Raw genomic sequence first — 44,391 nt, forward strand, 5'->3', positions numbered from 1 at the left:
AACATCGTCAGCTGATAACTGCGCCCTTCAAGGCTGGCCGCCAGGGCTTCGCCCTGCTGGCCTCCCCCTGCCATGCGCACCAGTTCCGCATGGCGCTGGCGGGCATCGAGCGGGACGCAGGTCGTGAACGTGGCATTGTCCCGAATGGTCTTGCTGATCTGGAAATGTTTTTGTGCCCGGGCTGCCAGCTGCGGCCAGTGCGTGATGACCAGCATTTGCCGCTGCTTAGCAAGATTTTCCAGCTTTTCCGCAAGCTTGTTTAATGTAAGACCGCCCACGCCGGCATCCACTTCGTCAAAGATATAGGTCGCACTTTCCGCTTTGGGGCGGACGCTCATGAGGGCGAGCAAGAAACGGGAAAGCTCGCCGCCCGAAGCGATCCGGTCCAGCGGCTGGGGAGCTTGGCCGGGGTTGGGGGCCCAGAGGATACGCACCTTCTCATCCATCAGGCCGGGCCAGACTTCCTGCGGCATGAAATCGGGGATGACCCGGACCTGTTCGGAGAATCCCAGCTGGCGCAGTTCTTCTTCCAGCTGACGGGCGAAGTCCGCGGCAGCTTCGCGGCGCTGGGGGAGCAGGGCGGAAAGCACCTCCTGCAGCTGGGCGGCCAGCTGCTTTTCTTCCTTGTCCAGCAGAGTGATGTCCAGCGCGCAGGCATCGAGGAAGGAGATGTTTTCACGGATCTCTTCGCGCAGCTCCAGGATCTCGTCCAGCGAACGGTGCAGTTTGCGCTTGAGCTGGGCCAAAGCGTAGAGCCGCTCCTCCATCTGTTCCACATCGGGCATGTCTTCCGGCAGGGGAGGACGGCGCAAACGGCCGCTCAGATGGGAAAGCTGCTGACGCAGGGCCGTGACGGCATCGGCATCTTCGCTGACGGAGTCGTCTGTCCGCGCCATCTGGTGCAGGCAGCGCTCCAGCCGTCCCAGCATATCGAGCAGGCCGGGTTCTTCCTCACCGTGAAGCAGGCCCAGCGCCAGCTCATACTGCTCGCGGGTCTGTTCGGCGGCACGGACGATGGCCCGCTGCTCTTCAAGGCGTTCTTCTTCCCCGGCTTCAGGGGCGACCCTGTCGATCTCCTGCTGTTGCATCTCCAGAATGTCCCGGCGCTCCAGAAGGTGGGCCTCCCGGGCCCGCAGCTCCTTGCGGCGGGCCTCTACGGAGCGCAGCTGCTCCAGCAGCTCGTCACGCCGGCGCAACAGGTCGGGATCCTTCAAGGTGCTTTCCATGAGCCGGGCCTGGAAGGCAGGCTGCAGCAACTGCTGCTGTCCGTGCTGGCTGGCATGGGCCAGCAGCTGCTCCCGCAGGGAACGCACGCATTCCTGGGAGCGCAGGGCATCATCAACGTACAGGCGGCTGCGGCCGCTCTCGGCCAACAGGCTGCGCCGGATGACGATCTCCCGTCCGTCCATCTGGAACTGTGCTTCGACCTGGGCCTTTTCCGCTCCCTGCCGTACCATATCGGCGCCCAGCCTGTCGCCCAGCAGAAAGCCCAGGGCTTTGAGGATAAAGCTTTTGCCTGCCCCTGTTTCGCCGGTGAGCACGTTCATGCCCGGGGCAAAGTCGAGTTCGGCGTCTTCGATGAGAGCGAGGTTGCGAATACGCAAATATTCCAGCATGGATAGGACCTATTTTTTGAGACGGGGATCAAGGAGGTCACGCAGGCTTTCGCCCAGCAGGTTGTAGCCCAGCACGGTCACCAGGATGGCGACACCCGGATAAAAGGAAAGCCAGGGGGCATCTTCCAGGACGGTCTTGCCTTCCATGAGCATGTTCCCCCAGCTGGCCGTGGGCGGCTGGACACCAAGCCCGAGGAAACTGAGCCCCGATTCCACCAGGATGGCGCCGGCCACGCCCAGCGTGGCGGAAATGAGCACCGGGGCCAGCGTGTTGGGCAGGATGTGGCGCAGCAATATCCGGCAGGTAGAGCAGCCGGACAAACGCGCCGCCGATACGAAATCCCGCTGGCGCAGGCTCAGGGTCTCGGCACGGACCAGACGGGCGACCCCCATCCATGAGGTCAGGCCGATGACGATCATGATGTTGGTCAGGCTCGGTTCCAGAAAGGCGATGACCGAAAGGATCAGGAAAAACGAGGGAAAGCAGAGCATGATGTCCACACCGCGCATGATCCCTTCATCCACCAGACCGCCGAAATAGCCGCTGATCAGGCCCAGTCCCGTCCCGATGCTGACGGAAATGCCCACAGCGACAAAGCCGACCCACAACGAGATCTGTCCGCCGTAGAGCAGCCGGGAAAAAACGTCCCGCCCCAGACGGTCCGTACCCAGCCAGAACATGGAGGACGGCGGCTCCAGAATGTGATCCAGATGCAGGGCATTGGGATCATAGGGCGCGAGCAGGGGAGCACACAGCGCTGCCAGAGACATGACCAGCACGATGCCCAGCCCCAGGCAGAGCATGAGATGACGGCCGAGAAAGCGACGCAGCAAGGGACCACACATATCAGCGAACCTCCCGGCTGCTGCGGATACGCGGATCGGCCAGGCCGTAGCAGACATCCGCCAGCAGGTTCCCCAGCAGGGTCAGCACGGCCCCCAGGACCAGGTTGCCCATGATCATGGTGTAGTCACGGGCCATGACCGCCGCATAGAACAATTGCCCCAGCCCCGGCAGGGCGAAGATGGACTCGATGATGACGCTGCCGCCGATGAGCCCGGGTACAGAGAGGCCCAGCAGGGTGATGACCGGGAGCAGGGCATTGCGCAGGGCATGGCGCCAGATGATCGTGCGGGGGGACAAGCCTTTGGCCTGGGCTGTCAGGATGTAGTCCTGTCGCAGGACCTCGAGTATGCAGGCCCGCATGTAGCGGGACATGCCCGCCAGGCTGCCGATGGTATAGACCAGGATCGGCAAAGCCAGATGCTGCGCCAGATCAAGCACCTTGTCCACAGGGCCGAGACTGTCGAAATTCATGGACGTCAGGCCGGAAATAGGCAGCCATTGCAGATGGATACCGAAAAACAGCATCAGCAGCAATGCCAGCCAGAACGAGGGCATGGCAAAACCGAGGTAGACGAAGACCGTCACGCCCCGATCCAGAAGGGAATTCTGGCGGCAGGCCGAAAGGATGCCGATGGGGATGGCGATGATGAGCGTCAGGATCAGGGAGATGACGTTCATGCCCACGGTCAGGGGCAGGCGCTCCATAATCTTGTCCAGCACGGGCCGCCCGTCCGCTGACATGGACAGGCCGAAATCCAGACGTACCAGGCGTGAGAGCCAGTCCAGATATTGTACATGCAGGGGTTTGTCCAGGCCGTACAGGGCCTCCAGCCGCTGGCGGGCCGCCTCACCGGCCAGAGGATTGAGGGTCGTTTCCATATCGGTGGGCGAACCGGGCGCGAGATGGATGACCCAAAAGCTGATGAGGGTGATCCCCCATAAGACCAGCAGCATCCACAGCAGTTTGCGCACGATGCGCAACGTCAGCTGCAGCAGGGCCGCATTGCGGGATGAACAGACCGCCTGCACGCATATCCTCCGTTATTATTCCGTCCGGGTCATCCACTGCCGCATGTCGGCCACCTCCTGCTGCCATTGCGGCGAAAGGCGCAGCTGGAGGAAGCGGGCATACAGGCTGTCCAGCAGGCCGAGGCAGACTTCCATCAGGTAGATCTTTTCCAGCAGCATGGCGTCCGGGTCGTCATCCTCTTCAGGCTTTTCCACCTTGGGAGTCTTCAGGCTGCCCAGGGTGAAGTCTTCGGCCTTGAGGGTGAACTGGAAGGCCAGTTCTTCCTTTTCAAGTCGGATGAGGGCGCGGGTGACTTTTTTCCCCGTGCCAAGGCCGAAACGGGCCTCGCGAAGAGGGGAGAGGGTCCCGGCAACGGTCGCCGTTTCTTTGGCGTCCCCTTCGCCGCCCTGGACGACGATACGCTGTTCCATGGAGACAGAGAAGGGCTGGCCTTCCTTGTCCACAAAGGCCCCGGGCGCCACATCGCTCTGGTACCACAGCCAGGTAAGGAACTCCTGGCCAAGAATGTTGTCCGTAGAATCCAGACAGGGTGTATCACTCATGGGATGACCTCGTGAATCAGGAAAGGGCGGCGAACTGTGTGGCTTCGATACGATCCAGACGGCTCATGGTCGCTTCGTCGAGCATGGTCTCGGCCAGGCTGTACGGGGTGATCTGCTCAAGATGCAGTTCGAAGGAGTTGAGGAATGCCTCCATGAACAGATCGATCATCTTTCCCTGGGTGGAGGCAAACCAGACCTCATTACGATCCGTTGCCCAGATGACATTGAACTCGGCCGGGATGGGCAGGAAGCGCTGCCGCAGGCGAAGCAGGACCTGTTCCTTGAGTTCCTTCTTGCGCTCACGGGAAATGAACTTTTTGCCCTGTTCCTGCATTTTTTCCTTTTCGGCCTTCAGTGCCAGGGTCAGATGCTTTTTGATGACAGCGGCCGGGATGCGCCGGGTATCCAGACGCAGGGAGAAGAGCAGATAGGCACCTTTGTGCGGCGGGGCCGTCCGCCATTCGGAGTCCAGCATATCCTCGAAGCATACCCAGCCATAGGCCTGCATCTCGGGCAGGTCGTCGATGTCCCGGAAGGCGAACTGGCGCAGCTTGTCGGGGATCTGCGTCCAAAGTTCCGAAGGGATGGGGTCGATGATCCTGAAACGGGTAAAGCTGCACGAAGCATTACAAAAACCCATACTGGCTCCTTTCTGTGATATGCGCCAGGAGGCGTGTCATTCTTGTACGCAGTGCGGCAGATTCTTGCAAGCCCGAAGCCTGTGGATTTCCGTGGGGCAGGGCAGATGCAACATTATATAATATACGCAGTGGATATTTGAGTCAGGTAGCCCGTGGATGCGTCATCGCCGGCGCAGGACAAAGGTCTGGATCGGCCTGGCAGGAAGATTTTTAGCCGGGGAGCCACAGTGAGCATTTCCGGAAGGCTTCTGGTAGCTGGGGCAAGGCGCATCCGGATGATCTATATAGTTATTAGTATCGATTACTAGATGTTAAAGAGGCGGTTTACAAGCATCATGCGGGGCATTCACGATTTTGGGGAACCGATCACATATGGGACATGAAAACTAGGTGTGGGACATGAGACCGCTTCAAATCTCAGCGTCCATTTTTCCATTTCCCATATGGGGATCTCTGCTGCGACCTTCAAAGCAGCAGAGCCCATGGTGAGGAAAAAGGCTTTCGGTATGAAAACCCCTTATTCGTAAAATGCATGATAACCATGTGTAAGTATTAACTATTATTAATGTCCCATAATGATAATTATGTAAACTTTTATCCATGAGACGACGAAGCAGGCACTCCTCTCTCCAGGATCAGACAGAAAATTTTTCGCCATATATTTTTGCTCAAGCTGCACTTTAAGAATAGTCTTGGGCCAGTCAGCATGTACCTGAATTTTTCTGGCGTCTGACTCTGCCGTCTATGGCATTCCCCCGTATGCTTGACATGGCTGCTTTTTTGCCACACCTCTAAGGCATGCACGCCAAATCCTCTTTTTTCCGCAGCCGCGATGGACGCCCCCAGCGTCGTTCCAATCCGTTTGCCCCCAGATCGCCCCAAAATGGTCATTCCTCCCCTGCTCCACGGAACAACAGCTCTTCTCCATCTGGGCTAGAGGAAGATCTGCAGGACGGGACCCGGCTCAACAAGCTCATCGCAGCTTCCGGCTATTGCTCTCGCCGCAAGGCCGATGAGCTTATTTTTGCCGGAGCTGTCCAGGTCAACGGGGTGGTGGAACGTTCTCCCGGCAGGCGCATCCTTCCTGATGACCTCATCCAGGTCGAAGGCCAGCAACTTGCGGCTCTGCCCGCCTCTTTTTCCTATATCATGCTGCACAAGCCCATCCAGGTCATGTGTACGGCACACGATCCGCAGGGGCGTCCTACAGTTTTGGATTGTCTGACAGCGGAGATGCGGCGAAATAGAGTCTATCCTATTGGAAGACTTGACTATTTTTCTGAGGGGCTATTGCTGCTGACCAATGATGGCGAGCTGGCACAGCGCCTGATGCATCCCCGGCATCATCAGCCAAAGACCTACGATGTCCTTGTGCGGGGAACTGTCCCGGCTGCCGCGCTGGCAACCATGCGCCGTGGCATGACATTGGCTGAGGGAGAGCATCTGCGCCCAGTCGAAGTGGAAAGCCGCTTGCAGGCCAATGGGCATACGCGGTTGCGGATGGTGCTGCATCAGGGGGTCAACCGCCAGATCCGCCGCATGTGCCGGGATCTTGGCTTGACCATCCTGCGCCTGAAGCGCATCCGTCTCGGCCCCCTTGGCCTTGGCGATCTTCCTGTGGGCGAGTGCCGTTTTTTGTCAGCCGCAGAGACCGCTGCCCTGCTCCAGGCTGCGGAGATCCGGCGCTCATAAGGGGATTTGACCTGGAGAGTGTGCTGGCCTGATATCAGCAGCTCAAGGAAAACCTTATATGGTGAGTGAGCACAGGGACGTTCTGTCCCGGATGGCAGATACCCAATAGCCCACGCACATGGGATGAAGTATGAAAAAGGACGCCTGACGGCGTCCTTTTTTTATGGTTCAAATTTGCTTATTTGCTCAGGCCAGCAAGCGCTGCAGCAAGGCCTGGGCTTCTTCATGCAGGGCATGCAAATGCTGCTCTCCAAGGAAGCTTTCCGCATAGACCTTGCAGATAGCCTCCGTCCCGGAAGGCCGGATGGCGAACCAGCCGTTCCGGCTGCAGACCTTGACCCCGCCAATGGCAGCTCCGTTCCCCGGGGCTGTCGTCAGGATCTCAGTGACCGGGGATCCCGCTACTGTCCGCATCTGGACATCCTCTGCCTTCAATGATTTGAGGCAGGCCCGCACGTGATCGTCGGCCGGAGCATCCTGGCGCTGGTACAGCGGAGCGCCGAACTGTTCCGTCAGGCTGCGATAGATCTCGTCCGGCCCGCGCTCTTCGCGTGCGGCCATTTCCGCTGCCAGCAGGCAGAGCAAGGGGCCATCCTTGTCGGTGCTCCAGGGGCTGCCGTCAAAGCAGAGGAAGGAAGCGCCGGCACTTTCCTCACAGCCCATGCCGCAGCTGCCGTCTGTCAGATAGGGCACGAACCACTTGAAACCGACCGGGACTTCGATGACCTTGCGTCCCAGCTCCTGGCCTACCCTGTCCAGCATGGCGCTGGTCACCAGAGTCTTGCCGATTCCGGCATCGGCCTGCCACTGGAAGCGGCTGCGGAACAGATGCCAGGCAACGGTGGCCAGATAATGGTTGGGATTCATCAAACCGCTTTTGGCCACGATGCCGTGACGATCCGAGTCCGGATCACAGGCAAAGGCCAGGTCGAAGCGGTCGCGCATATCGAGCAGGCCACTCATGACATACGGCGAAGAGCAGTCCATCCTGATCTTGCCGTCCTTGTCACAGGGAACAAAACGGAATGTGGGGTCGATGACTTTGTTGACCACGGTCAGGCGCAGTTTGTAGCGCTCGGCTATGGGCTCCCACAGGGAAAGGCTGGCTCCCCCCAGAGGATCGACCCCCAGGGAAATACCGGAAGCCGCGATGCTGTCCATATCCAGGATGCGCGGCAGGTCTTCCACATAGCGGGCGGTAAAATCATAGCCCTGCACCAGAGAAGACCGTCGGGCACTGCTGTACGGCAGGCGATGGACGTCACAATTGAGGTGATCAAGATAGATATTGGCCTGCTTTTCGATCCAGGCGGTCACCGCTGTTTCGGCCGGGCCGCCATGCGGCGGATTGTATTTGAAACCACCGTCAGCCGGAGGGTTGTGAGACGGCGTGATGATGATGCCGTCAGCCAGAGCCTGACCGCCGTGCTCGCTGTTCCAGCACAGGATGGCATGGGAGACCGCAGGGGTCGCTGTGGCGGAACCGTCGTGGGAGATGCGGACCTGCACATCATTGGCCGTCAGGACTTCAAGCGCACTGCGAAAGGCCGGTTCCGACAGGGCATGTGTATCTCCGCCCATGAACAGCGGGCCGGTGATACCGTGTTGTTTGCGGTAATCACAGACGGCCTGGGTGATGGCGTGGATGTGGCGTTCGTTGAAGGTCTGCTTCAACGAAGAACCACGATGCCCGGACGTTCCAAAAGACACACGTTGTGCGGCCTGATGCGGGTCAGGCGATTCCGTATAGTAGGCACTGACGAGCGCGGGGATATTCTCCAGAGTCTCGGGCGCCGGCAGTTTGCCGGCATGGGGATGTACTGCCATGATGTATCCTCCTGCCCCTTTCTATCGTTTACCCTGTCGACCCGCAAGCCCCGGGCAAAAAAAGAGGGGGGCTTGAAGCCCCCCTCTCTCGATTGCATATCCGGATTATTTTCCGCTGCTGACAGGAACCGCGCGGAAGATGTTCTCACCACGACGGTTGATCTGCAGCATGACGGCGCCTCGCTTGCTGCCCTCGCCTGCCACGATCTTTGACAGGTCTTCGGGCGAAGACACCGCCTGACGGTTGGCCTTGACGATGACATCACCGGGGCGGACACCGGCTTCGGCAGCAGGCTTGCTGGGATCCACATCCAGGACCAGCAGGCCACCCTTGCCTTCCAGCTTCAGTTCGCGGCGTTCCTCATCCTTGATGGGACGCACCGTCAGGCCGAGCTGGCCCTGATTCTGCTGCTTCTGGCCGGCTTCGGAAGGCTTGCCGCTGTTGACGCCGGTCTGGCGATCGCCCAGCGTCACATCCATGGTCACGGCCTTACCGTTGCGCCACACGTCCAGGGTCACCGAAGTGCCGGGCTTGTGGGCCGCAATGGCTCGCAGCAGGGCCGAGGCGTCTTCCACGCTCTTGCCGTTGACCTTGGTGATGACGTCACCGGCTTCGATGCCGGCCTTGGCCGCCGGTTCATCGTCCAGGACACTGGCCACCAGGGCACCGGAAGGATGTTCCATGCCAAGGGCCTTGGCCGTATTTTCATCCACATCCTGGATGGTCACACCGATCCAGCCGCGGCTGACCTTTTTGCCGCTCTTGATCTGCTCCACGATGCCAGCCGCCATGTTGCTGGGGATGGCAAAGCCGATCCCCTGCCCGCTGGCGATGATGGCCGTGTTGATGCCGATGACTTCACCCTTCATATTCAGCAGCGGACCACCGCTGTTGCCGGGGTTGATGGAGGCATCCGTCTGCAGGAAGTTGTCAAACGGACCGGCATGGATATTACGGTTCTTGGCCGAAAGGATGCCGGCCGTGACCGTGTGGTCCAGAGCAAAAGGATTGCCGATGGCCAGCAGCCATTCCCCTACCAGCAGGGCGTCGGAATCACCGAACTTGAGGAAAGGCAGATCCTTTTTGGCCTCGACCTTGAGCAGAGCCAGGTCAGTATCTTCGTCCGTCCCCACGACCGTGGCCGTCAGAGGGGCAGTCTTGCCGTTGCTTTCGTCCAGCGTCACCTGGATGCTGTCGCCATCGGCCACCACGTGATAGTTGGTCACGATGTAGCCGTCAGGCGAGATGATGAAACCGGAACCACGCGACATCTGTTTTTGCGGAGGACGCTTTCCGCGCGCATTGGGACCGCCGAAGAATTCGAAGAAGCGGTCCGCTCCCGGCGGCATGCCACGGAACATCTCGCCGAAGAATTCCTCAGGACCGGCCGCAGCCGGGGAGGTCCGCTCCGCACTGATGTTGACGACAGCCGGGCCGCATTTGGCAGCCAGTTCACTGAACTCAGGAAGGCTGGCCGCCTGGGCGAATTGCGCTGCCGTGAACAGGACAAGAGTCAGCACGGCAGGGAGAAAGTGTTTAATCCTCATACAGGGCACACTCCTTAGCGTTTGTTTTGCAGAGCCTTTTGCAAAGCCTGTGCCATGATGCTCATACCGGCATCCTTGGGAGCGGAACTGGTGTGCTGTTTCCAGGATTTGTCTTCGGCGGCGGAAGCTTCTTCCATGCCTTCGGGGGCCAGGCTGATGCGGCGGGCAGTGGTATCCACGGACTGCACGACCAGGGTCACGCTGTCGCCCTTGTCCAGCTTGGAGAATTCACCGCTGTTCTTGGCGTTCTTGATGACGCCGGCGGGCAGCAGACCGGTGATGCCGGGAGCCAGGCTCACGAACAGGCCGAACTGGCTGCGGCTTTCCACCGTACCGGTCACCACGGTACCGGCAGCGAAACGCTGGTCGGCATCCTGCCAGGGATCGCCTTCGGCGTCACGCAGGCTCAGGGAGATACGGCGGCTTTCCACATTGATCTCCTTGATCTTGACGGAGATCACGTCGCCCACGTTCACCACGTCCTCGGCCTTGTTCACGCGCTTGGTCCAGGACATTTCGGAAAGGTGCACCAGGCCTTCCACGCCGGGCAGCAGTTCCACGAAGGCACCGAAGGGAGCGATGCGCACGACCTTGCCTTCCACCACGGTACCGGCGGCCAGACGGTCAGCGGCCTGCAGCCAGGGATCGCCTTCAGCCTTCTTGCGGGACAGGGAGATGCGGGTGCGGCCCTTGTCGTCCTTGCTGACGGACAGCAGCTTGGCGCGCACCATGTCGCCCACGGCCACAGCTTCGTCAGCGCTGTTCACGCGGGACCAGGAAAGTTCGGAAAGATGGATCATGCCTTCCACACCGGGGGCCAGTTCCATGAAGGCACCAAAGGAGGCCAGACGGGTGATGCGGCCTTCCACGGTATCGCCCACATTGAGGGAAGCCAGGACCTTTTCCAGGTTTTCCTGACGTTCGCGATCCAGCAGGGCGCGGCGGGAAACCACGATGTTGCGGCCGCGGTTTTCCACACGGATGATGAGGAACTGCATGGTGCGGCCCACCAGAGCTTCGGCGTCAGCCACGCTCACGCTGTCCATCTGGCTGCCGGGACAGAAGGCATTCTTGCCCATCACGCTGACAGTGTAACCGCCCTTGCAGGTACCGGTCACGCGGCCATCCACGGGCACACCGGCGTCGCGGGCGTCTTCCAGGGCGGCCATACCGGCGCCACTCATGGAGCGGGACAGACGGATCTCACCAGCGGAGGTACCCACAACATAGACTTCGATGCTGTCACCGGGGGCAACGCTTTCGTTGCCTTCGGCATCGAGGATGTCCTTGCGGTCCATGATACCATCCAGCTTGATGCCCACATCCACAAAGACAGAGTCACCGGTGATGGTGATGATGGTGCCCGTCACTTTCTGACCAGGCTGCAGGCGCACAGTGCCGGCTTCCTGGGCCGCGAACATGGCGGCGAAGTCTTCGCTGCCTTCTTCGAAGGTGGACAGATTCTTTTCGTCAGTCATGGTATATTTGCTCCTTAAACAAATAATTTCCTGTGAAGTCCCCTTGTATAGCGCATTCACCGCCAGAAAACAACAAAGATGCTGGCAGCAATTCCGGCACAGGATATGGCTAATTTTTGGACAGGTGGACAATTTTTGGACGATGCTCTCTGACAGGACGGCAGAGAAAACAATTCTTGCAAAAAGTTAATGTAGAACTTTAAGAAAAAGGGATTCAAAAGAGCAGGCCGACCGTATATGTCCGGTATCCATATCGCACGCGCTGCAGGGATTAAATTTTTCGGAACCATTCTCAAAAACACATAGCTCAAATTTTGATTTTAAGCCCTTAAAAATTTTTTTTCGACCCAATAATCATAAACTCCAGAAAACGGCTTAAAATCGATTTTGGGCCGTTTTCTGGAGTTTCGTCATTTTTATTGCTATAAGCAAGAGCGATTATCAATTATCAAGATCTGTTTTGCTTCGGCACCCGGGACCAAGGATGCGGCTTTTGCCACCCCCGATGGGAAGGACTTCTATCTGAGTGGGGACCCGCTCCTTCAATCCCTGCACATGGGAAATGATGCCGATGAGTTTCCCTCGCTGCTGCAGGCTGGCCAGGGTACTCAGTGCCGTATCCAGGGCATCCTCATCCAGCGTGCCGAAACCTTCATCAAGGAACAGTGAATCGACCCGGGTAGTACGGCTGGCCATCTGGGAGAGCCCCAGAGCCAGAGCCAGGCTGACAAGGAAGCTCTCTCCACCGGAAAGATTCTTGGTACTGCGCAGCTCCCCGGCCTGGTAATTGTCTCGAATATTGAGCTCCAGCGTCCCGTTGCCCACTTCCAGCAAATAACGGTCAGTCATTTTGACCAGTTGCCGGTTGGCATGGGCGACCATCAACTCAAGATTCATCTGCTGGACGATGTTCCGGAATTTTTTCCCGTCAGCGGAACCTATCAGCTCCTGCAACGCGGACCACTGTTCGAACACACGTTCCTGTTGCTCGATGCGCTCCACGAGTACGCGCTGCTCCTGCCGCAAACGCTCATTGTCCGCCAGTCGTTGCAGGCAGGAGCCCTGTTCCTGCTGCAACGCTGCCTGATGCTGTTCCAGTACTGCCAGCTCCTGCCCCAGCTCTTCCCTGTCCTTTGTCGTCAGGGCCTTCGCGGTCTCGGTGGCCAGATGTTCTCTGGCCGCCCTGCCCCGCCCTGCCAGTTCCATGCGGGCTGCGTGCAGTTCCTGTGACAGACGCTCCAGGCTTTCCCGTTCCTCTGCGGGCAGACAGGCTTGCAAAAAGCTCCGCTCATCGGCAAAGGCTTCTTGCTCCAGGCCCTGTGCAAAGGCCTGCCCGGCATGCACGCTCTGTTCGGCTATGCTGGCCAGCAAGGCATCTTTTTCTCTGATGGCGGATTCCGTCATGGTGACGACATCCGACATCCTGCTGACTGCGGCGGTCTGATCGGCAAGCCGCTGTTCATCCCGTGACACGGCCTGGGCCAGATCGGCTTCGACTTCCTCGACATCTTTTTCAGCAAACAGCGCCAGACGCTGCTCGTGCAGCTTTTTCCACTGCCCTTCCCTTTCACGGGCTTCCCGTTGCTGCGACTCCAGATGAGCCTGTTGCGATTTCACTTCCTGATCATGCTGGCCTGCCGACAGCTCGAGCTCCTGCCGCGAAGCGGTCAGGCGCGTCATCTCTGCCGTCCGGCGTTCCCATTCCGCACGGCGGGCCTTCAAGACAGACAAGATGGACAAGAGTTCGGTATCGGTTGTGCCGAGACCGTAGGCAGCCAGCATCGTATCAAGCGTCTGTTTCCCCTGCTCTTCCTCTTGTTGCAATTGCCCGGCTTCCTGCCGTACTCGCTGCTGTTCGGCAGTGGCCATGTCCAGCTCATGCTTGAGCCGTTCGACGGCCTGATCCAGCATCGTCTTTTGTTCCTGCAGACGGGGAAGATTGCTCTCCAGCATCTGGCAGGCCTTTTCGAGCTTGTCTGCTGTGGAGATCCGCTGATAGAGCTCCCGAAGGAATTCGTCCATCCTGCTCTGCTGTTCCCGCACGAACGTGACGGCATTTTCCGGAGATTCCCGCAGCAGGGAAGGCAACCCGGCCTTCTCTGCCAGCTGGGCAAGATAATTCTGCGCTTCCTGGAGCTTGTCCTGAAGCGACCGGGCATCCTCCATTCCAACGAGCAGACTTTGCTCCAGGCCCGTCAACCGTTCCCGCAAGGCGGCACACTGCTGATCCGTCACCGTGAAGCGCCGGCGAACATCTTCCACCTGTTGCCAGTTGTCGGAAGCCGGCAGGCCCTGCAGGAGGTAGGGGTGTTCCAGAGAGCCGCACAGCGGGCAGGCATGTCCTTCCTCAAGAGAAGCACGATGCTGTTCCAGGCTGGCGATACGCAGGGCCAGCATACGTTCACGTTCCAGGCTCGCCAGCGAGATCTCCAATGCATCCCGCAGAGCTTGCTGCTGTTCTAGAAGAGCCTTGCTTTGCTGGTGCTGTTCCTGCCACTGCTGCAACTTCTGCCGCCAGCGCCGCACCTCGGTATGGTACAGGAAAACATCCTTCAGAGATTTTTCAACAGCTTGTAACAGCAGGATCTTTTTCTGGATACCGTTGTATTCCTCCTGCCACTGGAGCAGGGAACGGCCCTCCAGAAGTTTTTCTTTTTCTTCAAGCAATTGCTGCCGCCGGCTCTCTAGCTGCGCCAGTTCGGCAGCGGCGATTTCCTGACGCCGGAGACGTTCCGCCAGCCGGGCTTTTCCATTCTCCAGCTGCTGGCTGATCTGTTGCAGGGCCATATTCCGTTGCTGCTGCTTCTGCTCAAGGTCATGCACCCGCTGGATACCGGCCTCGATGCCGCTCAGCTGCTCTACCAGTCCGGCATCTGCCGCATGGCTCCCCAGCCAGTTCTCCACGGCGGCCTGCTCCCGGAGGAGGTCGTCGAGAGCCTGCCGCCGACTGTCGCGACGGGCCTTCAAGGAGGCAAGGGCCTGCTCCTGCTGGCGCACTTCCAGCAGGACGCGGCGCACTTCCTTTTCCGAGCTTTCCAGCTGGATGTCGAGGGCCCGGACCTGATGCAGCAACGGCGTCTGGCGGGTCTGCTCCGCTTTGGCTTGTTCAAGCTGACGGGCGTACTCCTCCTGCTTGTGCCGGGCTTCCTGCAATTTTTCCTGCAAACGGGGCAGCTCCGTAGCGTGGCTCTGCCGCTGCTCTGTCAGCAGACTTTGCTGGTGGCGCAACTGCAGCAAGGCAGAATAGCTGCCTTCCAGCCGGGCGGCCCGCTGGGCCTGCTCCAGCCGCAAAGCCTGCGGACGGAATGCCTGTTCCCGGAGGGACAATTTTTCTTCTTCCACTTCTACCTGGGCCAGCTGGCTCCGGGCCGTATCGAGCCCCTGCAACCACTGCAAGGCTTGCTGCAGCTGCTGCGCCTGGCTCCTGGACTGACGGCCCTGCTCTTCCAGCCGGGACAGCTGCTGCCGCAGGGCCTGCTCTTCGTCCGCAGGCAGCAGGGGCTTGCCGGCCAGTTCCTTGCGCATGTCCTCCAGCAGGAGCTTTTCCTGCCGGTGCCGTTCGTGCACCAGCATGGAGATACGGCTGTATTTTTCCGTGCCGGTGATGCTTTCAAGGATGGGCGCCCGGCTATCGGCCGAAGCATCCAGAAAGGCCGAAAAACCGCCCTGCGCCAGCATCATGGAACGGGTGAAACGGTCGAAGTCCAGGCCGGTGATCTCGGTGACCACTCTGGCCATATCCCTTTTCTGGGCACAGATGATCTGGCCGCTGTCCGCATCCGCGATCTCGTGCCGTGCCGCCTGGAGCCTGCCTTCCGGGGATTTCCTGGCCCGCCGCTGGCTCCAGTGGCAACGGTAACGACGCCCGGAGGCGATCTGGAAGACCACCTCCGCCATGCATTCCCCGGTCTGGCGGGACATGATCTCGTTCTCGCTGTCGCTCAGGGTCTTGAGCCGCGGCGTCCGCCCGTACAGGGCCAGACAGATGGCGTCCAGGATGGTCGTTTTGCCGGCACCCGTGGAGCCGGTGATGGCAAAGATACCGGCGGATACGAAATCCGGCCTGGTGAGGTCTATCTCCCAGATGCCGGTCAGGGAATTGAGGTTCTGGAAACGTATGTTCTGGATACGCATGGCGGCCCCTATTCGGCGTTACTGTCGGTTTCGTGCATGGCGGTGAGGATCTCGCCGTACAGGCGCATGAGCAAGTCGGCCTGGGAGCCTTCTATCTTCCGGGCTGCAAGGCAGCGCGAAAAAACTTCCGTCTCGCTCAGCTCTTCAAGGTTCCTGCCCGTATCGTCCAGGCTTGGCTGGTTGTCCAGCAGACGTGCATTGCGGATCTTCAGGACGCGCAGCCCGCTCCCGGCCACAGCCGTCTCTACCTGCTGGCGCAGGCTGCTCTCAAGATCATCGCCGGTATAGACCACTTCCAGCCAGGCGGAGCTGTTGCTGTCCCGTAGTGTTGCCAGGCGGCCGAGTATCTCGCACATGGAGCCGCTCACGCGCTCCAGCTTTTGAAATTCCGGCACAGGCAGCAGCTCCACACGGGCCGAGCGCCCGGTAAAATCTACCAGGCAGACGCTTTTGGGCTGCGAGGCCTCACCAAAGCCCATGGGCAGGGGCGAGCCGCTGTAGCGCATATGCTCCATGCCTCCTACCCGCTGCGGCACATGCAGATGGCCCAGAGCCAGATAATCGATGCACGGCGGGAAGATGGACGCCGGGACATGCGCCAGCGAGCCCACATAGAGGTCACGCACGCCATCGCCATCAACGGTCTGGCCTCCGGCAGTGAACAGATGGCCCATACAGAGCAGGGGGACGTCAGGTGCCAGGCGGTCCCGCAGCGCCGCCGCCTCTTCCAGAACCTGCGCGTAGTGCCGGCGGATGGCTTCCTGCATCTTGCTTTCCTTGTCGCCGCTGCTCTCCCCTTCTTCCACCAGACGCATGTCGGCATCACGCAGGAAGGGAACGGCACAGACGATGAGCGCGACCTTGCCCTGGGCATCGCGCAGGACTTTGATCTCTTCCGCGGGATCTTCGGGCAGGTTGCCCACCACATGGACATCCAGCACCTGCAGGATCTCGCGCGAAGCCCCCAGCATGGAGGGCGAATCATGGTTGCCGGCAGTGATGACCACATGTCGGCAGGAGGAAAGATAGACCTGCCGCAAAAAATCATAATACAGGCGCTGGGCCCTGTTGCTGGGCGTGCCGCTATCGAAGATGTCCCCGGAAACGACCAGGACATCCACTTCTTTTTCCTGCAAAGTACGGGCAAGCCAGTCCAGAAAAGCCGAAAATTCCTCGTAGCGTTTCTGGCCGAAAAGCGAGCGGCCAAGATGCCAGTCCGATGTATGAAGTACGCGCATGAGATGAAGGCCGGTTTGATGCCGGATACGGCAGTGGAGAAAAAATGACCGCCATGCGGCGGGTCTTTTTCAGTTATAAGGCCGAAAAAAAGGCCTGTGAAGGCCCGGTAATGAAGAAAAAACATAGAAGAAACGCCCTGCTTGCGCAGGGCGTCCTCGTTAGTAAGCGCTGATGTATTCGTCCAGGCTGCCGGCGGAACAGTTCCGGCTCACCCAGAAAGCGGATGCCCAGACCATAAGGGCCGTCGCCTGGGTGTCGTCCAGACTTTTGAGCTTGCTTTCCAGGCTGGAGCGGCTGGCGCCATGCCGGGTGTGCAGGTTGTTCAGCTCACAGGCATCACTGACCCGCAGCAGCAGATAGGACAAACGCGTGTGGTCAGGCAGCAGGCGCGTATCCTTGTGCGCTTCCACGATGGTCTTGAGTTCGCCTGCGGTGAACATCTGCTTGATGTTGGCCATGGCGCGGAAAAACGTATCCACGGCCCAAGGCAGGATGAATTCAGCTCCGGCGCTCTTGGTACGAAAGTAATCCTTGAGCCAGCGTTCCTGCTCGTCGTTGATACGTGCTGCTACCTGTGGCATGGGGCCCCCGTAGGCGTCTGCGACGCCATTTTCCTGCGTTGTTTACAGGAAGCCTACCGCAGGCCCCGTCAAAGTTCAAGACATTTTCTAGAAAATGTCTTGCATTCCGTACAGGCGTCCCGGCTGCTGTCCGCACAGCCAGGCAGCGGCCCGCAGGGCTCCCTGGGCGAAGGTCTCGCGCGAGTGGGCCTGATGCGTCACTTCGATGCGCTCGCCGGGGCCCATGAAGTAGACCGTGTGAACACCGACCACATCCCCGCCGCGAATGGCCTGGATGCCGATCTGCGCCTTGGGACGCTCACCGATGATGCCGTCACGGGCGGAACAGCGGACGTCGTCCAGATCCCAGCCCCGGGCTTCGGCCAGGCATTCGCCCAGACGCAGGGCCGTACCGCTGGGGGAATCCTTTTTACGGTTATGGTGCAGCTCCACCATCTCGATATCGTACTTTTCCCCGAGGGCGCGGGTCAGTTCGGGCAGGACCTTGAGCAGCACATTGACGCCGATGCTCATATTGGGCGCCCAGAACATGCGGCAGCTTTCGGCCAGCTTCGCCAGTTCCTGCTTTTGTTCATTGGTGAAGCCGGTGGTGCCGATCACATGAGCGGCACCGAACTTGGCCACACTGCGGGCCGTGGCCAGACTGACCTCGGGAGCGGTGAAATCGACGACGACAGCTTTGCCGTCCAGACTTTGCAGCAGCTCTTCCACATTCTGGCTCACCGGGCACGACAACGCGGCCAGACCGGCAGCAAATTCGCTGCGTTCCACCACGCCCGCAAGCGTGAAGGCGGGGTCTTCCTGCACCAGCGTGCAGATGGTCCGGCCCATACGGCCATTGGCACCCATGACGATGATCGGCGTGCTCATTGCTTCACCTGTCCTGTTCTGTTGAAAGTTATGCGTCCATCCTGTCAGCGAGCAGATTCAAGAAAGCTGCTTCATCAAGGACGGTGATCCCCAGGCTTTGGGCTTTTTCCAGTTTGCTGCCCGGATTTTCGCCCACCACAAGGATATCTAGTTTTTTGCTCACACTGCCCAGCACTACGGCGCCGGCCGTCTCGGCCAGCTGTTTGGCCTTGCCCCGCGCCATGGAAAGGGTGCCGGTGAAGAGGATGTTCTTCCCCTGCAAGGGACCACCCTCCCCGACTGCCTCGGCAGGCTCTGCCGCAGCCACGGGCCACAGGTCTGCCTCACGCAATCCGGCCAGCATATGCTGGTTGGCCGGGCTTTCAAAAAAGCTGCGGATGGAGCTGGCCACCTCGGGCCCCACATCCGGCAGCTCCAGCAGGCGCTGGGTATCGGCGGCCGCCAGGGCATCCATATCGTGAAAATGCGCCGCCAGCATGCGGGCGGTCTGCTCGCCCACATGGCGGATGCCCAGGGCACTGATGAGGCGGGCCAGCGTGGCATTGTGGCGGGCATCATCAAAAGCGTCTACAATCTTGCGGGCCAGCACGTCGCCCATACGGTCGAAGGGCAGCAGATCCTGCACCGTGAGCCGGAACAGCTGTTCCGGGCTGGTGACATGCCCGCTGCTGACCAGCTGCTCTATCCATTTCTGTCCCACGCCCTGCACATCCAGACCGGCCTTGGACACGAAGTGACAGATGGAGCGCAAGCGCACCGCCGGACAGGAGATATTGCCGCAACGCCAAGCCGCTTCACCGGGTTCCCGGTGGGCCGGCTCGCCGCAGACGGGGCAGATATGCGGGAATTCGAACGGCCTTGCACCCGAGGGGCGTTCCTCCAGCACCGGGCCCACCACTTCGGGGATGACATCACCTGCCCGCTGCACGATGACCGTATCCCCTACCCGTACGTCCTTGGCCAGAATCTCGTCTTCATTATGCAGAGTGGCGCGGGTGACCATGACTCCGCCCACGGCCACCGGCTCCAGCTGAGCCACAGGGGTCAGGACACCGGTACGCCCCACCTGGATCTCGATACCGGTCAGACGGGTATGCACCTGCATGGCCGGGAATTTGAAAGCGATGGCGAAACGCGGCGCGCGGGCCGTGAAGCCCAGGGCCTCCTGCGCTTCCAGATCGTCCTGCTTGGCCACGGCACCGTCGATCTCCATGGGAAAATCCGCCCTGCCCTGACGCACGCTTTCCACATAGGCTTCCACAGCGGCCGGATCGGCGCAGAGTTTGCCGTCGGGCGGCGTCAAAAAACCGTAGTCACGCAGCCGGGTCGCCAGTTCGTGCTGGAAATGACAGGGGGCCGCCTGTCCCCAGCGGGCCTCGCCCAGGCTGTAGGCCAAAAAGCGCAGGGGCATCTGCTGGGTGTTGGCGACATCCAGCTGGCGCAGGGCACCGGCAGCGGCATTGCGCGGATTGGCCAAGAGCTTTTGGCCCAGGGATTCCCGGCGCTCGTTGATGGCGGCAAAATCCTTTTTGTAGATGACCACCTCGCCGCGCACCTCCAGCCGTTCCGGGAAGGGACCGGCCCCGCGCAGCCGCAGGGGGACCGTACGGATGGTACGCACGGCCTCGGTAACCACTTCACCATCTTCCCCGTCGCCGCGGGTCAGCGCCTGTTGCAGGACGCCATCTTCATAGATAATCTCCAGGGCAAGACCATCCAGTTTGGGGTCACACCAGAAGGCCAGCGGCGCTTCGGGCAGGGCGCGCTGCATGCGGGCCACGAATTCCTGCCACTCCTCGGGGGAAAAGACGTTGTCCAGACCGTACATGCGCTGACGGTGGCGCTGCTTGGGCAGACCGCCCAGCAAACCGCCCCCCACGCGCAGCGTGGGCGAATGGGGACTGCGCCATTGCGGATGGTCTTCCTCCAGCGCCTTCAGCTCCCGGAACAGGGCATCGTACTGGTCGTCGCTGATGACCGGCTTGTCCAGCGTATGATACAGATAATTGTGGTGCTCCAGGATGGTCGTCAGCCAGGCCATCCGCTCCTGGGGCCTGTCCTTTGGCGGTTCGGGCAGGCTCAAAGGATCCACAGGCGCCGGGGCTGCGGCTGCGGCGGAAGGCGCGACGATTTTTTCCGCAGCCTTTTTCTCGGCCCGCTTTTGGGGGGCGGGCGCGGCAGGGGCACCGAAAAGGGAAAGCTGTTCTGGACTCATGATCACTCCGGCAGGGCGATAAGGCGTTCACGCAGGGCCCGGATACGGTCCCGCAGGGCGGCGGCACGTTCGAACTCCAGTTCCCGGGCCGCCTCGCGCATCTCTTTTTCCAGACGCTGGACCAGCGCCGCGGTATCTTCGGCAGTCAGGGGCACGGCATTGTCCTGACGGGACGCACGCCCCCTGCTCTTGCCCCGGGATGAAGAACTGGTATCCACATACAGGGCATCCAGCGGAGATTCAAGACTTTTTCGGGTACTCCGCGGCGTGATGCCGTGCTCCGTGTTATAGGCCGTCTGCTTGGCCCGGCGCCGTTCGGTCTCGTCCATGGCAGCACGCATGGAGGCCGTGACCGTATCGGCATACAGGATGACATGCCCGTGGACGTTGCGCGCCGCACGGCCAAAGGTCTGGATGAGCGATCCGGTGGAACGCAGAAAGCCTTCCTTGTCGGCATCGAGGATGCACACCAGCGAGACCTCGGGGATGTCCAGACCTTCGCGCAGCAGGTTGATACCCACCAGCACGTCGAACTCCCCTTGTCGCAGGGCCCTGATGATCTGCAAACGCTCCAGGGTGTCGATATCCGAATGCAGATAGCGGGCATTGACGCCCATATTGCAGCAATACTCGGTCAGGTCCTCGGCCATGCGCTTGGTAAGGGTGGTCACCAGCACCCGCTCCCCGCGCCGGATGCGTTCCCGGCATTCTCCCAGCAGGTCTTCCATCTGTCCCTTGGTGGGGCGCACCTCCACTTCCGGATCCACCAGCCCCGTGGGCCGGATGATCTGCTCAGAAATGATGCCTTGGGACTGGTCCATCTCGTATTTGCCCGGTGTGGCCGAAACGTAGACCACCTGATGCAGCAGGGAGCGGAACTCGTCGAACTGCAGGGGACGGTTGTCCAGGGCCGAGGGCAGGCGGAAGCCGTAGTCCACAAGGGTCTGCTTGCGCGAGCGGTCGCCCTTGAACATGCCGCCCACCTGCGGCACGGTGATGTGGGACTCGTCCACGAACAGGATGAAATCCTCGGGGAAATAGTTGAGCAGGCAGGAAGGCGGTTCCCCGGCCTTGCGGCCGTCCAGATGGCGGGAATAATTTTCGATGCCGTTGCAGTAGCCAAGCTCCTCGATCATCTCCAGATCAAGCTGGGTCCGCTGCTCCAGACGCTGCGCCTCCACCAGGCGCCCGCTGGCCTTGAAGGCCGTCAGCCGTTCCAGCAGCTCCTGCCGGATGTCGGCCGTGGTCCGTTTGAGGTTGTCCTGGGCGGAAACGAAGTGACTGGCCGGATAGATGACGGTCTTGCCCACTTCCGCCAGCACGTCCCCGGTCAGGGGGTCCACCTCGCGCATGGAGTCGATGTCATCCCCAAAAAATTCGATGCGCAGGGCCCGCTCGTGATGGTAAGCGGGGATGATCTCCAGCACGTCCCCGCGCACACGGAAGGTCCCGCGATGGAAGTCATAGTCGTTACGCTCGTACTGGACTTCCACAAGACGGGTGATGAGGGCATCCATGGACATATGCTGCCCCACTTCCACCGGGATGATCATGCGGGCGTAGAATTCGGGGGAGCCCAGGCCGTAGATGCAGGAGACCGAAGCCACGATGATCACGTCGCGCCGTGTCAGCAGGGCATGGGTCGCGGCATGGCGCAATTTGTCGATATTGTCGTTGATGGACGAATCTTTCTCGATGTAGGTGTCCGAGGCGGGCACATAGGCTTCCGGCTGGTAGTAGTCGTAATAACTGACGAAATACTCCACAGCGTTCTGCGGGAAAAATTCGCGGAACTCGTTGTAGAGCTGGGCGGCCAGCGTCTTGTTGGGGGCCAGCACCAGCGCCGGGCGTCCGCAGCGGGCAATGACATTGGCCATGGTGAAGGTCTTGCCGGAGCCGGTCACGCCCAGCAGGATCTGTTCCGGCACGCCGGCTTCCAGATTGGCCACCAGGGAATCGATGGCCTCCGGCTGGTCACCTGTGGGGACATAGGCGCTATGGAGCTTGAAAGGAGACTGGTTCATCATCGCTCGTCGGGAAGCCAGCCCAGGGCAGCATCATGGCGAAAAGACATCCGCCACGGCTGCCACGGCAGCTGGGAGACAGGTTCAGGATCAGGGACGGGCACAGCCTGCCGCAGGAGCGCCAGGAATTCCTTGCGGGGGATCTCCCGCGCGCCCATGGCCAGCATGTGGGGCGTGGCCTGCTGACAATCCAGCAGGAGGAAATCCCGTTCGCGCAGGAACGCCACCAGGCCCGCAAGGGCCGCCCGCGAAGCTTCGGGACAGAGGTGGAACATGGATTCCCCGAAAAAGGCCCGCCCCAGGGCCACACCGTACAGGCCGCCCAGCAGCTCCCCATCCCGCCAGGCTTCCACGGAATGGGCATAGCCCAGGGCGTGCAGGCGCTCATAGGCCGCTATCATCTCGGGCAGTATCCATGTCCCTTCACTGTCGCGACGGGGCGCCGCGCAGGCCCGGATGACGCGGGAAAAGGCCGTATCCATGCGAAGCTCGAACGGATGGTTGCGCAAGGCCCGGGCACTGCGGCGCGGCAGATGGAAGGCATCCGGCGGCAGCACGCAACGGGGATCAGGACACCACCACAGCAGGGGCATGTCCTCACCGTACCAGGGAAAGATGCCCCGGCTGTAGGCTGCCAGCAGACGTGCCGGCAGCAGATCGCCACCGGCACACAATATCCCTTCCGCGGTGCAGCATCCCGGCGAGGGGAACTGCGCCGCATACAGGGCTATCTGCTTACGCATCGTTGCGGCTGTCATCCCCCTCCTCCGCTTCCGCGCCCTGTGCAGGGGCCGCGTCAGGGAACTGGAGTACGAGTTCATTGTCCTTGACCCCCAGGCGGACGAGCCCGCCGTGGCGCAGACGGCCGAAGAGCAGCTCACCGGCCAGGGCGTCTTCCACCCGGCTGCGCAGCAAACGCCGCAGCGGACGCGCGCCCATGGCGGGATCATAGCCCTTTTCCGCCAGCCAGGCACGGGCACGGGGCGTAGAGGCCAGCGTGACCTGCTGTTCCGCAAGGCTGTTCCCGATCTCACGCAGGAACTTGTCCACGATACGCTGCATCATGGCAGGCGTGAGGGCCCGGAACGGGATCATGGCATCGAGACGGTTGCGGAATTCGGGCGTGAACAACCGTTCCACAGCCCCCAGGGCCTTGCGGGCCGCATCTTCGGGCGCGGCCTTGCCAAAGCCTATGCTGGCCTTGGACATCTCGAACGTCCCGGCATTGGAAGTCATGATGAGCACCGTGTGGGAAAAGTCCGTCTTGCGGCCGGAATTGTCCGTCAGGGTACCGTAGTCCATGACCTGCAGCAGGATGTTGAAGATGTCGGGATGGGCCTTTTCTATCTCGTCCAGCAGGACCACGGAATACGGGGCCTTGCGCACGGCCTCGGTCAGCAGGCCGCCCTGGTCGAAGCCCACATAGCCTGGCGGCGAACCGATGAGGCGCGAGACCGTGTGCGGTTCCATGTATTCGCTCATGTCATAGCGCAGGAACTCCACGCCCATGGTCTGGGCCAGCCCGCGGGCCAGCTCCGTCTTGCCCACGCCGGTGGGGCCATAGAAAAGGAAGGCGCCCGTGGGCCGCTGACGCTGCCCCAGGCCCGCACGCGAACGCAGGATGGCGCGCACGGTCTGCTCCACGGCTTCTTCCTGCCCAAAGACGATCTGCTTGAGGTTCTTTTCCAGATTGGCCAGGCGGTTCCGCTCCTGCCCCGAGACCGTCCTCACGGGCACGCCGGCCATACGGGCCACGATGCGTTCCACGTCGGACACCGTGACGGCGGCCGTCCGCTTTTCATCCTTGCGGCGCAGGTCCACGGCGGCCCCCACTTCGTCCATCACGTCGATGGCCTTGTCAGGCTGCAGACGGTCACGGACATAACGGTTGGAAAGGTCCACGATGCTGCGCAGCACGGTCTCGCTGTAGCGCACGCGGTGATGGCCCGCGTAATGGGACTGCAAGCCGCTGAGGATGGCAAAGCAATCCTCGGCATTGGGTTCCCCCACGTCGATGCGCTGGAAGCGCCGCGTCAGGGCCCGGTCTTTTTCCAGGTGGTTGCGGAACTCCTCATGGGTGGTGGAGCCGATGCAGCGCAGCTCCCCGCTGGCCAGTACGGGCTTGAGCAGGTTGGAGGCGTCCATGGAACCGCCGGAAGTGGCCCCGGCGCCCACGATGGTGTGGATCTCGTCGATGAAGACCACGGCATCCGGGATGTTCTTGAGCTCTTCCACGATGGCCTTGAGGCGGCTTTCGAATTCGCCGCGATAGCGGGTACCGGCCAGAATCAGGCCCATATCGAGGGCGTAGATCTTGACGTCCTTGAACTTTTTGGGGACCTGCCCCTGGGCGATGCGCAGGGCCAGACCTTCGGCCAGAGCTGTCTTGCCCACGCCGGGATCGCCCACGAACAGGGGATTGTTCTTGCGGCGGCGGCACAGGACCTCGATGGCTCTGTCCAGTTCTTCCTGACGGCCCACCAGGGGGTCGATCTTGCCGTCACGAGCACGGGCGGTGAGCTCGGTGGCGTACTTTTCCAGAACGTTCTCCCCGGCTTCGCCTCCTTCCTTCTCCCTGGCGGCATCGGGGGACACGCCCCGGGATCCGCCTCCTTCCGGCATACCGTGCGAGATGAAGGTCAGCGCGTCCAGACGATCCACTCCCTGACGCGTCAGGAAGTAGTGGGCATAGCTGTCCTCTTCATCCAGGATGGCCACGAACAGGTCGCCCAGTTCCACCTGGCTCCGTCCCGAAGCGTGGATATGGCCCAGGGCCCGTTCGAGCACCCGCTGCACGCCGGCGGTCTGATGGACTTCGTGCTCACCCTGATCCGGCAGCACCTGCATCTCGTTACGGAAAAAGCCTTCCAGCTGTTCGCGCAACACCGCCACACTGGCCCCGCTGCCTTCCAGCAGCAGACGGCCGGGGGCCACGGTCGTCAGTGAGAACAGGATGTGCTCCACCGTCAGCAATTCATGCCTGCGGCGTTGCACTTCCTGGACGGCAACCTTCAAAACTTCCTGAACAGCAGCACTGAGCATATGATCCTCAACGATATTTTTCCATGGTGCAGCGCAAGGGGAAGCCCGCCGCGCGGGCCCGCCGCCTGACGAGCGCCACCTTTGTTTCCGCTATCTCATGCGTGTAGACGCCGCACTGGCCGATGCCCTGCTGATGGACGGCCAGCATGATGGCCGTGGCTTCTTCCGGTGTCTTGTGGAAAATGTCGCACAGGACGCCGACGACGAAATCCATGCTCGTATAATCGTCGTTGTGGAGCAGGACCACATAACGGTCCGGTTCCTTGACCTTCTTCTTGACGATGGTGGCAGTATCCGTTCCCGGCTCGTTCCAGGTTTCATCGGCCATGAGGGCTATCCTCCACGGTAGGCAGGCCCAGATCCCGGCGCCAGCGGGCCAGTTCTTCGGGCGTGAACACAAACGACAGGTCGGGCGGCAGATTATTCCGCTGCCGCCACTCCTGATGAAGATAATGATAACTTTGAGTACTAACCGGGACATCGTCAAGTCCCAGCAGAGCTTCCAGACGCAGGATCTCTTCCTCGGGCCCCTCCAGCTCCACCACGCGGGCAAAGGGGACGATATCCATGTCGATACTGGTATGCTCCAGCCTCCAGGTCTCCCGGATCTTTTCATAGCAGGCACGGACCACATAGCCCAGGCCTTCCAGGATGCTGTGCATCTGCGCGGCATCGGTGACGGGGGTCTCCCGCTCTTCACGGACCTTGAAGGCCGCATCCGGCGCGGAGACGGGCGGCAGCTTGAGGGTCAGCACGTTTTGCGCATGGTCCGGCCATTCCTGCGAGCGCAGGCGCAGCAGGTGATGCCCGGCCCGCAAGGAGCCGTCAGGCAGGTCATAGATGCGGTTCCGCTCCAGATGGACGTCACCTCCCTGCGCACCATACTGGCGCAGGCGACGGCGCAAGCTGTCGAAATCGACCTCGAGATATTTGCGTTCTATTTCAAGAGCCATGGTATGCTCACTGTTTGCGATGAAAGAGTTTCTGCTGCAGGTCGGCGATGGTCGCGATGCCGCCCTTGCCGGGATGAATCACGGGCTCGAAGCCCAGACGGCGCGCCTGGGCCAGACGAAGGTCGTGGGCGGCCACGGGCCGCACCTGACCGTTGAGGTCCACCTCGCCCCACAGGACACACTTTTCCGGCAGCGGCACGTCATAATACGACGACAGCACCGCCGCCACCAGGGCCAGGTCCAGCCCGGGCTCCTGCAGCTTCATGCCGCCGCCGACCTTGGCATAGATGTCCACCTGTCCGAAATTGAGTTTGAGGCGCTTTTCCAGCACGGCCAGCAGCAAATGCAGACGGTTGGCATCGAAGCCGAGGGCCGCACGCCGGGGGATGCTGAGGAAGGTCCGGGCCACCAGGGCCTGCACTTCCACCGCCAGCGGGCGCTGCCCGTCCACGGCCATGACCACCGCCGTGCCGGAGAGGGAGGCGTCGCGATCGCCCAGGAAAAAGGTGGAGGGGTCATCCACCACTTCCATGCCCCGGCCCCCCATGCGGAAGACCAGCAGCTCTTCATTGGGGCCAAAACGGTTTTTGAAGACGCGCAGCAGGCGGAACATCTGGCGGCGGTCGCCTTCAAGAGAGATGACGGTATCCACCATATGCTCCAGCAGGCGGGGACCAGCCAGGACACCGTCCTTGGTCACATGGCCCACCAGCACCAGCGTGACGCCCAGACGGCGGCAGGCTTCCAGCAGGGCCATGCTCACGGCACGCACCTGATTGACATTGCCGGGAAGGCCTTCGGCATCGACGCTGCTCATGGTCTGTACCGAGTCCACCACCAGCAAACGGGGCGGAGCCAGCTCCAGGGCGGCGATGACCTCGTCCACACTGGAGGTGGACATGGCCAGCAGGTTGTCATGCAGCATGCCGAGCCGCTGTCCCCGCGCCTTGATCTGCGGCAGGGATTCTTCGCCGCTGGCATAAAGCACTCTGCCCCCCTGGGCAGCGACCAGCCCAGCCACCTGCAGCAGCAGGGTGGATTTGCCGATGCCCGGCTCGCCGCCGATGAGGATGGCCGCACCCGGCACCAGACCCTTGCCCAGCACCCTGTCCAGTGAGGCGATGCCGCTGGGATAGGGATGATGCCCGGTCTCGGCTACGTCCTGCAAAGGAACAGGCCGGTTGCCCGCAGGGACGGATACCCTGGTGTTGCTGCGGGACAGGGCCTTGGGCTGTGCCGCGGCCTGAAGGGTGTTCCACTCATGGCAGCCGGGGCATTGACCACGCCATTGCAGGGTCTGTGCGCCACAGGCTGAACAGATAAAGACTTCTCTCGTTTTAGCCATGGCATAAAAATAAAAAAAAAGTGCAGCCCATGCAAGCATGTGCAGCAAAGTTCAGCTCTTGTGTTCGGTGTGTTGCAATATCGCGCCGTCACGGATGCAGTCATGATGCGGAATTGCGTCATGACTGTGCATCACTATTTGTGTTTTTTATCACATGACTCCAATAGTTCTTTCCAATGCGCCCTTTCGCGGCATTGCAGAGTTTCTGGGGCCTATCCGCCCCGCTTTCCGGCATCACCGATGTATCCCAAGGGCATAAAAAAAGCCCCTTGCGGGGCTTGAGAGCAGTTTTGCCGGGATGTCTAGCGGGGCAGGGGCACTCCCTTCTGCGCATCCACGATGGCGACGTAGAACTCGCTGACATCGTTGGGCGGGCTGTCGAACACGACCATGAAGGGAGCGCTGGCACCGGGCAGCAGGGTCACATTGGCCCCCTGCTCTTTCTCGGGGTCGGCCAGACGGCTGGCCATGGCTTCCTTGTCCAGTACGGAGAGCTGCAAGGGGGTCAGCTGGTTGCCGGCGGTCTGGCGATTGGAGGCGATGACCTTCTGATCCTGACCGTAAAGTACGGCTTCCACGGTGATCATGCTCACGGGCTGGGGGAATTCATTGACCACCCTGCCCTCGATGACCAGGATCTTGCCCATCTTTTCGTTGTTCACATAGTACTGGCGCACGTCCTTCATGGTCAGCAGGGCGATGTTCTCAGCGGTGGCTGCCGTTCCCTGGACAGGTGTCAGGGGGCGCTCATGCCAGCAGTACCAGTAGACAGCGGCACCGCCGCAGGCCAGCAGAAGCAGCAGCATCAGCCAGAACAGCCAGCGGCGCCGGGGGCGGGGCTGCTCCACATCGTCCGGCAGAAGATCCGGGATGGGCGCAGGGGCAGGCTCAGGCAATTGCAGGGCAAAGACCGTCTTGCATACGGAGCAGCGCAATTTCGCACCCGGCCGGGCAAGATGTTCCGGCAGGTTGAAACGGCTGGCGCAGTGAGGGCATTGAATTTCCATCATTTGGCTCCAGGTGCGGGCAGGTGCTAGTCCCCGGCGGATTCGAAGACCAGCTCTTCCACATCAGGCAGGGCCCGATATTTTTCAGCATAGTCAAGGCCGTAGCCGACGATGAACCCTTCCTCGAGCTTGAAGCCCGCAAAATCGACGCGCACGTCCACTTCGCGGCGTTCGTTCTTGTCCACCAGCGCGGCCAGACGCAGGCTGCGGGCCCCGCGGGCCTCGAACTGGCGCATCAGGAACTGCATGGACAGACCGCTGTCCACCACGTCCTCGACGATCAGCACATGCTTGCCGGTGATGTCGCAGTCCACGTCCTTGCTGAACACCACATGGCGGGAACTGGACGTCCCCTTGCCGTAGCTGGACAGACGGACGAAATCCAGTTCGAGGTTCTCCGAACGCATGGCCCGGACGAGGTCGGTGAAGAAGAACACAGCGCCCTTGAGGACGCATACGGCCACCAGGGGCTCATCTCCGTAAAAGGCATCGATCTCGGCGGCCATGGCACGCACGCGCTCGGCGATCTGGCCGGAGGTATAGACGATCTTGCGTTCCTTGATGGCGTTCATCTTAATCGAGCTCCAGGAACATGGCGGTTTCGTCGCAGTCGGGGTACTTGGCGCAATGCACGCAGTCGGCCCAGATCTTCTGGGGCAGGACGCCCTTGTCCACCTCATGGAAACCGATGCGCTCAAAGAAAGCCGCCTGATACGTCAGGGAGAAGACCTTCTTGAGGTGCAGGATGCGACAGTCATCGACACAGGCCATCACGATCTTGCGGCCCAGGCCCTGCTTGCGCAGATCTTCGCGCACGGCCAGGGAGCAGACTTCGGCCAGATCCTCCCAGACAGGCGCCAGGGCGCAACAGGCGGCCAGGCCGCCCCGGGGGTCGTCGATGACCAGGAAATTACGGACATGGCCGTACAGAAAGATCAGCGCACGGGGCAGCAGCAGGCCCTTGCGCGCATTTTCCATCAGCAGGGCATGGATATCCTTCACATCGTCCATGGTCGCACGGCGTACCGTGTAGGTGTCGCTCATTATTTTTGCTCTCCGAGAGAATCAAAGATTTCCGTCAGTTCTTTTTTCGAGACCATGCCCGACCCCATCAGGGCCAGACGCCCGTTCTTGCCGTAAAAAACATTGTGCGGGATGGTGCGCACGTTGAAGGCGCGGATCACGTCTTCACTGGCCCTGTACACAGGGTAGTCGACCTTCAGCCGCTTGAGGAAGGCCGGGAGCGTGCTCGCGTCCTCATCCACCGAAAGGCCCACGATGACGACCTTGCCCTCGTACTTGGGCGCCAGGCTGACAAGATCCGGGATCTCCTCACGGCAGGGGGGGCACCAGGTGGCGAAGAAGTTGAGCATGACGACCTTGCCCTTGTTCTGGGCCACTATGGAGGTCAGGTCCTTGAGCCCCACGGTCTTGTACTCCTGGGCCTGCGCCAGGCAGGGCAGGAACAGGGTCAGAAGCAGCAGGGGCAAAATAAATCGCTTCATGGGATTATCCTGTGACAAACTGTTTGGCGGCCCGCACTGCGCTGACCGCATCTTCGCAATAGGCATCCGCGCCGATGGCATCGGCAAAGGCCTGGGTCACGGCAGCGCCGCCCACCAGCACCTTGATGGGGAGATTGCGCTCCCGCACCAGACGGATGGTATCTTCCATCCGTACCATTGTCGTGGTCATCAGAGCCGACAGGCCGATGATACGCGCCTTATGTTCCAAAGCGCAAGCGACAATCTGCTCCGCCGGGACATCCTTGCCGGCGTCGATGACGTCGAATCCGTGGTTGCCCAGCAGCAGGCAGACGATGTTCTTACCGATATCGTGGATGTCCCCTTCCACAGTGGCCATGACGATCACGGGACGTTCCTCGGGGCCGCGGCTCTTCTCCAGCAAGGGCTTGAGATGGGCAAAGGCCTTCTGCATGGTCTCCGCCGCGCGGATGAGCTGCGGCAGGAAATACTCCCGGCGCTCATAGCGCGTCCCCACTTCGGTGATGGCCGGGATCAGGACGTCCTGCACCAGGGCGAAAGGCTCGGCACCGGCGGCCAGTTCCTTTTCCAGCAGGGGCAGCACGTTTTCCAGATCGCCGAAAAGGACGGCATCCCCCAGGGTCTCGGCAGCGGCGCCCGGGCCCTTGCCGGCCCTGACCACACCGCCGCTGGCCTTCCAGCCGGCATAGGAGGCGATGAACGACCCGGCATTGCTGTCGCTCCCCTGCAGCACGGCCACGGCATCGCAGGCCTCATGCAGACGGGGAGCGGAAGGATTGGCGATGCAGGAGGACAGACCGGCGCCCGCGCACATGGCCATGAAGGTGGCATTGAGCAGGTCGCGGGCAGGCAGGCCGAACGAAACATTGGAAAGGCCCAGTGTGGTCGCCAGACCCTGGCTGCGGCACCAGCGGACCATCTCAAGGCATTGCAGGGCGCCTTCAAGCTTGGAGGACACCGACAGGGCCAGGATGTCCACCATCACCAGACGGCGGGGGATACCCAGGGAGTCGGCCTGCTCCAGCAGCTTTTCCACGATGGCGATACGCTCGGAGGCCCGGACGGGCAGTTTCGTCCCCTGCAGGGGAAGCAGGATGAAGGGCGCGCCGAAATCACGGCAGACAGGTCCCAGCAGCTCCATGCGCCCGGCTTCGCCGCTGATGGAATTGACAAGGAAGGAGCCCGGACAGTAGGGCAAGGCACGGGCGATGGCCTGGGCATTGGAAGAATCCAGCGACAGGGGCACGTCCACCCGGGAGACCAGACGCTGCACCAGATCGGGCAGGAGCACGGTCTCGTCCACCAGAGAGGCGCCCACGTTCACATCAAGGATGCGGGCCCCGGCCTGCAGCTGCTCATCGGCCAGGCGGAAGGCTTCATCGAACTGCCCGGCCTGCAGCTGGCGGGTCAGCTCCTTCTTGCCCGTGGGATTGATGCGCTCACCGATGACGCTGAACGGCTGCCCTTCTCCCAGGCGCAGGAGCTGCGAACGGCTGGTCAGGCAGATGCCCGAAGGGCTGACCACCGGACGCTCGTCGCAGGTCACGCTTTCCAGGGCCTGACGCAGGGCCGCCAGATGCTGGGGCGTGGTGCCGCAGCAGCCGCCCAGCACCCGTGCCCCGCGGGCGGCGAAGGCCGCCGTTTTCTGGGCAAAGGCCTCCGGCCCCAGAGGGAAGACGGTCTCCGAGCCGCGCAGCTCCGGCAGACCGGCATTGGGTTCCGCGACGACGGGGCAGGAACAGACGGACAGCAGCTCTTCCATCACGGGCAGCATCTGATCCGGCCCCAGACTGCAGTTGGTGCCCAGGGCCGCCACGCCCATGTTCTGCATGGTCTCGGCAAAGATGGTGGGCGAAGAGCCCGTCAGGCTGACGCCCTGCTCGAAAGTCATGGAGACCATGACGGGCAGGTCGCAGACCTGACGCGCAGCCGTCACGGCGGCCCTGGCTTCGGCCAGGTCGAACTGAGTCTCGATGAAGATGAGGTCCGCCCCGCCGGCCACGAGGCCGCGGATCTGTTCCGAGAAGGCCTTGATGAGTTCCTCAGGCTCCATATCGCCCAGCGGACGGGCAAAATGACCGCTCGGGCCCACGTTGCCGGCTACGAAGACAGGACGCCCGGCCTGGGCGGCCGCGGCGCGCGCGGTCTCCACCATACGCTTGTTGAACGTAAAAACATCCAGGGAGGCCGGGAGTTTGCAGGGATTGCCGCCGAACGTGCACGAAGTGATGATGTCCACTCCTGCATCGAGATAGGCTTTGTGGATACCCTGAAGGATATCCGGTCGCTCCATGCAGAACTCTTCCGGGCTCACCCCGGCTGGCAGGCCGGAAGCCTGCAACATGGTCCCCATGGCGCCATCGAGCAACAACGGGCGCCTTTCCGCAAGGCGCTGAACAAATTTCATTCCTGTACCCAGCCTTTGTAATAAAATGTGGCATCTGCCCGTCAAAGGGCCGGCTGCAAGGCAGCCGCAAGGCTTTTACTACTGAAAATCATTGAAAAGGACAAATCAAAACTATAGCATGGGGCTACACCGACATCAGGGATGTCATCAGCCCCCTGAGGAAAATAATGAAGAAAAACAACAAGAATGTCCCCGATCACCCTTCTTCCGCGCCTGTGGCGGACGTGGAAGTCCTGGATGCCGCAGACGAAGACAGCTCTCTGGACTCGCTGGAAGAACTCGATGAGGACAGCCTCGACCAGGGCGAGATTCTGGATGTGGGCGACGACGGCCCCATGCTGCTTACCGAAGGCAGCCATGACGAATCCAGCCTCCCTGCGCCGTCCATGCCCCGCCTGCCGTCCACCGACGGCCGGGACAGTTTGCAGCTTTACCTGCGCGAGGTGAGCCGCTTCCCCATGCTCAAGCCCGAGGAAGAACACGAGCTGGCCGTGCGGGTGCGCGATCACAACGACCCCGACGCCGCCTTCAGGCTGGTCTCGTCGCATCTGCGCCTTGTGGTACGCATCGCCATGGACTTCCAGCGCCGCTGGATGCAGAACGTCCTCGACCTCGTCCAGGAAGGCAATGTGGGCCTCATGCGGGCCGTCAACAAGTTCGACCCCGACAAGGGCATCAAGTTCTCCTACTACGCCTCTTTCTGGATCAAGGCCTATATCCTCAAGTTCATCATGGATAACTGGCGCATGGTCAAGATCGGCACCACCCAGGTGCAGCGAAAGCTGTTCTACAATCTCAACCGTGAACGGCAAAAGCTGATCGCCCAGGGCTTCGATCCCGACGCCGCCATGCTCTCCGAGCGTCTGGGCGTCAGTGAAGAACAGATCACGGAGATGGATCAGCGCCTTGCCGCCAACGACCTTTCCCTCAACGCCCAGGTGGGGGAAGATACGGGCGGCGCCACCCGCATGGACTTCCTTCCGGCCCTGGGACCGGGCATCGAGGACAGTCTGGGGGATTCCGAAGTGGCGGAGCTGCTGCGCGAAAAGCTCAAGACCATCCTGCCCAAGCTCAACGAGAAGGAACTCTACATCCTGCAGAACCGGCTGCTGACAGATGACCCCGTCACCTTGCGCGAGATCGGTGAACGATATAACGTGACCCGCGAACGCGTGCGCCAGCTGGAAGCCCGTCTCCTGGAGAAGATCCGCCAGCATCTGGCCCTGGACATCAAGGACTTTTCCGACGCCTGGATTCAATAATCTATGAGAAACAAGACCATCCTCCTGCTCTGCTCTGCCCTGCTGAGCGGTTCGCTGTCCCTTTCCCTGCTGGGATGCGGCGGCTGTGCCTCCACCCAGCCCCGGAGCGGGGCCGCTTCCCCCTCTTTCCAGGGCATCGAGATCCTGCCCGAGGAAAAAGAGCTTTCGCCGGCCGCCAAGGATACCTACGCCTATCTCCTTTATATGCAGGCCCTTGCCGACGAGGATGAAGAACTGCTCCTGCAGGCGGCCCAGCAGATGACCGGCGGCACCCTGCCTGCCAAGGCTTGGCTGGAAGGCGCCCTGTGGCTGGACAGCCGTCGTTCGGAAAAGGTGCTGCCCCTGCTGGAGCTGGGCCTGCAGGTCTGGCCCGACGATCTGCCCCTCAATCTGTTCAGCGCCGAGGCCCTGGCGGCCCACGGCAAGACGGAACAGGGCCTGGAGCAGATCCGGGCCTTCGTGGCGCGGCATCCCGACTCCCTGGATGCCCGCATGGAGCTGATCCTGCTGCTGGTCAAGGCCAAAAGATTCGATGAGGCGGAAAAGCACATCGGCAGTATCGCTGCCGGTGAACGGACGCCCATGGTGGATTATTACCATGCCCGGGCCCTGATCGGGATGCAGCGCCGTGCGGAAGCCATCCCGCTGCTCCAGAAGGCCATCCAGGCCATGCCGGACTTTGTCGAGGCCCTGGTGGAGCTGGCCTATGCCTACGAACAGCAAAAGCAGTGGAACGAGGCCCGCACCATCTACGAAAAGCTGCTCAAGCTCCAGGTCTCCGAGCAGGATGTATGCCTGCGCCTCGTCCACCTTTCGCTGCGTCTCAACCAGCCGGAAAAGGCCCTGAAATATTTCCGCAAGGGCCCGGATGCCGCGGCGTTCAAGCTCACCGCCATCAGCATGTTCCTGGAAAGCCGCCATTATTTGCAGGCAGAGCGGCTGCTCAAGGAGATGCTGGACGAGCCGGGCGTACCGCCTGACGTTTTCCTGATGCTGGCCGGTATCGCCCGCGACCAGCGCCGTGACACGGAACTGGCCCTGAGCTGGCTGGCCCGGATCCCGGCCAGCAGTCCCACGGCCGTACAGGCGGAAGGGCTGAAAGCCCAGATCCTGGCCGATGCGGGCAAGGAAAAAGAGGCGCTGGCCTCCGTGCGCAATCTGCAGCAGCGCCATGCCCGCAACGAGACCCTGCTGTTGCTGGAGGTCCGTCTGCTGGCCCGTCTCAAGGCCATGGACGAGGCCCTGGCCAGGGCCCGTCAGGCCGTGGAGATCGTCCCGGAAAGCTCGGAACTGGCCTTTACCCTCGGCAGCCTTCTGGACAGCCTCGGCAAGCGTGATGAAGCCATGAAGGTCATGCAGGGCATCATCGCCAGCCATCCGGAGCACTATCAGGCCCTGAACTATGTGGGCTACAGCCTGGCCGTCCAGGGGAAGGATCTGGAACACGCCCTGGAGCTGCTGCAGCGGGCCGACCGTCTGGCCCCTGACCAGTTCTTCATCGTGGATTCCCTGGCCTGGGCCCTGTTCCGCCTGGGCCGTACGGAAGAGGCCCTGCAGAACATCCGGCGTGCGGTGGCTCTCGTCCCCTCGCCCGAAGCCGAGATACTGGAACATTACGGCGACATCGCCGCCGCCGCGGGCCAGAAAGAGGAAGCCCGCAAGGCCTACGAACAGGCCCTGAAACTCAAACCCGCCAATGCGGAATCCCTGCGCCAGCGTCTGGGGGACCTATGAAAAAGATCCTTTGTCTCATCGTCCTGATGTTCATGGCTTCGGCCTGTGCCCGCCAGCCTTCCACCGTGCCGCCTGCCGACAGCGCCGACCGCTGGCAGGCCTTCGTGGCCCGCAGCGGAGCCGTCAAGGAAGCCCCTTATCTTTTGAACGCCAGTCTGCGTTTTGGTACGGAGGGCGATACCCGGCGTGTCACGGCCCTGCTCTGGGGCAATGACAGCCGGAGCCTGCGCATGGACGTCATGGCCGGTATCGGGGCCGTAGTGGCCAAGATCTGGGAATCCGGCGATGAGTTCCTCGTGTACAGTCCCACGGAAAACCGGGCCTTTTTCCATCAGGGCAGCAACAAGCCTCTGCTGCGCGTCGGCGTACCGGTGCCTTTTGCCCTGGATGAGCTGGCGGCCCTGCTCAACGGCCGTCTCGTGACGGTCTTCGGTGACCGCTACTCCGACAGTCAGGCCCTTGCCAACGGCCATGTCGGCTTTATCCTTTCTTCTGCCGTGGGCGGCCTTCTGGAGATCGACGCCCAGGGCCAGGCTGTGGCCTGGCAGGAAAACGGCAGTCGCGGCTGGAGCATGGCCATCGCGTATGACGAGGCCGGTCTGCCCCGTCGCGTGAGCCTGCGCCACCCCGACGGCCAGACGGCCGTGCTGCTGGTCAAGGAACGTCAGGCCCCGGCTCCTTTCAATAACGAACAGCTGAGTCTGCTTCTGCCGGACAGCACCCCGGTGCTGCCCCTGGAACGCTACACGGCTCCCCAGCAATAACCCTAAGGAGAGATCATGAAATCCATCCACATGGCCTGTGACCACGCCGGTATCGAACTCAAGGAAACCCTGCGCGCCCATCTGGAAAAGATGGGCTATACGGTCACCGACCACGGCACCTACAGCAAGGAAAGCTGCGATTACCCCGTGTTCGCCCACGCCCTGTGCAATGCTGTCGAAGCCGAAGATGTGCCCGGCATCCTGATCTGCGGTACGGGGATCGGCATGTCCATAGCGGCCAACCGTCACAAGGGCATCCGCGCGGCGCTGTGCACCACGGAACTGCATGCCCGCCTCACCCGCCTGCACAACAATGCCAACGTGCTGTGCTTGGGGGCCCGGGTCACGGGCGTGGAGCTGGCGCTTGCCATCGTCGATACCTTCCTGTCCACCGAATTCGAAGGCGGCCGCCATCAGCGCCGCATCGACCTCCTCAACGCCTAGTCTGTGGGACCTGTCATGCAGCTGTACAATACCCTTACCCGTAAAAAGGAAGAATTCGTCCCTGTCCGGCCCGGCAAGGTCAACATGTATGTCTGCGGCATCACCGCCTATGACTACTGCCACATCGGCCATGCCCGGTCCGCCCTGGTCTTCGACGTGCTGGTGCGCCATCTGCGCGCCCTGGGGCTGGATGTGACCTTTGTCCGCAACTTCACCGACGTGGACGACAAGATCATCCGCCGCGCCAATGAAGAAAAACGCGACTGGCGTGAAGTGGGACAGACCTACATCGATGCCTTCCATGAAGACATGGACCGCCTGAACGTGGTGCGTGCCGATCACGAGCCCCGCGCCACCGAATACATCCAGCAGATGCAGGATCTCTGTTCCGAGCTCATCGCCCAGGGCAAGGCCTATGCCGTGCCGTCCGGCGACGTGTACTTCCGCGTGCGTGCCTATCCGCCTTACGGCAAGCTCTCCGGCCGCAGCCTGGACGAATTGCAGGCCGGTGCCCGCGTGGCGCCCGGTGAAGAAAAGCAGGATCCCTTGGACTTTGCCCTGTGGAAGGCAGCCAAGCCCGGTGAGCCCTTCTGGGAAAGCCCCTGGGGCAAGGGCCGTCCCGGCTGGCATATCGAATGCTCGGCCATGAGCAAGGAATATCTGCCCCTGGATATCCACGGCGGCGGCCAGGACCTCATCTTCCCCCATCACGAGAACGAGATCGCCCAGACCGAAGCCGCCTGCAGCTGCCAGCTGGCCCGTTTCTGGGTGCATAACGGCTTCGTGCAGGTCAATGCCGAAAAGATGTCCAAGTCGCTGGGCAACTTCAAGACAATCCGCGATATCCTGGCCAGCTACCTGCCCGAGACCCTGCGCTTCTTCCTGCTGGGCAAGCATTACCGCAGCCCCATCGACTTCACGGCCGACATCATGGACGAGTCCGAAAAGGCCCTGCAGCGCATCTACGAATGCCAGCTGGAAGCCGGCAAGGCTCTGGAGCGCGCCAAGTGGAAGAAAGTCGATCTGCCCGCCGACATCCTCAAGGAATGGGACGAACACGGCCAGGGCTTCAATGCCGCTCTGGACGACGATGTGAATACGGCCCAGGCCCTTGGCCACATCTTCTCCCAGGTGCGCCTGGTCAACCGCGTGCTGGAAGACAAGGCCCTGCGCGCGGGCGAAGGCGCCCGCCGTCTGCTGGAAGAGTTCTTCGAGCGCCGCAATGACTGGTCGGCCCAGCTGGGCCTGTTCGGCCAGGATCCGGCCACCTTCCTGCTGGCCCTGCGTGACCAGCGGGCGGCCCGTCTGAATATCGACGTGCCGCGCGTGCAGGCCCTTCTGGACGAGCGTGCCGCGGCCCGTGCCGCCAAGGACTTTGCCCGCTCCGACGAACTGCGCGCCGCGCTTGCCGAACTGGGCGTGGCCGTGCGCGACACCGTGGAAGGGCAGGTCTGGGATATAGCTTAGCGAGGTGACGATGCTGCATCGTTTCGGGAAGTTCCGTCGCCCTGTGGCGCTGGTGATGTTGAGTGTCTTCCTGGTCGCCCAGCTGCTTCTGCCGCTGACGGCCCGGGCATTCTTCTTCGGAGGGGTCTCCCTCAAGGACGAGAAGGAGATGGGGCACAAATTCGATGTGGCCATCCGCTCCAGCCTGCCCATGGTCGACGACCCCGAAGTCAGCAAATATGTGGATGGCCTTGTCCGTCGTCTGGTCAAGGCCATCCCGCCCCAACCCTTCACTTTCACGTCCGGCGTCATCCTGCATAACGCCATGAACGCCTTTGCCATTCCCGGCGGTCATGTCTATGTCTTCACCGGACTGATCATGAACTTCGAGGATGAGAGCCAGCTGGCTGGCGTTCTTTCGCATGAGCTGGCCCATGTGACCCAGCGCCATGTGGCCTCGCGTCTGGAGCGGGCCCAGTATCTGTCCGTGGGCAGTTTGCTGCTGGCCATCGCCGGCGTGGCCGTCGGCGGGCCTGCAGGCGGCGCCGTGGCCGTCGGGGCCCTGGGCGCAGGCCAGTCCGCCATGCTCAATTACAGCCGTCTGGACGAGAACGAAGCCGACCAGATCGGCCTGCAGTACCTGACCAAAGCGGGCTATCCGCCTTCCGGCATGGTGGGCGGCTTCAAGATCATGCGCCAGAAAAGCTGGATGGCGGGAGCCAGCGTGCCCGCCTATCTGTCCACCCACCCAGATATCGGTGACCGCATCAACGGCATCCAAGCCCGGCTGAGTTCCTTCCCCGCTTCCATCCGCAACCGGTCCTTCGACAATCGCCGCTTCAAAAGGGTCCAGACCGTCCTTTGGGGACGCTACGGCGACAGCCAGGCGGCCCTGCAGCGTTTTTCCGGCAAGGACGCCCTTTCCTGCATGGGGCGGGGCATGGTCCTTTCGCGCAGGAACAACGTGCGCGAAGCTGCCGCCGCCTTCGATCAGGCCTTGCAGCTGGCCCCCAAGGACCCGCTGGTGCTGCGCGAAGCCGGGACATTCCACTACCGCAAAGGCGACATGGCCAGGGCGGAAGGCCTGCTGCGTCAGGCCATGCAGCTGGACAAAAACGATTTCATGGCCAGATTCTTTTATGCGCGCATGCTGGATGAGACCGGCCGCGCCCAGCAGGCCCAGCCGTACTATACGGAAGTCCTGCGGGCCGTGCCGGAAGCCGCCGATGTCCATGAAGCCTATGCCCGTTCGCTGGGCTCCATAGGCAAGACCGGACTGGCCTACATCCACATGGCCTACAGTGCCATTTACTCCAACAACCGCAAGCTGGCAGAGCGCTACTTCAAGCAGGCCAAGGCAAAGACGGAAAAATCCGCCGACAGTGCGGCTTTCCGCAAGCTGGATGCGGTGTACAAAGAACGCAAGGAAATCTGGGAAGACCGATGATAGAAACGCACGCGACGACGATTCTGGCAGTCAAGAAGGACGGACAGGTTGCCATGGCCGGGGATGGCCAGGTCACCCTGGGCCAGTCCATGATCATGAAGCACACCGCCCGCAAGGTGCGCCGCCTGTATGACGGCAAGATCGTGGCCGGCTTTGCCGGTGCCACGGCCGATGCCTTCACCCTGTTCGAACTGTTCGAAGCCAAGCTCAAGGAATTTCGCGGCAATCTGCAGCGTTCCGCTGTGGAGCTGACCAAGGAATGGCGCAAGGACAAATACCTACGCCGCCTGGAAGCCATGCTCCTGGTCTCTGACGGCGAACATATCCTGCTGCTTTCCGGTAACGGGGACGTGTTCGAGCCCGACGATGACGTGGCTGCCATCGGCAGCGGCGGCCCCTATGCCCTTTCCGCAGCCCGCGCCCTGCTGCGCCACAGCAGCCTCCCCGCCCGGGAGCTGGCCCTGGAATCCATGAAGATCGCTTCGGAGATCTGCGTCTACACCAACGACCATTTCGTGGTCGAGACCCTGTAGGGGGACAGCGTGGAGATCCGCACCGGTTGCAAGATCAATCTGGGGCTGGAGATAACCGGCATCCTGCCCAACGGCTATCATACCCTCGATTCCGTATTCTATCCGCTGGCCCGGCCGTTCGACGTCCTGGAAGTGGAACGCAGGGAAGCGGCAGGCATCCGCGTGTTCTGCGATACCCCCGGCATCGACCTGGAGCATAACACCCTGACCAAGGCCCATGCCGCTTTCGCGGCCCTGCTGCCGGAACAGGCCGTCTGCCCGGGCGTGGATGTCACCCTGCGCAAGGGTATCCCTCACGGCGCAGGCCTGGGGGGCGGCAGCAGCGATGCCGCAGCCCTGCTCCTGTGGCTCAACAGCTGCCTGGAGACGCCTCTGCCGCTGGAAGAGCTGGAAAAAGCCGCCATCAAGGTCGGTGCGGACGTCCCCTTTTTCCTTCACGGGCAGCCCCGGCGCGTGACCGGTATCGGCGAGGTGCTGACGCCCGCGGCAGTGGATCTGCCCGGCTGGTGGCTGGTGCTGGTCTGTCCGCCCGTGTCGGTCTCCACCCCCTGGGCCTACCGCGCCTATGACGATTTGATGGCGGAAGCGGAAAAAGCTGGTGGTAAAGGCTTGACAAATCCGGAGAGCAAGGATAATGAAACGCTTCTCGTGATGGGTAAATATGCCGGGACGGGAACGACGTTCCGCATCACCACAGAAAACGTGCTCCAAATCCGTAACGATCTGGAGCCCGCCGTTGTGCGTGAATACCCGCAATTAGAGACAATCCGCCAATATCTACTCCATTCCGGGGCCGCTTGTGCACGCATGAGCGGCAGTGGATCGAGCATGTTCGGCCTGTTCTCAGCCCGTCACGCAGCCGAGGCGGCAGCGCAAAGCCCGGAGTCACAGTACGGGAAGGTCTTTGTGCTGCCCATGAATGCTGGGATGTAGCCAAGTGGTAAGGCAACGGGTTTTGGCTCCGTCATTCGAAGGTTCGAGCCCTTCCATCCCAGCCACACCCAAACCATAACTGCTGCCGCTATCGGCAAGGTGAACGGACCATGTTCAGCGATCTCAAGATTGTCACGGGTTCTTCCAATCCCGAGTTGGCCAAAGCCATTTGCGACCACCTCGGCTGTCAGCTTACTCCTACTCTGGCAACCACCTTCAGCGATGGCGAGCTGCGCATTGAAATCGGCGACAACGTGCGCGGCGATGACGTGTTCGTTGTCCAGCCCACCTGTCCCCCGCTGGTCAACCGCAACCTGATGCAGCTCTGCCTCATGCTCGACGCCCTCAAGCGCGCCAGCGCCGGCCGCATCACGGCTGTGATCCCCTACTACGGCTATGCCCGCCAGGACCGCAAGGTGAGCCCCCGCGCCCCCATCAGCGCCAAGATGGTGGCCGACTTCATCAGCGTGGCCGGTGCCGGCCGTGTGGTGACCATCGACATGCATGCCGGTCAGATCCAAGGCTTCTTCAACTGCCCTGTGGACAACCTGTATGCCGCTCCTGTCATGATGGAACCCCTGCGCCAGATCGAAGGCGACATCGTCATCGTCTCCCCCGACGCCGGCGGTGTGGAACGCGCCCGTTCCTACGCCAAGCGCCTGAATGCTCCTCTGGCCATCGTGGACAAGCGTCGCGACAAGCCCAACCAGGCCCAGGCCATGCACGTCATCGGTGACGTGGAAGGCAAGACCGCCATCATCGTTGACGACATCATCGATACTGCCGGTACCCTGTGCGCCGGTGCCGACGTGCTGCTCAAGTACGGCGCCAAGAAGATCATCGCCTGTGCTTCCCACGGTGTGCTGTCCGGCCCCGCCATCGACCGCATCAATGCTACCGAGGCTCTGGACCGCGTCATCGTGACCGATACCATCCCGCTGGGTGAAAAGCTGGCACAGTGTCCCAAGCTGCAGGTGGTGTCTGTGGCTGCCCTGCTGGGCAAGACCATCCACAACATCCACACGGGTTCCTCCGTCAGCGTTCTCTTTGTATAATGCCGGGTTTTCCCGACTCCATAATAAGAAAACTTCCCGCACTTTCATGCGGCACTAGGTAAGGAGTTAAACATGACCATTGAAAAGACGTTGAGCGTGCAAAAGCGTGAAGGTAGCGGCAAAGGCCCTGCGGGCCGTGCGCGCACGCAGGACATGATCCCCGGTGTGTTCTACACCGCCAAGGGTGACAACATCGCCGTGCAGGCTCCTGCTCTGCCTCTGGAAAAGATGTACGCCGAAATGGGCCGTACCGCCGTGTTCAACCTGGAAATCGACGACAACGGCACCAAGACCGTGCATCCCGTCATGTTCTGGGAAGTGCAGAAGCACCCCTACAAGAAGGCCTTCACCCATGTGGACTTCTACGGTGTGGATCTGGACAAGGAAGTCAAGGTCGACGTGCCGATCGAATTCGTGGGTGTTGCCCGCGGCGTCAAGCTGGGCGGCGTGATGGAAACCTACCGCGAAAGCGTGCGTCTGTGCAGCAAGCCCCTGGACATGCCCAAGAAGGTGACCATCGACGTGACCGACATGGGTATCAATGACAGCGTGACCGTGGAGACCCTGGCTCTCCCCGAAAACGTGAAGGCCGTGTTCGACAAGAACTTCGCCATCGTGAGCGTGTTCTCCAAGAGCAAGGACGCTGCCGAAGCCGCCGAATAAGGCGCCTTTCACCGCAGTTTTTTTCAGGCCGGTCTCTTTTGAGGCCGGCCTGATTTTTATACGTATGTCCAGCCTTCCTCGCCTGCAGTATCATACCCTGCGCCACGGAAACCGGCAGATAAGCATCGAGCTGTGGCCCAGACCGGGCGCCTCCTGCCTCGTTTTTTATCCGGGGACCATGTTCTGTCCGGTCCAGTACCGGACGTTCCTGCATTGCCTCTGGAAAAACGGACTTGCCGTCGCGGCCCTGCACCTGACCGGACATGGCAGCAACCCGCACCGGCGTCTGTTCAGTTTTGACGACCTGCTGCAGGACGGCCTGGATGCGGAACGCTGGCTGCATGGTCACGGCATGGGGCCTCTGCTCCTTGCCGGTCACAGTCAGGGAGGGATCCTGGCCATGGCCCACGCCTCCCGCAGTCAGCGGATGCGTGCCTGTTTCGCATTCAGCGGGATCTTCCCGCAAAGCCGCCGGGTCATAGAACTGACCCGATTCGCTCCCTGGGCAGCGCAGCGTGATCGTCTGCTGGCCGGGCTGAAGATACTCAGTACCTGCTTGCCCCGGCTGCCGTTGCCCGTATTCAGCTATCTGTCGGTCAAAAAGATCCTTGCCGGCTGCCTGCGTCTTCCCCTTGATCGCCGGCAGGCCAGGACAAGCTATCCCCTGGCGTACCTGTACTCCCTGTTCAGCACCTCGGTAGCGTCCACGGTCCACTGCCCGTTCTATCTTTTCAATGCTCTCGACGACGCTCTGTTCACCAGACCTCTGATCGAGGAGACGTTCGCCGCGGTGACGGCCCCGGAAAAACATTGTATCTGGCTGCCTCGGGGTGGCCATCTGGCCATCCTCTCCCCCGTCGTGGCCGCCAGGACAGCCGCCCATGTGGCGGCGCTGGCCAGTGGTCACGGCCTGCCACTCTCTCTTCACCTGTAAGGAAACTGTCATGGATTTTGGTGGTGTCGTCGTTGGTTTGGGCAATCCCGGCAACCAGTATGCCGGAACGCGCCATAATTGCGGCTTTGCCTTTGTGGAAAGCCTGCTGGATCATGCCCGCCGGGAAGGCGGCCAGGTACAGAGCCAGAACGGAGGCAAATTCTCCTGTGAACTGTGGCGGCTGCGCTATGACGGGCTGCCCGGAGACTGGCTGGCCGCCATGCCCCAGACCTTCATGAATCTGAGCGGCCAGTGTGTCCAGCCCCTGCTGGCTTGGCACAAGATCCGCCCCGATCAGCTGGTGGTGGTGCATGATGAACTGGACATCCCCGCCGGAGAGCTGCGCTTCAAGAAGGGGGGCGGCAACGCCGGGCACAACGGGCTCAAGTCCATCACCCAGCTGCTGGGAACACCGGACTTCTACCGTCTGCGTATCGGTATCGGGCGGCCTCCCCAGAAAGGGGACGTCATCAACTGGGTGCTGGGGCGTCCTTGCAGTGAAGATGCCGACAAGATACGGACAGCGACTGATAAGGCGCTTGAAGTACTGGAAATTTTTGCAAAAAAAGGACTGGAAGCCGCTGTGCGGGCGACCCGTTCCTGATCATGAGCCGGCCTGTGGCCGGCTTTTTT

The 44,391-nt window shown here is 61.5% G+C and carries 37 protein-coding genes and 1 tRNA gene; 14 read left to right on the plus strand and 24 right to left on the minus strand.

Features of this window, described 5'->3' with window-relative positions:
- The 5 genes from ACQRCJ_RS05890 to rdgC all read right to left on the minus strand — a co-directional run.
- A partial coding sequence (locus tag ACQRCJ_RS05890) for a DNA repair protein RecN (protein ID WP_427799473.1) occupies window positions 1–1,616 on the minus strand: 1,616 nt, incomplete at its 3' end.
- A 9-nt stretch (window positions 1,617–1,625) separates the two neighbouring features.
- The gene (locus ACQRCJ_RS05895) at window positions 1,626–2,462 is read right to left on the minus strand and encodes an ABC transporter permease (RefSeq protein WP_040369298.1); all 837 of its coding nucleotides are present in this window, start codon (window positions 2,460–2,462) and stop codon (window positions 1,626–1,628) included.
- A gap of 1 nt (window position 2,463) precedes the next feature.
- The gene (locus ACQRCJ_RS05900; protein WP_303933192.1) at window positions 2,464–3,492 is read right to left on the minus strand and encodes an ABC transporter permease; all 1,029 of its coding nucleotides are present in this window, start codon (window positions 3,490–3,492) and stop codon (window positions 2,464–2,466) included.
- A gap of 15 nt (window positions 3,493–3,507) precedes the next feature.
- Window positions 3,508–4,035, minus strand: a complete 528-nt coding sequence (locus ACQRCJ_RS05905; protein ID WP_072332943.1) for a hypothetical protein — start codon at window positions 4,033–4,035, stop codon at window positions 3,508–3,510.
- A gap of 16 nt (window positions 4,036–4,051) precedes the next feature.
- Entirely contained in the window at window positions 4,052–4,675 is a 624-nt protein-coding gene (rdgC, locus tag ACQRCJ_RS05910; RefSeq protein ID WP_303740002.1) for a recombination-associated protein RdgC, read from the minus strand.
- A gap of 946 nt (window positions 4,676–5,621) precedes the next feature.
- Here rdgC and ACQRCJ_RS05915 point away from each other — a divergent pair.
- The gene (locus tag ACQRCJ_RS05915) at window positions 5,622–6,368 is read left to right on the plus strand and encodes a pseudouridine synthase (RefSeq protein WP_304006466.1); all 747 of its coding nucleotides are present in this window, start codon (window positions 5,622–5,624) and stop codon (window positions 6,366–6,368) included.
- A gap of 186 nt (window positions 6,369–6,554) precedes the next feature.
- Here the strand turns inward: ACQRCJ_RS05915 and pgm are convergent, their stop codons facing one another.
- From pgm to ACQRCJ_RS06010, 19 genes are all read right to left on the minus strand, one after another.
- On the minus strand, window positions 6,555–8,195 hold the full coding sequence (gene pgm / locus ACQRCJ_RS05920; protein ID WP_168935739.1) for a phosphoglucomutase (alpha-D-glucose-1,6-bisphosphate-dependent): 1,641 nt from the start codon (window positions 8,193–8,195) through the stop codon (window positions 6,555–6,557).
- 105 nt (window positions 8,196–8,300) lie between these two features.
- Window positions 8,301–9,743, minus strand: a complete 1,443-nt coding sequence (locus ACQRCJ_RS05925; RefSeq protein ID WP_168935738.1) for a DegQ family serine endoprotease — start codon at window positions 9,741–9,743, stop codon at window positions 8,301–8,303.
- A gap of 14 nt (window positions 9,744–9,757) precedes the next feature.
- Window positions 9,758–11,221 (minus strand): 30S ribosomal protein S1, encoded by a 1,464-nt coding sequence (locus tag ACQRCJ_RS05930; RefSeq protein WP_168935737.1) that lies wholly within the window; start codon window positions 11,219–11,221, stop codon window positions 9,758–9,760.
- Window positions 11,222–11,662: 441 nt separating this feature from the next.
- Complete coding sequence (locus ACQRCJ_RS05935) at window positions 11,663–15,355, minus strand: SbcC/MukB-like Walker B domain-containing protein (RefSeq protein ID WP_427799474.1); 3,693 nt, start codon at window positions 15,353–15,355, stop codon at window positions 11,663–11,665.
- Between the two features lie 8 nt (window positions 15,356–15,363).
- The gene (locus ACQRCJ_RS05940; protein ID WP_337518888.1) at window positions 15,364–16,593 is read right to left on the minus strand and encodes an exonuclease SbcCD subunit D C-terminal domain-containing protein; all 1,230 of its coding nucleotides are present in this window, start codon (window positions 16,591–16,593) and stop codon (window positions 15,364–15,366) included.
- Window positions 16,594–16,752: 159 nt separating this feature from the next.
- On the minus strand, window positions 16,753–17,175 hold the full coding sequence (locus tag ACQRCJ_RS05945; RefSeq protein WP_204625891.1) for a hypothetical protein: 423 nt from the start codon (window positions 17,173–17,175) through the stop codon (window positions 16,753–16,755).
- Between the two features lie 87 nt (window positions 17,176–17,262).
- Window positions 17,263–18,045 (minus strand): 4-hydroxy-tetrahydrodipicolinate reductase, encoded by a 783-nt coding sequence (gene dapB / locus ACQRCJ_RS05950; RefSeq protein WP_204625892.1) that lies wholly within the window; start codon window positions 18,043–18,045, stop codon window positions 17,263–17,265.
- Window positions 18,046–18,073: 28 nt separating this feature from the next.
- Window positions 18,074–20,086: an NAD-dependent DNA ligase LigA gene (gene ligA, locus ACQRCJ_RS05955; protein ID WP_427799478.1), complete on the minus strand. Its 2,013-nt coding sequence runs from the start codon at window positions 20,084–20,086 to the stop codon at window positions 18,074–18,076.
- A 176-nt stretch (window positions 20,087–20,262) separates the two neighbouring features.
- On the minus strand, window positions 20,263–22,284 hold the full coding sequence (uvrB, locus tag ACQRCJ_RS05960) for an excinuclease ABC subunit UvrB (RefSeq protein WP_168935732.1): 2,022 nt from the start codon (window positions 22,282–22,284) through the stop codon (window positions 20,263–20,265).
- Complete coding sequence (gene aat, locus ACQRCJ_RS05965; RefSeq protein WP_204674091.1) at window positions 22,284–23,027, minus strand: leucyl/phenylalanyl-tRNA--protein transferase; 744 nt, start codon at window positions 23,025–23,027, stop codon at window positions 22,284–22,286. The genes uvrB and aat overlap by 1 nt, the downstream gene beginning before the upstream one ends.
- Window positions 23,020–25,326, minus strand: a complete 2,307-nt coding sequence (gene clpA, locus ACQRCJ_RS05970) for an ATP-dependent Clp protease ATP-binding subunit ClpA (protein ID WP_427799475.1) — start codon at window positions 25,324–25,326, stop codon at window positions 23,020–23,022. Before clpA ends, aat begins: the two co-directional genes overlap by 8 nt.
- A gap of 7 nt (window positions 25,327–25,333) precedes the next feature.
- Complete coding sequence (gene clpS / locus ACQRCJ_RS05975) at window positions 25,334–25,654, minus strand: ATP-dependent Clp protease adapter ClpS (RefSeq protein ID WP_168935730.1); 321 nt, start codon at window positions 25,652–25,654, stop codon at window positions 25,334–25,336.
- The gene (locus ACQRCJ_RS05980; RefSeq protein ID WP_303931106.1) at window positions 25,644–26,279 is read right to left on the minus strand and encodes a class IV adenylate cyclase; all 636 of its coding nucleotides are present in this window, start codon (window positions 26,277–26,279) and stop codon (window positions 25,644–25,646) included. The genes clpS and ACQRCJ_RS05980 overlap by 11 nt, the downstream gene beginning before the upstream one ends.
- Before the next feature lie 7 nt (window positions 26,280–26,286).
- Window positions 26,287–27,624 (minus strand): DNA repair protein RadA, encoded by a 1,338-nt coding sequence (gene radA, locus ACQRCJ_RS05985; protein WP_297159824.1) that lies wholly within the window; start codon window positions 27,622–27,624, stop codon window positions 26,287–26,289.
- 302 nt (window positions 27,625–27,926) lie between these two features.
- Window positions 27,927–28,634 carry a DUF3426 domain-containing protein gene (locus ACQRCJ_RS05990; RefSeq protein WP_289616018.1) on the minus strand — a complete coding sequence of 236 codons (708 nt, stop codon included), beginning with the start codon at window positions 28,632–28,634 and terminating at the stop codon, window positions 27,927–27,929.
- Between the two features lie 23 nt (window positions 28,635–28,657).
- Window positions 28,658–29,203 carry a hypoxanthine phosphoribosyltransferase gene (hpt, locus tag ACQRCJ_RS05995; RefSeq protein WP_297138305.1) on the minus strand — a complete coding sequence of 182 codons (546 nt, stop codon included), beginning with the start codon at window positions 29,201–29,203 and terminating at the stop codon, window positions 28,658–28,660.
- Window position 29,204: 1 nt separating this feature from the next.
- Complete coding sequence (locus ACQRCJ_RS06000; protein ID WP_289616020.1) at window positions 29,205–29,675, minus strand: N-acetyltransferase; 471 nt, start codon at window positions 29,673–29,675, stop codon at window positions 29,205–29,207.
- Window positions 29,675–30,136, minus strand: coding sequence for a TlpA family protein disulfide reductase (locus ACQRCJ_RS06005; RefSeq protein ID WP_168935725.1), 462 nt, complete (start codon window positions 30,134–30,136; stop codon window positions 29,675–29,677). The genes ACQRCJ_RS06000 and ACQRCJ_RS06005 overlap by 1 nt, the downstream gene beginning before the upstream one ends.
- A 4-nt stretch (window positions 30,137–30,140) precedes the next feature.
- Entirely contained in the window at window positions 30,141–32,543 is a 2,403-nt protein-coding gene (locus ACQRCJ_RS06010) for a homocysteine S-methyltransferase family protein (protein WP_427799476.1), read from the minus strand.
- Between the two features lie 167 nt (window positions 32,544–32,710).
- Between ACQRCJ_RS06010 and ACQRCJ_RS06015 the strand changes: the two genes are divergently transcribed.
- The 13 genes from ACQRCJ_RS06015 (at window position 32,711) to pth (ending at window position 44,362) form a co-directional block, all read left to right on the plus strand.
- Window positions 32,711–33,805: a sigma-70 family RNA polymerase sigma factor gene (locus ACQRCJ_RS06015; protein WP_427799477.1), complete on the plus strand. Its 1,095-nt coding sequence runs from the start codon at window positions 32,711–32,713 to the stop codon at window positions 33,803–33,805.
- Between the two features lie 3 nt (window positions 33,806–33,808).
- Entirely contained in the window at window positions 33,809–35,539 is a 1,731-nt protein-coding gene (locus tag ACQRCJ_RS06020; RefSeq protein WP_303739990.1) for a tetratricopeptide repeat protein, read from the plus strand.
- Window positions 35,536–36,303, plus strand: coding sequence for a hypothetical protein (locus ACQRCJ_RS06025; RefSeq protein WP_303930826.1), 768 nt, complete (start codon window positions 35,536–35,538; stop codon window positions 36,301–36,303). Before ACQRCJ_RS06020 ends, ACQRCJ_RS06025 begins: the two co-directional genes overlap by 4 nt.
- A 15-nt stretch (window positions 36,304–36,318) precedes the next feature.
- The gene (rpiB, locus tag ACQRCJ_RS06030) at window positions 36,319–36,747 is read left to right on the plus strand and encodes a ribose 5-phosphate isomerase B (RefSeq protein WP_303955954.1); all 429 of its coding nucleotides are present in this window, start codon (window positions 36,319–36,321) and stop codon (window positions 36,745–36,747) included.
- Between the two features lie 15 nt (window positions 36,748–36,762).
- Window positions 36,763–38,214: a cysteine--tRNA ligase gene (gene cysS, locus ACQRCJ_RS06035; protein ID WP_168935720.1), complete on the plus strand. Its 1,452-nt coding sequence runs from the start codon at window positions 36,763–36,765 to the stop codon at window positions 38,212–38,214.
- Between the two features lie 10 nt (window positions 38,215–38,224).
- Complete coding sequence (locus tag ACQRCJ_RS06040) at window positions 38,225–39,640, plus strand: M48 family metallopeptidase (protein ID WP_302261562.1); 1,416 nt, start codon at window positions 38,225–38,227, stop codon at window positions 39,638–39,640.
- Window positions 39,640–40,173, plus strand: a complete 534-nt coding sequence (gene hslV, locus ACQRCJ_RS06045; protein ID WP_072337505.1) for an ATP-dependent protease subunit HslV — start codon at window positions 39,640–39,642, stop codon at window positions 40,171–40,173. Before ACQRCJ_RS06040 ends, hslV begins: the two co-directional genes overlap by 1 nt.
- A 9-nt stretch (window positions 40,174–40,182) precedes the next feature.
- Window positions 40,183–41,106: a 4-(cytidine 5'-diphospho)-2-C-methyl-D-erythritol kinase gene (ispE, locus tag ACQRCJ_RS06050; RefSeq protein WP_168935718.1), complete on the plus strand. Its 924-nt coding sequence runs from the start codon at window positions 40,183–40,185 to the stop codon at window positions 41,104–41,106.
- Window positions 41,097–41,171 (plus strand) — tRNA-Gln (locus ACQRCJ_RS06055). The genes ispE and ACQRCJ_RS06055 overlap by 10 nt, the downstream gene beginning before the upstream one ends.
- A 45-nt stretch (window positions 41,172–41,216) precedes the next feature.
- Entirely contained in the window at window positions 41,217–42,161 is a 945-nt protein-coding gene (locus ACQRCJ_RS06060; RefSeq protein WP_168935717.1) for a ribose-phosphate diphosphokinase, read from the plus strand.
- 72 nt (window positions 42,162–42,233) lie between these two features.
- The gene (locus tag ACQRCJ_RS06065) at window positions 42,234–42,824 is read left to right on the plus strand and encodes a 50S ribosomal protein L25/general stress protein Ctc (RefSeq protein WP_168935716.1); all 591 of its coding nucleotides are present in this window, start codon (window positions 42,234–42,236) and stop codon (window positions 42,822–42,824) included.
- A 64-nt stretch (window positions 42,825–42,888) separates the two neighbouring features.
- A complete protein-coding gene (locus tag ACQRCJ_RS06070) occupies window positions 42,889–43,758 on the plus strand; it encodes an alpha/beta fold hydrolase (RefSeq protein ID WP_168935715.1) in 870 nt (289 codons plus the stop codon).
- A 10-nt stretch (window positions 43,759–43,768) separates the two neighbouring features.
- A complete protein-coding gene (gene pth, locus ACQRCJ_RS06075) occupies window positions 43,769–44,362 on the plus strand; it encodes an aminoacyl-tRNA hydrolase (protein WP_204625904.1) in 594 nt (197 codons plus the stop codon).
- Window positions 44,363–44,391 lie beyond the last annotated feature (29 nt).

Origin of the sequence: Desulfovibrio sp. SGI.102 (assembly GCF_050314315.1) — a bacterium.
Lineage (GTDB): Bacteria > Desulfobacterota > Desulfovibrionia > Desulfovibrionales > Desulfovibrionaceae > Desulfovibrio.

What these genes read in the sequence shown, in the direction of transcription:
- ACQRCJ_RS05895 (WP_040369298.1), bottom strand. Translation starts at nt 2,462, where the DNA reads ATGTGTGGTCCCTTGCTGCGTCGCTTTCTCGGCCGTCATCTCATGCTC.
- ACQRCJ_RS05905 (WP_072332943.1), bottom strand. Translation starts at nt 4,035, where the DNA reads ATGAGTGATACACCCTGTCTGGATTCTACGGACAACATTCTTGGCCAG.
- rdgC (WP_303740002.1), bottom strand. Translation starts at nt 4,675, where the DNA reads ATGGGTTTTTGTAATGCTTCGTGCAGCTTTACCCGTTTCAGGATCATC.
- pgm (WP_168935739.1), bottom strand. Translation starts at nt 8,195, where the DNA reads ATGGCAGTACATCCCCATGCCGGCAAACTGCCGGCGCCCGAGACTCTG.
- ACQRCJ_RS05925 (WP_168935738.1), bottom strand. Translation starts at nt 9,743, where the DNA reads ATGAGGATTAAACACTTTCTCCCTGCCGTGCTGACTCTTGTCCTGTTC.
- ACQRCJ_RS05930 (WP_168935737.1), bottom strand. Translation starts at nt 11,221, where the DNA reads ATGACTGACGAAAAGAATCTGTCCACCTTCGAAGAAGGCAGCGAAGAC.
- ACQRCJ_RS05935 (WP_427799474.1), bottom strand. Translation starts at nt 15,355, where the DNA reads ATGCGTATCCAGAACATACGTTTCCAGAACCTCAATTCCCTGACCGGC.
- ACQRCJ_RS05940 (WP_337518888.1), bottom strand. Translation starts at nt 16,593, where the DNA reads ATGCGCGTACTTCATACATCGGACTGGCATCTTGGCCGCTCGCTTTTC.
- ACQRCJ_RS05945 (WP_204625891.1), bottom strand. Translation starts at nt 17,175, where the DNA reads ATGCCACAGGTAGCAGCACGTATCAACGACGAGCAGGAACGCTGGCTC.
- dapB (WP_204625892.1), bottom strand. Translation starts at nt 18,045, where the DNA reads ATGAGCACGCCGATCATCGTCATGGGTGCCAATGGCCGTATGGGCCGG.
- ligA (WP_427799478.1), bottom strand. Translation starts at nt 20,086, where the DNA reads ATGGCCTGGCTGACGACCATCCTGGAGCACCACAATTATCTGTATCAT.
- uvrB (WP_168935732.1), bottom strand. Translation starts at nt 22,284, where the DNA reads ATGAACCAGTCTCCTTTCAAGCTCCATAGCGCCTATGTCCCCACAGGT.
- aat (WP_204674091.1), bottom strand. Translation starts at nt 23,027, where the DNA reads ATGCGTAAGCAGATAGCCCTGTATGCGGCGCAGTTCCCCTCGCCGGGA.
- clpA (WP_427799475.1), bottom strand. Translation starts at nt 25,326, where the DNA reads ATGCTCAGTGCTGCTGTTCAGGAAGTTTTGAAGGTTGCCGTCCAGGAA.
- clpS (WP_168935730.1), bottom strand. Translation starts at nt 25,654, where the DNA reads ATGGCCGATGAAACCTGGAACGAGCCGGGAACGGATACTGCCACCATC.
- ACQRCJ_RS05980 (WP_303931106.1), bottom strand. Translation starts at nt 26,279, where the DNA reads ATGGCTCTTGAAATAGAACGCAAATATCTCGAGGTCGATTTCGACAGC.
- radA (WP_297159824.1), bottom strand. Translation starts at nt 27,624, where the DNA reads ATGGCTAAAACGAGAGAAGTCTTTATCTGTTCAGCCTGTGGCGCACAG.
- ACQRCJ_RS05990 (WP_289616018.1), bottom strand. Translation starts at nt 28,634, where the DNA reads ATGATGGAAATTCAATGCCCTCACTGCGCCAGCCGTTTCAACCTGCCG.
- hpt (WP_297138305.1), bottom strand. Translation starts at nt 29,203, where the DNA reads ATGAACGCCATCAAGGAACGCAAGATCGTCTATACCTCCGGCCAGATC.
- ACQRCJ_RS06000 (WP_289616020.1), bottom strand. Translation starts at nt 29,675, where the DNA reads ATGAGCGACACCTACACGGTACGCCGTGCGACCATGGACGATGTGAAG.
- ACQRCJ_RS06005 (WP_168935725.1), bottom strand. Translation starts at nt 30,136, where the DNA reads ATGAAGCGATTTATTTTGCCCCTGCTGCTTCTGACCCTGTTCCTGCCC.
- ACQRCJ_RS06010 (WP_427799476.1), bottom strand. Translation starts at nt 32,543, where the DNA reads ATGAAATTTGTTCAGCGCCTTGCGGAAAGGCGCCCGTTGTTGCTCGAT.
- ACQRCJ_RS06015 (WP_427799477.1), top strand. Translation starts at nt 32,711, where the DNA reads ATGAAGAAAAACAACAAGAATGTCCCCGATCACCCTTCTTCCGCGCCT.
- ACQRCJ_RS06020 (WP_303739990.1), top strand. Translation starts at nt 33,809, where the DNA reads ATGAGAAACAAGACCATCCTCCTGCTCTGCTCTGCCCTGCTGAGCGGT.
- ACQRCJ_RS06025 (WP_303930826.1), top strand. Translation starts at nt 35,536, where the DNA reads ATGAAAAAGATCCTTTGTCTCATCGTCCTGATGTTCATGGCTTCGGCC.
- rpiB (WP_303955954.1), top strand. Translation starts at nt 36,319, where the DNA reads ATGAAATCCATCCACATGGCCTGTGACCACGCCGGTATCGAACTCAAG.
- cysS (WP_168935720.1), top strand. Translation starts at nt 36,763, where the DNA reads ATGCAGCTGTACAATACCCTTACCCGTAAAAAGGAAGAATTCGTCCCT.
- ACQRCJ_RS06040 (WP_302261562.1), top strand. Translation starts at nt 38,225, where the DNA reads ATGCTGCATCGTTTCGGGAAGTTCCGTCGCCCTGTGGCGCTGGTGATG.
- ACQRCJ_RS06060 (WP_168935717.1), top strand. Translation starts at nt 41,217, where the DNA reads ATGTTCAGCGATCTCAAGATTGTCACGGGTTCTTCCAATCCCGAGTTG.
- ACQRCJ_RS06065 (WP_168935716.1), top strand. Translation starts at nt 42,234, where the DNA reads ATGACCATTGAAAAGACGTTGAGCGTGCAAAAGCGTGAAGGTAGCGGC.
- ACQRCJ_RS06070 (WP_168935715.1), top strand. Translation starts at nt 42,889, where the DNA reads ATGTCCAGCCTTCCTCGCCTGCAGTATCATACCCTGCGCCACGGAAAC.
- pth (WP_204625904.1), top strand. Translation starts at nt 43,769, where the DNA reads ATGGATTTTGGTGGTGTCGTCGTTGGTTTGGGCAATCCCGGCAACCAG.